Raw genomic sequence first — 57,671 nt, 5'->3', positions numbered from 1 at the left:
ATACATAAGACCATCATGATGACCTATTTCCTCGCCCTCAGCGGTTTCGATGATACCGGGTTTAGCGGGTAAGTATTGGCCAAGGAAGTCTTTGAATTTACGTTCTCCGATGAAGCAAATGCCGGTGCTGTCTTTTTTATTATGTGTTACAAGGCCTTGCTGTTCTGCAATCTCGCGTACTCTCGGTTTTTCTATATCACCAACAGGGAACAGTGTCTTTGCAATGTGTTCATGGCTTAGCGTGTATAAAAAGTAGCTTTGGTCTTTGTTACTGTCATGGCCACGCACCATTTTCCATTTACCGTCTTCGAAGCGGCGCTGTACATAGTGACCTGTAGCAATATAGTCAGCCCCTAAGTCTTCTGCAGCAAATTCTAAAAAGGCTTTAAATTTAATTTCTTTGTTGCACATGATATCGGGATTTGGGGTTCTACCTGCTTTGTATTCTTCGAGGAAATATTCAAAAACGTTATCCCAATATTCTGCCGCAAAATTAATTTGATGAAGATAAATACCAAGTTTGTCTGCGACCGCCTGTGCGTCAGCTAAGTCTACTGCTGCCGCGCAATATTCGTCATTATCATCTTCTTCCCAGTTCTTCATAAATAAGCCTTCAACTTGATAACCTTGCTGTTGAAGAAGATAAGCAGAAACGGACGAATCAACCCCGCCAGACATACCTACGATAACCTTTTTCTCAGAGTTTGTTTTTGATGAACTGGAAGTATTATTGTCAGTCAACGAACTGCTACCTTTTTTGTGATGCGTATTGCTAGTGTTTTCGGGCGCACATAATAGCAATTTTTGACGTATGTTTATAGTTTCTCGTAGTGCAAAATTGACTAAATTATATCGCCTTTACCTTAAGCTAGTTCTACATATTCGCCATTCGCAATATTGTCTAAGGTCCAATTACCAATTCGGTATCTAATTAACCGTAGTGTTGGAAACCCGATGTGCGCCGTCATGCGACGAACTTGTCTATTTCTGCCTTCAGTAATCGTTATACTCAGCCAAGTGGTTGGGATATTTGCTCTAAATCTTACTGGCGGCGTTCTTTCCCAAACATCAGGCACTTCCATTTTCTCCACTTTAGCGGTGAGAGTAGGACCATCGTTGAGAACCACACCATTGCGGAGTTTATCCAAATCGCTAGAGGAGGGGGCGCCCTCTACCTGAACCCAATAGGTTTTGCTGGTTTTGTTTTTTGGTGAAGAGATTGTATTCGCAAGTTTACCGTCGTTGGTTAGCACCAATAGTCCCTCACTGTCACGGTCGAGACGACCAGCAGCGTATATATTTGGGATAGGAATAAAGTCTTTGAGGGTTTTCCGGCCATCTTGGTCGGTAAATTGGGTTAGCACCATATACGGTTTATTAAAAAGCACCGTTTTTGTCGGCTCGGAAGGCTTATTATTTTGTTTTTTTCGGCGGTGATTAAAATACGTTAAATGCGAGTTTTTCACGAAAGTAGACAGCCTGAATTTTATTTTCAGTGTTTATTGTAAATAATTATGCCACGAAGTTGCTGTTATCGTAAGTTTCTTTTTACGTTTTGATACGACTTGCATAAACTGCTAAGCCCAAAATGGCAGATAAACAGCTGAGGACTTGCCGCATAAAATAGTTTCGTGTGATTAAAATAGCCTTAGATTTTTTACCAACTGCACCTTTTGGTGTTGATGAAGAGCGCTCTTTTACAGGCACAAAAAAGCAGGATAAAACCCTGCTTTTTATGTTTGTTTATATGCTTATCTTAAATTATCGTTATCTTTCAGGCTCTTCGCCATTCAAACCGATATTTTCTGCATGTAAACCTTTTGGACCTTGTTGGACTTCATAAGTCACTTCTTGGCCCGCTTTGAGAGAACGATATCCATCCATTTTAATTGTCGAATAATGCGCAAAAATATCTTCGCCGCCGTCTTCTGGTACGATGAATCCGAATCCCTTAGCATTGTTAAACCATTTAACTTTGCCGACTGCCATACAACTACTTCCTTTTCTTGATCCTTGAAATACCGCTAATTTGCCCCCACAATAAGGAAGACATCGGGGTGTGACTCACAACAAAAGCATCACATTCTAAAACTGTAGGTTTTTTGACCAGCAATTGTCAAGTAGAAAATACACATTTTGACGTTTTGTTAAAAAAACTGTTCTTGTTCTCATTTTTGACACTATTATAGTAGCTATGACAAAAGAAAATATTAGTATTGACGGCGAAAAGCAAATTGATACCGTTAAAAAGAAAGTTGAGCCGCCACCCATGTATAAGGTGATGCTTAATAACGATGACTATACGCCTATGGATTTCGTGATCGAGGTGCTTGTAACCTTCTTCAAAATCGACTCTGAAAAAGCAAATCAGCTAATGCTTACCGTGCATTATCAAGGTAGGGCGGTTTGTGGCATATATACTGCAGAGATTGCAGAGACCAAAGTGATGCAAGTGAACCAATATTCACGAAAAAATCAACATCCATTGATGTGCACAATGGAACCGGCGCAATAGTAAGGGGAAGAAATGTTAAATAAAGATTTAGAACAAACATTGAATGAAGCCTTTGTCTTCGCGCGTCAGCACCGTCATGAGTTTATGACAGTGGAGCACTTGTTACTTATGTTGCTCGATAACTCTGCCGCCCAAGAAGCATTAAAAGCCTGTGGTGCAAGTATTGAAGCTTTGCGCACAGAGCTGACTGATTTCGTCAACGAAACGACACCGCTGATGTCTGAACAGCAAAGCACAGAGCGAGAAACACAACCAACGCTCGGCTTCCAACGTGTCTTGCAGCGAGCGGTATTTCACGTGCAATCCTCCGGTAAAGGGGAAGTAACTGGAGCGAACGTACTGGTTGCTATTTTCAGTGAACAAGAATCACAGGCCGTTTATATTCTCAAAAAAGCGGATGTAACTCGTTTGGATGTCGTCAATTATATCTCACATGGCGTAAGCAAATCGGATGAGGAATCAGGAGCGCCAGAAGAAGTTCAGGAAGAAGGCGTCGAGAGCGAAGAAAATCAATCTATGCTCTCAAAATACGCCAGCAACCTAAACATTGCCGCAAAAGAGGGCAAGATTGATCCGCTTATTGGCCGTGATCAAGAGTTAGAAAGAAGTATTCAGATTTTATGCCGCCGACGTAAAAATAATCCGTTATTGGTAGGCGAGGCTGGCGTTGGTAAAACTGCCATTGCTGAAGGTTTAGCATATAGAATCGTGCAAGAGGACGTGCCTGATGTTATTGCATCTTCTACCGTTTATTCGCTAGATTTGGGTGGTTTATTAGCGGGTACAAAATATCGCGGCGATTTTGAAAAACGATTAAAAGGTATTTTAAAAGAGCTAAGCGCTGATCCGGACGCGATCTTATTCATTGATGAAATTCACACGATCATAGGTGCAGGCGCTGCTTCTGGCGGTGTTATGGATGCGTCTAATTTATTGAAACCGAAATTGAGCAGTGGTGAGCTACGCTGCATTGGCTCAACAACGTATCAAGAGTATCAGGGGATTTTTGAAAAAGACCGAGCGCTTGCTCGTCGTTTCCAGAAAGTAGATGTTGTTGAACCGAGTGTACACGATACGACAAAGATACTGATGGGATTGAAGTCACGTTATGAAGAACATCATAGCGTGCGTTTTACGCAAAAAGCACTGGCGGCCGCTGCCGAACTATCAGCAAAATATATTAATGAGCGCTTTTTACCAGACAAAGCCATCGATGTGATGGATGAAGCAGGTGCAAGCCAGCGCTTGTTGCCAGCGTCTAAACGTAAAAAGACCATAAACGTTGCTGACATTGAGCAGATCATCGCGAAAATAGCGCGTATACCTGAGAAGTCCGTATCGACTTCTGACAAGCATGTACTGAAGAACCTTGGTCGCAATCTTAAAATGGTCGTTTTCGGTCAGGACCAAGCCATTGACACGCTTTCAGATGCAATACAGCTGTCGCGTTCAGGTTTAGGCAACGAGTCGAAGCCGATTGGTAACTTTTTATTCGCGGGGCCAACAGGCGTCGGTAAAACAGAAGTTACGCAACAGCTTGCTAAAATCATGGGTGTTGAATTAGCTCGTTTCGACATGTCAGAGTATATGGAGCGTCACGCAGTATCTCGACTCATCGGTGCTCCTCCTGGTTACGTAGGTTATGATCAGGGTGGTTTGTTAACCGACGCTGTGATTAAAAATCCATACTGTGTTGTATTGCTTGATGAGATGGAGAAAGCCCACTCTGATATTTACAACATATTATTACAAGTGATGGATCACGGTACGTTGACTGACAATAATGGTCGCAAAGTTGATTTTAGAAATGTTGTGCTGGTAATGACAACCAATGCTGGTGTACAGCAAACGGTTCGTCAGTCGATTGGCTTTAAAGAACAAGACCACAGTCATGATGCGATGTCTGAAATTAATAAGACATTCTCACCCGAGTTTAGAAACCGACTCGATGGTATCGTTTGGTTCAATCATTTGGATGAGCAAGTTATATTGCAGGTAGTTGATAAGTTTATTATCGAATTACAAGCACAGCTTGATCAGAAGGGTGTGTCATTAGAGGTGTCAGACAGCGCACGTGATTGGTTAGCTAAGAAAGGCTACGACAAATCAATGGGCGCAAGACCGATGGCTCGTATTATTCAAGAGAAGCTTAAAAAGGATCTTGCCGCTGAGTTACTGTTTGGCAAACTGAGTAATGGTGGTGAAGTGAAAGTTGACCTTAAAGATGACAAGTTAACGTTTGCATATGTACCTGTAACCAAAGCGAAGACAGAAGCTTAGGTAAAGTCCAGTAATCGAAAGACATTAAAAAACCGCCGAAAGGCGGTTTTTTTTGAAACTTTTTTGCTTGTTTTCTAGTTGACTATTGTCATTACAAGCTAGCATCGTTTGAGTCCTATCGCAGCGAAACTGTTTAGCGCGATGGTCTCGGTTGGATTATTAACGCGCTCTATAGATGATACGGCCTTTACTTAGGTCGTAAGGAGTCATCTCAACGGTAACTTTGTCACCTGTTAATATACGAATGTAGTTCTTACGCATCTTTCCAGAAATATGCGCGGTTACTACGTGACCATTTTCCAATTCAACTCGGAACATGGTGTTTGGAAGTGTATCTTGTACAGTCCCTTCCATTTCAATACAATCTTCTTTTGCCATCTAAAGCAACAACCTCAATTTGTTAGTCAATAATTTTGCCGCGCAGAAAATAACTCAAATGTACCGCTATGTAAAGGTATTCATGTGTTTTTTACAGATAAATGCCACTTATTGTCAAAGAAACGCTCGTGTGGGTAAAAGTTTTGTTTGTAATTCATTTTTTTACACGCATCAACTTGGTAACCTAAATAAACATAAGGTAAATTTTCGTCTGCGGTCAATTTGATTTGCTGTAAAATGAAAAAGATGCCAAGCGAGCGTTTGCTCATGCTGGGTTCAAAAAAAGTATACAGCGCAGAATAGCCTTGTTTGAGTTTGTCAGTTACCGCTACTCCGATGAGTTCGCCGTTTAAATGTGCCTCAATAAACGTGGGACTTTGCCATTCGCAATTTACAAAGCCATAGTATTGCTGTTGCGATGCAGGGTACATCGTACCATCAGAATGTACCTCGTTGACGTACTTTTCATAGAGAATGTAATATTCAGGCTTGTTTTCATTACTTATTTTTATCTGCAGATCTTTGTTTTTAGATAGCACGCGTTTTTGGCTTTTGCTGATGGTAAAAGCTCTTGCCAGCACGCGGATTGACTGGCATTCGCTGCAGTGCAAGCACTGAGGTCGATATATTTGTTCACCACTGCGTCTGAAACCAGATTCAGTCAGGTCTGAAAAGATCTTACGCAGAACCGTCGGAGGCTCGACGCAAACAAGTAATTGTTCTTGTCTTTCCGGTAAATAATTACAATCAAACTGTTGCGTAATACCAAATTTCAAATCAGCTTCCTCAGCGATTGTGGACGCCAAGCTTCAGGATCTACATTAAGGTCTTTGTATTTTTTTAGGCGTTTCAGAAAAGTTTCTCGTGAAATGCTTTCACAGCCTAGCGTTGCTAGATGTGCGGTCTCCATTTGGCAATCAATAAATCCCATATCAAATTTCTTCATATGCTTAACCAGCGCGTATAAGGCAACTTTGGAGGCATCTGTTTTTAAGTGAAACATCGACTCACCACAGAATACGCCGCCAACTGCAACACCATACAAACCACCGACTAATGTTTCTTTATGCCAAACCTCAACTGAATGTGCATGTCCCGCTTCATGTAATTTAACATAAGCATTGAACATCTCTTCTGTGATCCAAGTTTGCGTGCTTGTTTCCCCAACGTGGCCTAGTCCAGACACTTTTCTTGGTATCTTAGAACATTGATTAATGACACCCAAAAAATTGTTATTCAGAGTAACGTGATATTCGGCTTTTTTTAATGATTTTAGCAGGGTCTTGGAAGCATGGAACTTGTCTAACTCGAGAATTCCTCTTGGATCAGGCGACCACCAGAGATAGGGGTCTTCCTCTCCAAACCAAGGGAATATGCCTGAGTGATAAGCGTTCACTAATCGATCGGTCGACAGATCACCGCCAAAAGCGAGCAGGCCGTTCGGTTCATCTAATGCTAAATCAACGGCGGGAAAACGATTTGAATGGTCAAGTTTAAATAGTTCAATCATGCGCAACCCCAGACAGGATTGCCGCACAATTTATTTGCGACGAAACTTATTTGTAAAGAAGCGCTACTGAGCATCCAAGAACTTTTCAGCATCGAGCGCCGCCATGCAGCCTGTTCCTGCTGATGTAATTGCTTGTCTATAGACATGATCGCTTACATCGCCAGCAGCGAAAACGCCTTCAACGCTGGTTTGTGTTGCGTTGCCGTCTAAACCGCTTTTTACTTTGATATAACCATCTTTCATGTCTAATTGACCGTCAAAAATGCTGGTATTAGGTGAATGTCCAATTGCAATAAACACACCCATTACATCGACTTTAGAGATATCGCTTGTTTGTGTATCTTTGATGTTGATACCGGTTACACCCATGTTGTCGCCAAGCACTTCATCAAGTTCTTTATTTAAATGCAATACAACGTTGCCGTTTTTAGCTTTCTCCATCAAACGGTCGGCCAATATTTTTTCACTACGGAAGCTTTCTCTGCGATGTATGACATGCACTTCTGATGCGATGTTAGATAAGTAGAGTGCTTCTTCAACTGCGGTATTACCACCACCAACAACGGCTACTTTTTGATTTCTGTAGAAGAAGCCATCGCAGGTTGCGCAGGCGGAGACACCTTTACCCATAAATGCAGTTTCAGATTCTAAGCCTAGATATTTAGCCGATGCACCGGTTGAAATAATTAAGGCATCACATGTGTAGGTGCCTTGGTCGCCGATAAGTGTGAATGGACGTTTGCTTAAATCCGTTTTATTGATATGGTCGAATATGATTTCTGTATCAAACTTTTCTGCATGCTTCTGCATACGCACCATTAGATCTGGACCTGTTAGGCCTTCAGGATCACCTGGCCAGTTTTCTACTTCGGTAGTGGTCGTCAATTGACCGCCTTGTTGAATGCCAGTTAACAATACTGGATTTAAATTTGCTCTCGCTGCGTACACTGCGGCTGAATAGCCTGCGGGTCCAGACCCTAGTATAAGTAAGGGTACGTGTCTGGTTTGTGACATGTAAATCTCCAAAAACTGCTTGTTAGTATAAGACCAATATTGGGACGGTTATTTTCAATTCAACGTTGATCTTTGCGTATATGCGACGCAGTATAAACTTGTTCGTGGTAACGCTCCATGCTTAATGACTATTACTGCAAATGTTTTGGCATTATGGTTTTACAATATTCAAGAAATATTGTTTCTTTTTTGTGCTAATATCCAAAAGAGTTAGGAATTAGCTTTGAATCGGTGAAGAGAATGACGAATCAACTACCACATGTAATTCAACAAGGCCAAAGCTACATGGACGCTTGGCCAATGCAAAAGCAGCTGTATGGATTGTTTCCTGAATGTAGAATCATTGCAGCAACTAAATTTGGTTTCAAAGTAATGCCAGCATTGGCAGTGTTGACTGTTGCAGTGCAGCTACACTTTATGGGGACGTCACAGCTACCTCATGCACTCACGTTAGGTATCTTCTTCTTAAGCTTGCCGGTTCAGGGTCTTATTTGGTTAGGCTTTCGGTCTCAAAAAATACTTCCGCCAGCAATAAAAGCTTGGTACCAGGACATTTACCTGAAAATGCAGCAGCAAGGCTGCGCATTAGAGCAGCCAAAATCGCAACCTCGATTTCATGAGTTGGCGCTGCTGTTGCGCACTGCGTTTTCTGAATTAGACAAAGCGTTTACCAAGCATTTGTTTTAAGTAGGAAAAAGACGACTGGTGTGAATCGAGAATTGACAAGCAGCTTATTTTTCAAGGTAAGCAAATAAGCTGATTAACAGGGCGTTAACACGGCTTTGCACTTCTGGCATCGGTACCGTTGAGTACCTCTCATCACTTTATTGTGGCGCACTACGCTAAGCATAATCAGATTATTGCATTCACATTGGTAGGCAAAATCCTGCATACCAACATTACTAACATCAAATTTATGAGTTACGTGCGCATCTAACTGAAAAAGTGAGCGCATCAAACTCTGCCATTCGGCTCCGTGCGGCTTTACTCTTCCAAATTGCTGATAGCAGATGATGTGCGCTACTTCGTGCGGAATGACCTGTTGTAAAAAATCGTCAAAATTTTGAATAAATAACTTTCTATTTAACTTTATTAGATTTTTTTGTAGATGGGCACTGCCGGCAATTTTACCGCGTTGATGTAAATTAACTGTCGGAATGGAGAAAGACACTGAGAAATAATCTTCAGCGAGCTTACAGCTTTGTTCAATAGCTGCCGCAGCAGCGTTGAGAAGGGATGTATCATTCATGACTGCATTTTACGTTATGCAAAAAAAAATGGACAGTCGAAACTGTCCATTTTTGTGTTTAGTTGTCCAATGCAGTATCAGCATAACAACTGCGTTATCAATGCATGATAACTGACCTTAGTCTACCTGGCATTCAATGCACATGGCATAGGTAGCAAGAGGGTCATTTAGTTGCGAAAACTGCTTAAGGTCGGCGTCAACCTTAGACAAGATTTCTTGAAAAGCGCTTGTTTTGGGTTCAATGTCTAAACCTGAAAATACATTAGCCGTTCCCTGCAAAAAGTTTTGCCAAAATAGTTCTTTGTCAGACAGTGTTCTAACAATGTACTTCGTTTCGTAGTCTTCGAGTTCAGCAAGCGCAGCGGCCGATTTAACGGCGTCATCTAAACTACCTAATTTATCAACCAGACCCAACTCTAGCGCTTGCGTCCCAATCCAAACTCGACCTTGAGCAATCTCATCAACGGATTCTGCCGTCATGCTGCGTTCCGTAGCGACAAGGTTAATAAAGCGCTCATAACCACGTTCGATATTCATTTGGATTATTTGCTTTATCCCAGGTGAAAGTCCGCGGGTAGGGCTCATACCTGCCAATTCAGTTGTCCCTACACCGTCGGTTCTCACGCCAACATATTCCAGCGTCCGCTCGAACGTTGTCATCATACCGAATATACCAATAGAGCCTGTTATAGTACTTGGCTCAGCAAAAATTTCATCGGCACTGGCGGATATCCAATAGCCACCGGACGCTGCATACGTTGCCATTGATGCAACAACAGGTTTTCCAGCGGCTTTAATGAGGTCTATTTCCTTGCGAATAACTTCAGAGGCGAAGGCACTGCCGCCACCAGAGTCAACCTGCAGTACAACGGCTTTCACATTGTCGTCTAAGCGCGCTTCTCGAAGTAACTGAGCAGTGCTATCACCACCAATCGTACCCGGTTTTTGAGTACCATCTAAAATGGTGCCTTTTGCAATTACAATCGCGACTTTTTGTTTGTTTGATTCAGGTAAAGGAATTTTTGGTGTAATTAGGCTGAGGTAATTTTCATACTTAACCGTGTTATAGCCCATTTTGTTATCGGCCTCACCCAACAATGTAACCATTTCCTCACGGAAATCATTGCGTGATCGTAAACCATCAATCCAACCGTTTTGTAACGCGTATTGTGCAAAGTCGCCGTTTACGGATTCAAATTTTGGAATTAACTGTTCCATTTTTTCGTCAAAGTTGCTCAACTCCATCTTTCTCGCTGAAGTAACATCTGATTTATACTGTGACCATAGTTCGTTCATCCACGCTTCATTAGCAAGCCTTGCTTCAGGTGACATATCGTCGCGCAGGTAAGGCTCAACAGCTGATTTGAACTTGCCGACTTTAAAGACGTGTACTGAAGCACGCAATTTCTCCAAGCCTTCTTTGTAATACATTCTGTAACGACCGTAACCCTCAATGATCATGGCACCCATTGGGTTCAGATATACATTGTCGGCGTGAGCGGCTAAGTAATATTGATTCTGACCGTAGTAATCACCCATAGCGTAGATGGGTTTGCCAGATTCTTTAAAGTCTGTCAGTGCTTCAGCGACCAAGCGCATCTTGTCCAAACCACCGCCGCCAAGCCCGTCCAGTTGCAAGACTATTGCTTTGATGCGCTTGTCTTCTTTAGCATTATTGATGACTTTAACTAAGTCTCTCACCAATATTTCAGGGTTGTCTGTGCCTTGCCCAAATGCTTCGGCTGCAAATTTTTCGGCTGGGTCGACATATTGTTTTTCAATTACCAAGTTGCCGCTAAGGTTGAGCACAAGTGCACTGCTGTTGGGTACAATGGCCTTTTCAACACCTGAATTGCTTATTCCTACGAGGACAGCAATAAGTATGATGAAGAAGATGATGTTTAACACGAACTTTCTAGTAAAGTTGATCACGTTCCAAGAACCGATGAAAAACGACTTAGTCCAACTCTTTTTTTCTGACATTTTAATAATTTACCTTTTAATTTCCTTCACTTTCGATGATATCGAATTGATGTGAAAAACGAAAATGTTTAAATGTAATTGTTTGTTACGGTTTCTGCCGATGCTCATTTAGCCAAGCTTGAATCAATTGAGCAATTGCCTTATGTTCATTACTTGCGAATGTCATCAACAGATCGCTTTGACGTTTTTGTATATGTGGCGCCTTTGCATGTTTACGCATAATGTTTTGCAAGGGCCTAGATTTTTTTTGCACCGGTGTGGTTTCCTGCTTTGTTTTTAGTTGCTGCTAGTTGCTACGTTTTCCGTTACTGCACTTCCTGTCGCCGCATTATTGCTCCGCAAGGTGTTCGTTGTTTTAAATACATGTGTGCAATACAATACAATAGAATACTCAATAACACAGTATGCAAACTGCCTAGGTTAGTTTGCAGAACAATACTTTTAGCTGTCTAGGTAGCCCCAGACTGTTTAATAATTCTGTTTATCGTTTTTTGGAGGTGAATGTGCAAGCGTTAGATCTTTTACTAAATCGAAGTTCTCAACCGCGATTGACTGAGCCGGCACCTGAGGGTGTTGTGCTTGAAAATATAATGCAAGCTGCTTTACGTGCACCGGACCATCGTTGCTTAACCCCATGGAAGTTTGTTGTTTGTAAAGGAAAAGGGCTTGTAAAGCTGGGTGAAATATTTGAGCAAGCAGCCATAAACTCTGGGCTTGAACAAACTATTGTGGATCGAGCGGTGCAACTTCCGCTACGAGCGCCTATGGTTATTGTCGCTATTTGTAAATATAAAGAGAATGATAAAGTTCCTTGGGTAGAGCAAGTCGCCTCAACTGCATGCGCCGTTCATAGTATGCAAATGGCCGCTTTAGTACAGGGGTTTCAAGGCGTTTGGCGCACTGGGAACTATGCACAAGATAAAGTGGTGAAAGACGCGTTTGGCTGTTTTGATCACGATGAAATTCTAGGCTTCCTGTATGTCGGCAGCAGTAAGCTAAAAACAATGCCAAAACCGCAGCGCCTGAGCGCTGAGTATTTTGATGTTTGGGAATGACACTAGGTGTTGTTAAAACGTAGATAAAGACCGTTGCGGCTGCAACGGTCTTTATTAGGTTCTTAGTTTTGCTTCTTTGAAAGTTGTTATTTACTGCTCACGTTAAAGTGACCGATTACTGCAGTCGAGACGTGCGCCGCAAAAGCTGCATATTACGCTTCTATCTTAAATGTTAGCCCAGCATTGTCCGTTAAACGTTTGATTAATTTATTTCCCAATGCAGGTGCCGGCGTGTAGAAGCCTCCTGCAATAGTTTCATAATTCTCAACTAAACAAAGAGCACTTTCTGCAATCATCTTAGACGTAGAGCCGTAGCCCGGATCGAGTTTGCCAGATACGCTTGAAATTCTTGTCTTTCCCTTTTTGTCTTCACCAACGAACATGAGAGCGTAGAAACCGTTGTCGCGTTCTTCTTTAGTGGGCCCTTCACCGGGTTTAGGACCATCGTCACCGCCAAGAGACTTATCATTTGCAACAGCGTTTGCCGTTGCTTCACCAGAAGCACCAGGTCCTGTTAGCAGCATTTCATCATACTTGAAATCTTGTCCATACTGGTGACCCAGCAACATGTTTGAGCGATGTATGTTGCGCGTGTTGATTGCCGCCATTATAAACGGAGCAACCCAACTGCCCAATGCGTCATCGAAATATGGCTTGTCGCCATTAGGTTGTTCAACCCCATCTGTAGCCAATGCAAGAGAGTACGGGTTTTTTAGCACCTTCATTACATTTGGATCTGAGAATGCAGCTTTCATTGTCGCTTTCAGACTTGCAGCAGTGCCGCCCGAGAATTTACCCTGCATCTTACGCACACGACCTTTGACATATTCAATGGGCGAGCCGGTTTCTGCGATGGCTGTTTGCTGCAAATGATAAACTCCGAGGTCAAAAGGAATAGAATCGAAACCGCATGAAAATATGATTTTAGCACCGCTGTTTTCTGCTTGCGTTTGATATTTGCCAATCATGTCATGCATCCAAGTCGGTTCACCACAAAGGTCAACGTAACCGGTTCCAGAAGAGGCGCAAGTTCTGACTAAATTTTCACCATATATTTGGTAAGGCCCGACGGTTGTTAGCACAACAGCAGTTTGTTTGACGAGTTTCGCAATGCTATCAACGTCGTTTCCATTGGCCTCAATTAGTGGAGTATCAGCAGGGGCATTTAACTCATCCCTTACTTCCGCTAACTTTTTTAGATTTCTGCCAGCCATTGCCCAACTAACGTTGCTGCCAGCAGCGTATTGACTAAGGAAGTATTCTACAACTAACTTGCCGGTAAAACCGGTAGCACCAAAAATGACAACATCATATTTCTTATTTGCGTTATTTAGCATTCGTTTCCCTGTATTAAAATAATATTGGCTTAGGGCATAACTATACGACCGAAGCTTTATCGGCAGTATTTTTTTAGATTATTTATGCCTATCACTCAAACTTCTTTTAAATAATGGTGACAATTTTACACGCGTTGGTAGCACCAACCGTCTCCATGCGATCGCCATAGGTAAGAATAACTTGATCACCATCTTGTAGCAGACCTGACTCTTTCAACGCCGCAATAACATCAGATGTCATTTCGCCTGGTAGGCACTTTGATGAATCGAAATATAATGGGATGACGCCACGGTAGAGTGCCATCATATTTAGTGTCGCAGTGTGTCTCGACATGGCAATAATGGGTAAGGATGTTGTTATCCTAGACATTAGTTTTGGTGTCGTTCCGCTCTCAGTTAGCCCGACAATAGCTTTTATTGTAGGTAAGTGATTAGCTGCATATACCGCAGACATTGCTGTCGTTTCACTGACATCCTTGAAAAATTCGTCTAATCGATGTTTAGATATTTTAACACTCGGGTGAGTTTCGGCACCTTCACAAACCCGAGACATTGCCTTGACCGTTTCAACTGGGTATTTACCCGCTGCGGTTTCTGCCGACAGCATTACTGCATCTGTGCCGTCCAACACGGCGTTGGCCACATCCATTACTTCTGCACGCGTTGGCATCGGACTTTCAATCATCGATTCCATCATTTGCGTCGCAGTAATAACAACACGATTTAACTGCCTAGAGCGAGCGATTAATTTCTTTTGCACGCCTGGAAGCTGTGCATCACCAATTTCAACGCCTAAGTCGCCGCGAGCCACCATGACAGCATCGGACGCCAATATGATATCGTCCATTGCTTCTTCGCTAGCGACGGTTTCTGCTCGCTCTACCTTTGCACAAATTTTTGCGTTCGAACCGGCAGCGACGGCTAGTTCGCGCGCATAGTTCAAGTCTGCACCTGAGCGAGGAAAAGAAACAGCGAGGTAGTCAACACCAATTTCCGCTGCGGTAAGAATGTCACGCTTATCTTTGTCTGTTAAGGCTTCAGCTGATAATCCGCCGCCTTGACGGTTAATGCCTTTATTATTTGATAATTTGCCACCAACGGTTACGGTAGTGATAACTTTTCTACCTTCAACTCTAACGACGATTAGCTGTATACGGCCGTCATCTAAGAGCAGTAAATCGCCTTCACTGACGTCGTCGGGAAGGGCTTTGTAATCAATACCGACTTCCTTGATATTGCCCGCGTTGACGTCTAATTCAGCGTCAAGTGTAAAAGTTTGGCCAACATCTAAAGTTACTGCACCATCGATAAATCGTGATACGCGTATTTTAGGTCCTTGTAAATCGCCCAGTATGGCAACGTATTTATTTAATTTTTTTGCTGCTGCACGCACTTTTTTAGCACGCTCGATGTGGTCTTGAGCATTTCCATGAGAGAAGTTCATCCTCACCACGTTTGCCCCTGCGGCTATAATAGCTTCTATGGTTTCTTGTGTGTCAGTAGCAGGGCCAAGTGTGGCTAATATTTTTGTTCTTCGCGACATATCTTTACTCAATTTATATTGTGGTTTCAGGTTGATATATTTTTATATCAGCAAACGATGACTGCTTTCATTAAACGCTGAGATTAAGTTTTCGTTACGTGTCTGCTTTTGTATATCGACTGCCTCTTAATGTGTCTTTCACTCTTTTTAAGTTTTCTCTAAATTTATTGCCTCGGCGCAAAGTAAAGCCAGTCGCTAAAACGTCAATCAATGTGAGTTGAGCGATACGAGACGCCATTGGCATGTATAAATCTGTGTCTTCTGGCACTGCTAAAGAAAGGACATAGTTACATTCTTTGCTGAGAGGGCTGTCGGCAGACGTAATACCAACAACAACAGCATCGTTAGAACGTGCGATTTGTGCAATTTCCACCAAGCTTTTGGTTCTGCCTGTGTGAGATATCAAAACGACAACGTCTTCCTCCGTGCAGTTCATGCAGCTCATGCGCTGCATCAACGTGTCTTCAAAATAGACGACTGGAACATTGAATCTGAAGAACTTATTGAGAGCGTCGTGAGCGACAGAAGAAGATGCGCCCATGCCGAAGAATGAAATCTTTTTAGCTTGCGTTAGAAGATCGACAACGCGGTTCACTGTTGGAATATCAATAGATTGCCGGGCAACTTCGAGCGCAGCCATTGTTGATTCAAAAATTTTATTTGTATATTCAGCTGGACCGTCGAATTCATCAACATGGCGATTAACATAAGGTGTGCCATTTGCGAGACTTTGGGCTAAGTGAAGTTTAAAATCAGGGTAACCTTTTGTATCTAATCGTCGACAGAATCTGTTGACTGTAGGCTCACTCACGTTCGACATTTTTGCCAATGTAGCGATTGAAGAATGGATAGCCACTTGCGGATTAGCAAGAATGACTTCCGCTACTTTCTTCTCTGATTTGCTAAAATCAACTTTTTGTCGTGTAATTTTTTCGAGTATGTTCATTTTTGTTGTCTCACTAAAGAGGCTTTAGATCGCTCTCTTCTTTGTTTATAGCGCGTTCCAAGTAAATCCGAGGATGATCTTAGTCGCTCACGAACAGCTAAACTGTAATAATACTACGATTATTTTTTGTGTTTGTCATTTTTGTTGTAACTTTTTAACCAAAATAATTAACATTTTACTATGGAATAAATTTTTGATGATGCTTAATTATGACCCAGTATCGTACTTTGTTCGAGATTGCAGACAGTGGGGTTTTCGTCGTTGTAACAGGCGCTAATAAACAATTGTATGATTTTTAAGGCTATCTATATCATCGGCGCTTAAAAAATAAATTGCCGTGTATAATTATTGTTAAAGAGTTTCGTATTTTGAACCGTACTGGTTGTAATATTACTACATTTGTTGTTTACTATGTGCATTATTACCCGTCATTATTACAATGTTGCATGAATGTGATGCAAAGAGGCTACTATGAGTATAGAAATTGGGGAAACTAATTCTGGTTATGAACCCATTGATTTTGTCTTATTTGGCACCCTAGGTGACTTAGCAAGACGCAAGCTACTTCCTTCTCTTTATCAACTTGAAAAAGCCAATCTATTAAACGCGGGCACCAACATTGTCGGTGTGGCGCGGCAAGATATGCCCCAGGTGGACTACGCTGCTGAAGTGAAAAAAAATATCATTAAATTTTTAGGTGAAACTTTTTGCGAAGAAACATGGCAACGATTTGAACAGCGTTTAGATTATGTCCAAATTGATATGAAGCAACCTGAAGACTATAAACAACTCTGTGAGCACGTTGATGCATCCCGCACAATGGTTTGCTACTTCGCAACACCTCCTTCTATTTACGGTGATATTTGCCAAGGAATGAACGCGGCAAATGTTATTGACCCGAGTGTTAGAGTCGTTTTAGAAAAGCCTATCGGTCATGACTTAGTCTCATCTAAATTAATTAACGAGCAAGTTGCAGAGTTTTTTAATGAAAAACAAATTTATCGTATTGACCATTATCTTGGTAAAGAAACCGTTCTGAATTTGATAGCACTGCGCTTTGCAAACAGTATTTTTGCAACGAACTGGGATCACAATTGTATTGATCACGTTCAAATAAGCGTTGCTGAATCCGTGGGTATTGAAGGCCGTTGGGGTTATTTCGATGACGCAGGTCAAATGCGAGACATGGTGCAAAACCATCTATTGCAAATTTTGTCCTTAGTCGCAATGGAACCACCGACTACCTTAGATGCTGACAGTATTCGAGATGAAAAGCTAAAAGTGCTCAAAGCCTTGCGCCCAATAAATTCATCAAATGTGGGTGTTAAAACAGTGAGAGGGCAATACATCACTGGCTTTGTGCGCGGTGAGGAAGTGCCTGGATATTTAGAAGAGCCGGATGCTAATGAAAAAAGCAAGACCGAGACTTTTGTAGCAATTAAGGCAGAAATCGACAACTGGCGCTGGGCAGGCGTTCCTTTTTACTTAAGAACCGGAAAGCGCTTACCCAACAAAACCAGTGAAGTCGTCATCTATTTTAAGCGTCAACCGCATAATTTGTTTGGTGATAGCTTTACTACGTTACCGCAAAATAAGTTAGTTATTCGTTTGCAACCGGACGAAGGCGTTGAAATTACGGTAATGAATAAAATACCAGGATTAACTAGTACTGGTTCGATGGATTTGCAGAAATCTAAACTAAACTTGAGTTTTTCTGAAGCATTTGAGGCACAGCGTATACCAGATGCATATGAAAAACTGCTCTTAGAAGTGATGATTGGAAACCAAGCGTTATTTGTTAGACGCGATGAAATAGAGCAAGCGTGGACATGGGTTGACTCAATTAAAGCCGCATGGGATTCAAGCAATGAGCCACCGGAAAGCTATCAAGCAGGCACATGGGGACCGGTGTCCGCTATTGCACTGTTAGCGAGAGAAGACCGTTCTTGGTATGAAACAAAAATTAAGCGCAGCAAATAGGACCATAGTATGAGTTTACACACAACTACGTTTAGCTCTGCTAGCGAACTAGCGACTGTTTTTAGTCAACGTATAGCAGATATATTGAAGCAAGCAATTAGTGAACGCGGTAAAGCGAGTTTAGTGGTAAGTGGAGGAAGTACACCCTTACCCCTGTTTAAAGCGCTATCCATTCGCTCCATCGATTGGTCCAAGGTCACAATAACACTAGCGGATGAGCGTTGGGTCGCTAACACAGATGCTGCGAGTAATGAAAAACTAGTCAGGGAAAACTTGCTGCAAGATAAAGCATCTAAGGCGAATTTTGTTCCACTGAAAACAGTACATGAAAATGCTGAGGATGCAGTTCAGCAATTAACGGCAACGTTTAACAAAGTAGGCTTGCCATTTGATGTTGTTATTTTAGGCATGGGCGAAGATGGTCACACGGCTTCGTTGTTTCCATGTTCTGCGCAAATTGAAGCGGGACTTGACGTTAATTCTCCAGCAATGCTGATAGCAACACAACCGACGACTGCGCCACATCAACGCATGTCGTTTACATTACGCGCACTCGTAAGCAGTGCGAACGTATTCTTACACTTAACTGGCCAGAAAAAACGAGACGTTCTACAAGATGCACTCGAGAACTATACTGACCTAGAGAAACCGATTAAAGCTGTCTGTGATAAGACCAACGTCGAATTGATGTGGGCACCTTAGGAGAAAGACATGAACCCGATGATTCAAGAAGTAACTCAACGTATTATTGAAAGAAGTAAACAAACACGCCAAGCTTATTTAACTAAAATAGAGAAAGCACGTAAGCAGGGTCCTTTGAGAGGCGCGCTGTCCTGTGGCAACTTAGCGCATGGTTTTGCGGCATGTAATACAGATGACAAATCTGACTTGCGCAGTATGACCAAAGCCAACGTTGCAATTATTTCGTCTTACAACGATATGCTGTCTGCACATCAGCCTTATGAAAATTATCCTCAAAAAATCAAACAGGCGATTAATGAAGTAGGGAGCGTTGCGCAATTTGCGGGCGGTGTGCCTGCTATGTGTGATGGTGTTACTCAAGGAAATCCAGGCATGGAATTGAGCCTGATGAGTCGCGATAATATAGCGATGGGAGCTGCAATCGCGCTTTCACACAACATGTTCGATGCCACTATTATGATGGGTATTTGTGACAAAATAGTTCCCGGTTTGTTATTGGGTGGTTTAAGTTTTGGGCATTTGCCCACGGTATTCGTCCCAGCAGGACCAATGCCATCTGGTCTGCCAAATAAAGAAAAGGCGCGGGTTCGTCAAGCCTACGCCGAAGGTAAAGTGGGTCGCGATGAGCTGCTTGAGGCTGAGTCTCAGTCGTATCATTCTGCGGGTACGTGCACTTTTTATGGTACTGCTAACAGTAATCAATTAGTCGTTGAAGTGATGGGTCTGCATTTGCCGGGAGCTTCTTTTGTTAACCCGGGAACGCCTCTGCGTGAGGCGTTGACGAAAGCGGCTTCTGTACAGGCAACGCGCTTGACCGATTTGGGTGAAAACTATATGCCAATTGGTCATATTGTTGATGCTAAATCAATGGTCAATGGTATCGTTGCTTTACTCGCTACAGGTGGCTCTACTAATCATACTATGCACTTAGTTGCCGTCGCTCGTGCGGCTGGACTGATCATCAATTGGGATGATTTTTCTGACTTATCGAAAGCAACACCGCTATTAACTCGAATTTATCCAAACGGTTCGGCCGACATTAATCACTTTACTGCGGCTGGCGGCACGGGCTTATTGTTCAAACAATTGCTGGACGCAGGTTTACTACACAATGATGTAAATACAATTTGTGGCAGAGGGTTAGAGCAATATACAAAAGAACCTGTGTTACGGGATGGCGAACTTTTGTGGGTTGATTGTCCAAAAGAATCACTGGATAAAACAGTCTTAGCGACAGTGTCTGAACCATTCAAACCAGATGGTGGCCTCTCTGTATTGGAAGGGAACATCGGTCGTGCAGTAATGAAAACATCCGCATTACGCGAGCCTAGTTGTCATATTAAAGCACCGGCTGTTGTTTTTGAAGACCAATACGCATTAGATAAAGCATTCAATGATGGTGATTTAAACAAGGATTGTGTTGTTGTTGTGCGCTTCCAAGGGCCCGCAGCAATTGGAATGCCGGAATTACATCGCTTAACGCCACCATTGGGGGTCTTGCAAGACAAGGGTTATAAAGTCGCGTTAGTAACTGATGGTCGAATGTCAGGAGCATCGGGTAAGGTACCTGCGGCTATCCATCTGACGCCAGAAGCTTATAAGGGCGGTTTGATCGCAAAAGTAAAAAATGGCGATATTATTGAGTTAAACACATCAACAGGTGAATTTATTTTACACGTTGACGAGGCAGAATTAGCATCACGTGAACTCGCAAAAGCAGATTTGCGAGATAGCCACGTCGGTATGGGACGAGAGATGTTTGCTGGAATGAGAGCATCACTTACCGGTGCAGAAGAAGGTGCGTGCTCGTTGTTCTTTGAGCAAGAGCAAGCGCTATGAGTCAGATGTTTGTAGCCGACGTAGGTGGTACAAACATACGCTTGGCATTGGTAGAAAATGGCAGCTTGATGCACATTACGAAGTATTTGTGTAAACAGTTTGACACTATTACTGACGCAATTACACATTTTGCGCGCGAAGCCAATGTCGATAACTTTGAGTACGGTTGCATTGCGATTGCGTGTCCGGTAAATGACGACTTAGTGAAAATGACAAATCATACTTGGGCATTTTCCAAAACAGCTTTAAAAAAGGAGCTGAATTTAGCTCGCCTTTTAGTCATTAATGATTTTTCGGCAGTTGCGTATTCGTTGCCTACCTTAACAAAAGAGCAGGTGATACAAGTTGGTTCAGGCGTACCTTTAGAAAAAGGGAATATTGCCGTTTTCGGTCCTGGCACAGGTTTAGGCGTGGAGCATTTAACTTGGACTAGCGGCGGTTGGCAAACTCTTGATGGCGAGGGTGGGCATGTTGATTTTGCGCCAAATGATGAAAATGACCTCATCGTTTGGCGGTATATTAAAGCAAAATTAGGTCGCGTTCCTGCTGAAGAGCTACTGTCTGGAAGAGGTCTTGTTAATATTTATCAGGCCCTGGCTAGGCATGATGGTATCGAAACCGTGTTTGATGACCCTGCTGATATCACCAAGCATGCACTAGCGAATACTGATCCGACATGCGTGAACGCTGTTCAGCTGTTTTGTCGTGTCATGGGGAGTTTTGCCGGTAATTTAGCGTTGAATCTTTGCACCACTGGAGGCGTTTTCATCGGTGGGGGCATTGCGTCTCGCTTGGGCGAATTTTTTGTTAACAGTGACTTTCGTTCAAAATTTGAAGATAAAGGCAACTTTGCTGGGTATGTTAAAAATATACCGACTTATTTAATTAATGAGCCTGATCACGGACTACTCGGCGCATTAGCTTATTTACTACAACAAACCAAAGAGAAACATTGATGATGAATAACTGGATCTTTTCCTCAGAAGAAATTTTTAATCAAGGACCCGTTGTTCCTGTTCTCGTGATTGAAAATGTTGAAGACGCTGTGCCTATTGCAAAAGCACTGATAGCAGGTGGTATCAATGTATTGGAAGTGACACTGCGCACAGAAGCTGCGATGGATGTCATCCGTGTTATCGCCAAAGAGTTGCCTGAAGCTTATATTGGCGCTGGCACAGTCACTAATCGTGAACAACTGAAAGCGGTGACGGAAGCCGGAGCAAAATTTGCAATCAGTCCTGGTTTAACTGCTGATTTATTGCAGGCAGGTAAAGAAGGGACTATCCCTCTGATCCCAGGTATTTCAAATATTTCAGATTTAATGACAGCAAAGGATGCAGGATACGACCATCTGAAGTTTTTCCCTGCTGAAGCAGCCGGCGGCGTGAATGCATTGAAATCAATTGGTGGGCCTTTCCCTGATATTTCATTTTGCCCAACAGGTGGCATCAGTCCAAGCAACTACAAAGAGTATTTGGCACTTCCCAATGTCAAATGCTGCGGTGGTTCCTGGCTAGCGCCAGCGGATGTGATTGAAAATAAACAATGGTCAAAAATTACCGAGCTTGCAAAGCAAGCGGTAAAGGTTTAATTGCTTGCGCAGGTTATTACGCAATCAACAACACAATAGTTGGCGTAATAGCTTGTTAAATAGACTGAAATAGTAAAAGATAAATGGACTTCGGCGTGCGTCGAAGTCCGCATTTTTTATTTACTTTAAAGCAGGTAAATGGAATGAAGCTAATCCAGTATGACTAACTAATAATTTGCACTAGCTCATGCTCTGCGTTAGCCGCGAGATCGATGCCTTGGGTAACGGCAGCTTCTATACAAAGCATATTGAGATAGCCAGTATCCTGCATATCAGCCATCGCTTCACTCTTTTCTTGCCATGGGTTCCAAACTACAACAGAGTCGTGCCCGCGTTGCTCTATAGCAATGTTATCGTTATTCGAATTAACCGTTATTAATTCAAATTTATGATTATCGCTTTGTAAATGTATTCTGTCTGTCTCACCAGTAAACAAGTAGGGTTTACTCTGTTTGAAAATAGCGTTGCCTCTGGTTTTATCTAAATACTCGCCTTCAATTCCTAATATTTCGGTCTGATGGATATCATTTACATTGAAATAGCTGTGCAACGCTGCCGTTATCCTTACAGAACGCTTACCTGCATTTTTAGTGATGAGTTTGATACTGCACTTTTCTGAGAAAGTAAATTCAACAAAAACTGAGATTTTATTAGAAAAGCCGAACATGCCCAGTTGATTTGGGCTTAGCATAATAACGGTTTCGTCTTGGGTTTCTGTTATCGCATGGACATGCCAGTCTTGATTTCGGACAAAGCCATGAGCAGGAAGTTGCTCATTAACTTCGTTTTTAGGATGAATATTCGAAAACCATGGCCAGCAAATAGGCACTCCGCCTCGTATGGGTTTGCTCTTGTTCATGACAGCATTTGGGCTTAACCATAGTCTTTCTCTGCCATCAGAGTTTGGTATAAAACTAAGTAGGTGAGCCCCAAAAAGCGCTATTTCAGCGTTACAATGTTGAGTTTTAATGGTAAGTGTTGTTATCTGCTCTCTATAGCTCGCTGACACCGAGCTATAGTCCGCATTCATAAATGTGTACATAGTGTTTCCTGATTGAGCGAAAAATAAAAAAGACGGCAATTGCCGTCTTCTTTTACTTTTTTTGTTACTCATGCTTTTGAGCTTAGTTAACGACTTTTAGTCTATTAAAGCTTAACAATCATCTTTTTGAAACAATTTATTGGGCAATGAATTACTTTGAAATATGTGCAACTAAGTCCAATACGCGGTTTGAGTAGCCAACCTCGTTATCATACCAAGAAACAACCTTTGCAAACGTATCTGTTAATGAAATTCCCGCGGTTGCATCAAAAACACTAGAGAGGGTTTCACCGATAAAATCTTGCGATACTACGGCGTCCTCAGTATAGCCAAGTATTCCTTTTAGCGAGCCTTCAGAAGCCGCTTTCATCACTTCACAAATTTTCTCGTAGCTGGCTGGTTTAGATAGGTTAACGGTTAAATCAACAACTGAAACGTTAGCGGTAGGGACTCTGAATGCCATACCCGTTAGCTTACCGTTTAGTGCTGGTATTACTTTGCCTACGGCCTTTGCAGCGCCTGTCGACGATGGAATGATGTTTTGCGAGGCGCCACGGCCGCCGCGCCAATCTTTCATTGAAGGGCCGTCGACCGTCTTTTGCGTCGCCGTTGTTGCATGGACAGTCGTCATCAAACCATCTTTAATGCCAAACTCATCATTTAGCACTTTTGCGATAGGGGCTAGGCAATTAGTTGTGCATGAAGCGTTCGACACAATTGTTTGTCCTGCATAGTCTGCGTGATTAACGCCCATTACAAACATAGGGGTATCATCTTTTGATGGCGCAGACAGTACGACTTTTTTCGCGCCGGCGGTAATGTGTTTTTCGGCTGTTTCTTTGGTTAAGAATAAGCCGGTTGCTTCAACAACAACATCGACATCAACAGCGTCCCACGCTAGATTTTCTGGCGTTCGTTCGGCCGTCACCCTAATTTTCTTGCCGTTCACAATCAAGTGTCCGTCTTGTACTTCCACCGTTCCATCGAATCTGCCGTGTGTGGAGTCGTACTTAAATAGATAAGCGATGTAGTCTATATCCAAAAGATCGTTTATTGCTACAACGTTAATATCTTCGCGGGTTGCTGCTGCGCGTAATACCAAGCGTCCAATCCTACCGAAACCATTTATACCGACATTAATAGCCATGAGAAACCTCTGTTAAAATAAAATTCATTATTTGAAATAAAATTACATAAATTATGGATCAAATACGTAAATATTGCAAAGTTATAATATTAATTGTAGTTTAATTACAGTATTTTTAGCGTAAACTACGAATGCAAACGTATTCAATATCCTATTCTTCTGATTTGTTGAATAATGGCGTGTTAACAACATTTCGTTAACAACTGTGTTGCATAAGCGTGGTATAAAAAACGTGTTGCTAAAAAGCCAACAACTTTCTTCGGTGCATTTACAAATTGAGACCAAAGGAGATTAGGATAAATAAAATGAGCGAAATAATTGAAGATTTAGTGGTATCCAGAGGGATCGAATCGGCATTCGTTGATGCATGGGGAAAGCCTGCAACCGTAATGGATGATACCAAAATAAAGTTGCTCAGAGCCATGGGATATAAAGTTGATGATGCAAATGCGCTTGAACAACAAGTTGAAGATGGTTTAGCCCATCAGTGGATGACAGCACTTAATCCTGTTCAGGTAATAAAGCACGATGAAGCGTTTATATTTCCCTTGCGCCTGTCCATTGAAATGGCCGCTCAAAAATTAACGCTCACTGTGCAGTTTGAAAATGGCGACTTAGAAACACGAGAGGTAGAAGCGGTTGATCATCAATTGATCAATGTTGTGGAAATTGAAGATGAAGAGTTTCACGAGTATGCCATAACACTAGATATTCAGTTACCCATGGGTTACCACACATTAAGTGTGCAAATAGGTGATATTGAACTTGCGTCTTCGTCGATTATAAAAGTGCCGCAGCGTTGCTTTATTCCTGCAGAGATCCAACAAGGTAAGAAAATATGGGGTTTAAGTATACAACTTTATTGTGTGCGCAGTCGTCGCAATTGGGGTATTGGCGATTTTACAGATTTACAATTACTAATTAAACAAGCTGCCTTGCAGGGTGCGGACTTTGTTGGCTTGAATCCGATCCATGAATTATATCCAGCTAACCCAGATGTTTGCAGCCCTTATGGGCCCAGTTCTCGAAGATGGTTGAATTATCTATATATCGACGTCGAACAGGTGCCAGAATTTGATAATCGCGCCGTAAAGACATGGTTCGAGGGCAATGATGTTGCACAAAAGTTAGCAACATTGCGCGCTGTCGATTACGTGGATTACGAAGGCGTAGCGGCAATTAAATTAGCTGCGTTGAATGAAGTGTTTACTCAATATAAAATGAAATATCTGGGTAAAAATACAAAACAGAATAAAGCATTTAAAGCGTTTATTGCTCACGGCGGTGAAAGTCTGCAAACGCTCGCCGTGTTTGAAGCACTGCAAGAAAGTTTAAAGTCTGAAGGAAAGGAATGTTGGGGATGGCCGGTTTTTCCTGATGAATATCAAGCCTACAACATGCCAAGTGTGGCTAAGTTTTCAAAGCAGTATAAAGATAGAGTTAATTTTTATTTGTTTTTACAATGGCAAGCATCCCTGCAATTTGAGGCAGCAAGCAAAACGGCCAGTGAAGCAGGAATGTTGATTGGTTTGTATCGAGATCTTGCTGTAGGTGTTAGCGAGGGTAGTGCAGAAATATGGGGGAATAAAGACCTTTATTGTATCGATGCCAGCGTAGGTGCACCGCCTGATATATTGGGGCCGCTCGGTCAGAATTGGGGGCTTCCGCCAATGGATCCGATAAAGCTTTATGAACAAGCTTATAAGCCTATTATTGATTTATTTGCCTCTAATATGCACGCCTCTGGCGCCCTAAGGATCGACCACGTGATGGCGCTCTTGCGTTTATGGTGGGTATACCGTGGCGATCACGCAAGTAAAGGGGGTTATGTTTGTTATCCTGTAGAGGACTTGTTAGGCATATTAGCCTTGGAAAGTCAGCGCAATGAGAGCTTAGTAATAGGCGAAGACTTAGGTACTGTGCCAGAAGAAATTCGTTCGAAGCTGGCCGATAATGGTATGTACTCCTATCGCGTTTTCTTTTTTGAACAGGCTGAAGACGGCGGTTTCTTTGCACCTGAACATTATCCTGAGCAGTCTATGGCGACATTAACAACGCATGATATGCCCACGTTGAGCGGCTATTGGCATTGCGACGATCTAGCACTTGGTCGAGACGTAGGGTTGTATCCAGATGCTGAAGTATTAGCTGCACTTTATGATACGAGGCACGAGAATAAGCAACATATTCTAAATACATTGCATGGACATCATTCAATTTCTGCTGATATAAGTAAAAATGTTAGCGATGTTGGCATGACAACGGAACTCAACTATGGAATGCAAACCCATATGGCAAGTGGTTCTAGTGCTCTGTTGAGCTTACAGCTAGAAGATTGGTTGCAGATGGACAAGCCGGTAAACATCCCTGGGACGTTTAAAGAATATCCGAACTGGAAGCGAAAATTGTCGCGCAATTTAGAAGATATTTTTGAGGATGATGCTATTGTAAGCCTTGCAAAAAATTTAACGAGCCGCAGGTCGGACGCTAGTAAAACATAACTTTTGATGGAGTGAGCATGGCGAATTATTCAGAACTAACGCATGGTAATTGTGCGCAACCCTTTAGTCTATTGGGGCCCAAGCACGTAAAAACAAAAACCAGCGTAACGCTTTGGATACCTGATGCTAAGAACGTAACGCTATACAGCAGGAAAAAGAATAATCGCCTCAAACAGGAAAAAAAGCTTACGCAGTTAAGCTTAAATTCTGACGGTATGTTTGTTGGTGAGTTCAAAACACCAAAGGAAGATGACTTTATATATGAAGTTCTCGCAGAATATGAGTCAGGCGAACATCGTTTCGTTGACCCTTATCAGTTTCAATCCGAAGCTTATCATGCAGTCCATTTTGTTGATCATCAGCCTGAAAATTTGTATCAGCAAATTGGTGCTCAGCTAATTGAGTCAAAAGGTGTTACTGGTGTTCGTTTTGCTGTCTTTGCGCCTGATGCTTCAGCTGTATCGCTGATAGGTGATTTCAATATTTGGAATCGCTCGTCGCACCCAATGCAAAAAACTGATTTGGGTTACTGGGTACTTTTTGTGCCCGGTTTGAAAGCGGGGGAGCAATACAAATACGCCATCAAAGATGCCACTGGTCATCAACTTTCAGATAAAGCCGATCCTTTGGGCTTTCATCATCATCAGTATCCTTCACATAGTTCTGTCATCTACGACCAAGACGCTTATGAATGGCAAGATAAGAGTTGGCTAACTCGAAAGAACATCAATCACTATAAAACACCCATGAGTATTTACGAGGTACACCTTGGTTCTTGGCGTAAGCCTGGAAACACAGAACAGCGCTATTTAAGCTATAGAGAGCTTGCTAAAGAACTGGTCGATTATGTAACAGATATGGGCTATACGCACATCGAGGTAATGCCTGTATCTGAATTTCCATTTGATGGTTCTTGGGGTTATCAGCCCGTGGGTCTATTTGCACCGACTAGCCGATTCGGCGACCCCGACAGTTTTAAGTTTTTTGTTGATACCTGCCATCAGAATAACATTGGCGTTATTGTCGATTGGGTGCCTGCGCATTTCCCTGAAGATGGCCACGGCTTAGCGCGCTTTGATGGCTCTCATCTGTATGAGTATGCTGATCCACGCAAAGGATGGCATCCTGACTGGAATTCATGTATTTATGATTTTGGTAAACAAACCGTTCGCCAATTTTTAGTCGCAAACGCTTTATTCTGGTTTGACAAATATCACGTTGACGGTATTCGAGTCGACGCTGTCGCATCCATGCTGTATTTAGATTACTCACGTAACGATGGTGAATGGATACCTAACGTCGATGGCGGTAATCACAACTATGAAGCCATTAGTTTGCTGCAATGGATGAACACAGAGGTTTATACGAAATATCCATGGGCAATGACGATTGCTGAAGAGTCTACTTCATTTGCGGGTGTTTCAAAACCAGTGAGCTCAGGTGGTCTTGGCTTTGGCTTTAAGTGGAATATGGGGTGGATGCACGATTCGCTGCATTACATTGCGAAAGACCCAGCGTATCGACGTTTTCATCATTCTGAGCTTACCTTTAGCATGGTTTATGCTTTTGATGAAAACTTTGTGCTGCCTATCTCACATGACGAAGTGGTGCATGGCAAGGGGTCAATGCTGCAAAAGATGCCAGGAGATACTTGGCAACAGGCTGCTAATTTACGCGCTTTTTATGGTTTTATGTTCGCTCACCCGGGCAAAAAACTACAGTTTATGGGCAATGAATTTGCTCAGGATCGAGAGTGGAATCACGATATTTCTCTTGACTGGCATTTGTTAGAACAACCGAAACATTTAGGCATTAGTAAGTTATACAAAACCTTGAATGAAGTGTATCGAACCACATCAGCACTATTTGAGCGAGATCACGATCCCGCTGGCTTCCGCTGGATAGACCATAATAACGCAGAGCAATCAGTAGTATCGCTTCTGCGACGCAATGCGAATGATACTGAAAACGTTGTTGCAGTGGCTAATTTTACGCCTATTCCTAGAGATACCTTTCGCATCGGCGTAGAGCAAAAAGGATATTATTCTCTTATTTTGAACACTGACGATGCGGAATTTGGTGGCAGCGGCTATGTTGCGCTCACTGGAGCGATGGTTTCTAGTGAAAATAAACCTTGGAATGATTGCCCTTATTCTGTTGTGGTGAATTTGCCGCCCTTGAGTGTGCTTATGTTGAAGTGGAATAAATCCTAATTATGTCTGACGCGGTCTGTGCTCAACAATTTATTTTGTTACCCGGTCAAGTTGCTCCCTTTGGTGCAACTCTAAAAAATGATGGCTGCAACTTTTCAATATATTGCCCAGACGCAAAAGATATTTATCTTTGTTTGTTTGATGATAGTGATAGAGAAGTTGCGCAAATTCGCTTGCAACAGCGAGTGCAGTCAAAGTGGTTTGGCTTCGTTACGGGAATTAAAGAGGGGCAAAAGTACGCTTATCGCGTGCACTCAAAACCCCATCGTAAAGTGAACGAAGAAATGAGCGTAGGCCGTTTGCTCATTGACCCTTATGCCAAACAATTAAGTCACGAACTAAATTGGGATAAGGATGCTTATGTTGGTATCACTAATCTTGTTTTAGGCCAGTCGGTGAAGGATAATAGTGTTTTTATTCCAAAGTCCATTGTGACTGCCTGTGACGCAACGAGTAAGTCTCGACTGAGCGTAGAAGGGAGCAGTTTAGCTAGCCTGCGCAAAGGTATTCCGCGACGAGACCGCATCATATATGAAGCTCACATCAAGGGGCTAACTCAACTTCATCCTGATGTACCTGATGAACATAAAGGCACTTTTTTAGGCGCATGTCACCCTAGCGTATTGGCGCACTTAACTGAATTAGGGGTAAGTTGTGTTCAATTTTTACCTATTTTTGCCTTTATGCCAGAGCCTTTCATTAGTGACAAAGGTTTAACAAATTATTGGGGTTACAACCCCATTAATTTTTTCAGTCCTGATCCAAGATACGGTGTAAATGACGCATTGTCTGAATGCAAATACATGGTAAGTGAGTATCACAAAGCGGGTTTTGAAGTCATTCTCGATGTGGTTTTTAATCACACAGCTGAAAGTGGCGAACCCGGCAGTATATTGTCTTTTAAAGGCTTTTGTCACAAACATGCTTATTTGCAAATTGAAAATGATGAATTGAGCACACCAACCTACATTAATTTTTCTGGTTGTGGCAATACTATAAACTCAGCGAATACTTACATGATGACCCTCATTATAGACGCATTACGCTATTGGGTCACAGAGGTAGGAGTAGATGGCTTTAGATTTGATTTAGCGGCTTCCTTAGGTCGCGAACCTATCGATTTTCATGCTGATGCTGCTGTGTTTAAAATACTCAGGCAAGATCCTGTCCTGAAATGCGCAGTAATGATTGCAGAACCCTGGGATATTGGACCAGGCGGTTACCAATTAGGTCAGTTTCCTGATTATTGGCTGGAAGTGAACGACAAGTTCAGGGATACCGTACGTGGGTTTTGGCGTTCTGATACCGGTTTGAAAGCCGGTTTTGCGACGCGCTTCATGGGCTCTCGAGATGTATTTCCAAAAGGCGTAAGGCCAATGCAAACTAGCGTCAACAATGTCACTTACCATGATGGCTTTACCTTGCACGATCTTGTGAGTTATTCACAAAAGCATAACTTTGCCAATTTGGAAGACAATCAAGACGGCCATAATCACAACTTGAGCCACAATTATGGCGTTGAGGGGGAAACAAACGACGTAGCTATTTTGTCCTTGCGTGAAAAACAGAAACGCAATTTGTTCGCGACCTTGATTTTGTCCCAGGGAACTCCGCATATCTTGGGTGGCGATGAATTGAGTCGTTCACAAAAAGGTAATAACAATGCTTATTGTCAAGATAACGAATTGAATTGGATGCACTGGCAGTTAAATAAGCGCCAGAGTTCATTTCTTGAGTTTTGCCAATACGTCATCGCGCTGCGCAATAAAAACCCACTGTTAAGCCATATGTTATTTAAGGACGATGAGTTTAACAATGAGGTGAACGTCACCACCGCAGACTGGTACCGAGTAGACGGAACATTTAAACGTGATCAAGATTGGAGTTCTGATAAGCATCACTGTTTCGCTCTGCATGTAGTGGGGTGCATGTCATCGACAGGTCCACAGTATAATCTGGCTTTGGAAAATGCTATAGAAAATGAGATCGTACAGGATACCGCTACGCCGAACGCAATTGCGCAGAACGACGTCGCACAAAACGCTGTGGCACAAGAATGGCTTTACGTGGTAAATAGCTCAACAGAAAACGTTGAGTTTAATTTACCCTTGTTGTCCAACCATCAGGATTGGCAATGTGTGCTCAACACAGCAAATAGTGATATTACACAAATTCAGTCGCAGCAAGTTAGTTCCCTATTTACAATGGAGTCGCGTAGCTTTTGCTTGTTCAAACTGCACTCTTAGAACGGGTTCCGTTTAGTTGTAACAGGCTCAGTGGCAATGCATAAACAAGGCGTTACGAGATCAGATTCTAATAAAAGATAGTGTTAAGCTGTTTATCCGTTTGTGCTTTGAGTGGTATGATCCCAAGATAATCAACATACAAGAGAGCTATGCATGAGTGGTGTATCCGCAAATCCTGAGAAAAATGAAGCATCAACGTTATGTGATATTGGGTTTATTGGTTTGGGAGTGATGGGCAAAAACCTCACGCTTAACTTAGTCGATAACGGTTACAAAGTAGCGTGTTTCGATCTCGACCAGAACAAAATAGATGCTATTTTAAGTCAGGATGAATTAGAACGGAAAACCGCCGAACCTAGAGTGATTGGCTGCCGTTCTTACACCGAATTATTAAAGAACCTCAAAGCCCCTCATACAATTATTTTGTCTGTTCCTGCCGGCGAACCTGTTGACCATGTTTGTCATCACCTTATTGATGCTGGTGTGCAAGCAGATGATATAGTGGTGGATACTGGAAATAGTTTATGGACTGATTCGGTTGAACGAGAAGCCAAATATAAAGGCAAGTTTATTTTCTTTTCTACCGCGGTTTCTGGTGGTGAAGTTGGTGCTCGTTTCGGTCCTTCACTTATGCCATCCGGCGACCCTTATGCATGGACTCGCATAGAATCTATTTGGCAAGCTGTGGCGGCGAAAGTCGATCCGAAAACAGGCCTGCCGATTGAGTCATACGAACCCGGTAAGCCGGTTACCGAGGGCGAACCGTGCACTACTTATATAGGTCCTGTTGGCGCAGGTCACTACGTCAAAATGGTACACAATGGCATTGAATACGCTGATATGCAGCTTATTTGTGAAGCGTATCACATCATGAGAACGGGGCTTAATATGAGCCCTAAAGAAATTGCACACACATATCGAGAGTGGAATAAAGGCGCATTAAATAGCTACCTTATCGAGATTAGTGCGCAGGTACTGGATCAAGATGATCCAGAGACTGGCGCCGCATTAGTTGACATGATCATGGATAAAGCTGGCCAAAAAGGCACTGGGTTGTGGACTGCCGTAAGTGCGCTACAGGTGGGAAGTCCAGCGCAAACAATCACACAGGCTGTATTTGCTAGAAGTCTTTCCGCCTTTAAAGACGAGCGGGTTATTGCGAGTAAAAAGCTTTCTGGACCTGATCCGTCAATGACGAAGAATGAGTCGAAAGAGACCGTGATCAAACAACTACACGATGCCCTGTATTGTTCGAAAATATGTGCGTATGCACAAGGTTTTCAACTAATGAGCATTGCCGCCAAAGAACACGGTTGGAAACTAGACTTTGCTGAAATAGCTAAAATTTGGCGCGCTGGTTGTATCATTCGGGCTATTTTCTTACAGTCCATTACTAAAGCTTATGAGAATGATGAGCACTTAGAGAATCTTTTACTTGATCCATTCTTTATTGAACAAATTAACAAATATCAATCAAATTGGCGAAAAGCAATAGCATCGGCAACTATAGCCGGCATTCCTTGCCCGGCAATGTCTTCAGCCTTAAGTTACTACGATTCTTATCGTTGTGAGGTGTTGCCCGCTAATCTACTGCAGGGACAACGTGACTTTTTTGGGGCACATACATTCTCTCGCGTTGATAAACCAGAAAGCAAAAAATACCATATTGAATGGAATAGCCCAGACCGACCACAAGTGATTGTCAAAAGATAAAAAAAGCCAAGAGCTAAGAGGTAAGCAACATGAGTGATCCTTGGAAAGATAAATTAAGCGAAGAAGAATACAGAGTTACTCGTCAGGCCGGTACAGAAAGGCCATACACAGGGGAGTATCTAGATAATAAGGCGACCGGTAATTACGTATGTAAATGCTGCGGAGCAAATTTGTTTGCATCGGACGCAAAGTTTGATTCTGGATGCGGTTGGCCTTCGTTTTTTGAACAAAGCGAAGAGGCTAACGTTGTATATCGGGTTGATAATTCGTTAGGCATGAAGCGAACTGAAATAGTGTGTAAGAATTGTGACGCTCACTTAGGCCATGTTTTCGACGATGGACCAAAACCAACAGGCCAGAGATATTGCGTAAACTCCATATCTTTGAACTTCAAGGGACAGGAAGATTGAGTAAAATCAAATAAATCAATTTTTTTGATGTAATTTTGTTACATCTGACGACTTGAAAGTAAAGGCACATTGATAATGTGCCTTTTGTGTTTTTTAGCCAGCTGCTTTAAAAAATAATGATTCGTAAACAGCGCGTTAGAGACGTTGATAAACGATAGCTTTCTTTGTTGTGCGCTTGTTTTGTAATTATACTGAGCCGTGCACAAAGCGTAAAACGTAGATTTGTTGTTAAAATTATCGCTTGTTTCCAATATTTGTAGATAAATTACAATCATAATCACGCCGTTCCTAATAAAATATAAAAAAGTGAAATTTATCAACAATTTGGCATAGCTCCATGGATTGCATAGAATGCGCCTCGCAACGCGAGCTTTGCCGCCGTTGACGCGCGGTATTGGACAATTAATAGCAACATTCAAACTATGTTTAGAAGGCACTTTGCATGAATCAGCAGTTCGAACAGGAATTATTATCTAGTTGGCAGGAAAGACAAGAGTTTGCAGAAAAAATGCTGCCCTTAATCGGCAGTCTTTATCGCAACCATTGCGTCGAAATCACACTTTATGGACGCACATTGCTCAATGCGAGCTCGATAGACGTCATTAAGGCCCATCGGACAGTCAGACGCCATGAAGGCGAGAAGCTGCGATTGAGAGAAAGCTGGCCTGTACTCGAAGCGATTAGCAAAATGAAATTAGCGCCTGTGGAAATTGATATAGGTAAGCTTGCGTTTGATTTCCATCATGCAGAAAAATCAGGTAAGGCGAATGATGGAAAAAATCGAAGCGACCTGCAGGCATACTTGAATGAAGAGTTAAAAGAAGTACATAACGCTGCTGATAATCATGAAGCTAAAGACGTAGTTTTATATGGATTTGGTCGAATTGGACGTCTATTAGCGAGATTGTTAATTGAGCGTCAGGGCAAAAATAACAAACTGCGACTGCGCGCTATTGTTGTTCGCGGTGGTAGAGATGGTGACTTAGAAAAACGCGCGAGTTTATTGCGCCGGGATTCAGTACACGGTCCTTTTAACGGCAGTATTACGATTGACGAAGAGCGCAAGGCAATCAAAGCGAACGGCTCTTACATTCAAGTTATTTATGCGAACAATCCAGACGAAATTGACTACACGCAATACGGAATCAATAACGCTATCATCATTGACAATACTGGTATGTGGCGTGATGAAGAGGGCTTGGGTTTACATTTGAAGTCAAAGGGCGCAGCCAAAGTATTGTTAACTGCACCGGGCAAAGGTGGCATAAAAAATATTGTACATGGTGTGAATCACGGAGATATATTGGCTTCGGACAAAATATTGTCGGCTGCTAGTTGCACCACAAACGCTATTACGCCAGTGTTGAAGGTATTAGACGAAGAGTATGGTATCGAGAATGGGCATGTTGAAACGGTGCATTCATTTACCAACGATCAAAACTTAATAGACAATTATCATAAAGCAGACAGAAGGGGCCGCGCCGCTTCATTGAACATGGTGATAACTGAGACGGGTGCAGCACAAGCTGTCGCGAAAGCTTATCCTCAACTTTCTGGTAAGCTGACAGGTAACGCAATCAGAGTGCCTACACCGAATGTATCGATGGCAATTCTAAATCTGAACTTGAAGAAAGTCACAGACAAAGAAAGCATTAATAACTTTTTGCAAACGGTGAGTTTATTTTCTGACCTGCAGCATCAAATTGACTTTACGGCATCAACAGAAATCGTATCTACCGACTTGGTGGGTACTAGAGCTGCCAGTGTTGTGGACTCGCAGGCAACGATTGTTGCTGACAACCGCGCCACTTTATATGTTTGGTACGACAATGAGTTTGGCTATAGCTGTCAGGTAATGCAGGTGGTTAAAGACATGGCTGGCTTAAAATATCCACTGGTCCCACAAGCTAAGATAGTAACGGCGTAATTCAAGTACGTTGAAAGTTTTGGCACTGTTGTCGTATCTTGTATGAAACGGCAAGGTGCCAAAACAAAAACGGCTAAGGTATGCTCAGTACTCGGCCGCAACATTATTTGGAACTAGATTGGACATTAAGTCGTTTTTCAAAAAAAGCTCTTGGACTCGAGATATTCTTTTCGGGATGCTCATTATTTTAGGCTTTATGGCTTATCAAAACCGAAATCTGCTAGATGATGACGGTTCTATTCAAATAAGCTCTCAACACTTTATTACGCTCAGCGGTGACATGTATTCACTTGCTCCGAGCGATAAAAAAACATTGGTTTATTTTTTTGCGCCGTGGTGCACAGTCTGCAAGATGAGCATAGCAAATTTGGATGTTGTCGATACCAATGAATACAACGTCGTCAGAATCGCTTTAGACTATCAGTCGGTAGAAGAAATTGAGGCTTTTGCTAAAGATGCTGGCGTTAATGGGACCGTTTTACTTGGCGGTGAACCCCACAAGCAGCGTTTTAACATAAGTGGATATCCGACGTATTATATCTTGGATGAACAACTGCAGGTAATTAGTCACGACATGGGCTACAGCACTTCTCTTGGTTTGAAATTGAGAACTAAGGTTCTTTGAAGATAAAAACCGTCAAGTTTCGATATAAAACTGCGCCATAGAGCCAATAAAACGCGATAAAAGCCAATTACTATATTACCGAATAAATTTCCCTATGGTAAAGTAGGCAAAAAGTCGGAACAGAGCACTTAAATGATAATAACAAGCCAATTTGATAGTGGTAATATTCGAGTTATTCAAGCTACAGATCCTCAAAATATAAAGTTAGCTATTAATCCTGATAATGGTTCAGAGTTTTATCAATGGTTTCACTTTAAACTTCAGTCAACAAAGTTTGTTGAACATAAGCTGGTTATTACTGACCTAGAGAAATCGGCATATCCTGATGGATGGCCTGGATATCAGGCTGTGGCTTCTTACGATCGCGAAGAATGGTTTAGAGTTGAAACCAGTTTTCATGACAACAATTTGACCATTGATTTTGTGCCTGAATATGATTCAGTCTACTTCGCCTATTTTACTCCTTATAGCTACGAGCGCCACCAAGACTTCATATCTGCTGCGCAAATGTCATTTGATTGTGAACTAAGACACATTGGATTTACGTTGGATAAGCGTGATATGTCGTTACTTGTCATCGGTGAAGAAGCCGAAGGTAAGAATAAAATTTGGGTGACGGCAAGACAGCATCCAGGTGAGTCTATGGCTGAATGGTTGGTAGAAGGTTTAGTTCGACGTTTACTTGATGAAGATGACGGTGTTGCAAAAAAATTATTGGAAGACAACGTCTTTTATGTGATCCCTAACATGAACCCCGATGGGTCAGCGCGTGGTCATTTGCGCACCAATGCGGTCGGTACTAATCTGAACCGTGAGTGGAAAAACCCCAGCGAAGATAAAAGTCCTGAAGTGCTATATACGCTGCAAGCTATGGATAAATATGGCGTTGATATGTTCTTAGATATTCACGGCGATGAAGCGCTGCCGTATAACTTTGTCGCAGGTTGTGAAGGTAACCCAAATTATAATGCGCGTTTAGAAGCCCTAGAAACGCGGTTCAAAGAAGCGTTACTATTAGCAACACCAGAATTCCAGGATGTATTTGGATATGCTAAAGATGCGCCTGGTACTGGAAATACAGCGATAGCTGCTAACGCAGTTGGACATCGTTTCGATTGCCTTTCATACACAGTTGAAATGCCTTTTAAAGATAATGATAATTTACCCGATCCAGCCTACGGTTGGTCAGCTCCGCGCTGCCAGCAATTTGGCGAAGATTTGTTAATTGCAATAAGAGCTGTTAGCGCTAGTTTGCGCTAAATTTACCGGCGCTATATTGCAGTAACGGACAGTGTAAGACGTTTTACCCAGTCGCTAACAAATTATGCTAATGTTGCTAGCGAATAAACAAAATTAACAGTAAAAATAAGAACAAGAGGACGTGATTTTGGAAGGTTTATTAGATTTTTTTAATCTGCTCGATGGATTTTTGGGCAGTGCGGCTTGGTTTCCATACATCCTGCTGGGTGTTGGTGCATTCTTTACTATTTATCTTAAATTTCCGCAAATACGGTTCTTCAAGCATGCTTGGTTAGTCGTTACGGGTAAATTTGATAAGGCGGATGAACCAGGTGATACCACGCATTTTAGGGCGCTAACTACAGCGCTCTCCGGCACAGTTGGTACAGGTAATATAAGTGGTGTGGCGTTTGCTATATTTTTGGGCGGTCCTGCTGCTCTTTTTTGGATGTGGGCAACGGCATTCTTAGGAATGACGACCAAGTTTGTAGAAGTAACACTCTCGCACAAATACCGCGTTAAAACCGAAGATGGCTCGATGGCTGGTGGCCCAATGTACTACATGGACCGTAGACTAAACATGAAATGGTTAGCGGTCGCGTTTGCAATCGCAACAGTAATCAGCTCATTTGGAACGGGTAACTTACCTCAGAGTAACGGTATTGCAACTAGTATAGAATCAACGTTTGGTTTCGCACCGGTGGTTGTTGGTGGCGTTCTTTCTGTGCTGCTTGGTCTAGTTATTCTAGGTGGTATTAAACGCATCGCTGCGGTTACTAGTAGAATAGTACCGTTGATGGCATTGATTTATATCGTCGGCGCCTTCGCTGTAATTTTTGCTAACATAGAAAATGTCGGTCCAGCTTTTGCTTCAGTTGTCAGTGATGCATTTACAGGCTCTGCGGCTGCGGGTGGCTTCTTGGGGGCAACACTTGCTTATGCGTTCAACAGAGGCGTAAATCGCGGTCTATTCAGTAACGAAGCGGGACAAGGTTCAGCGCCTATTGCGCATGCTGCAGCAAAAACCAAAGAGCCTGTGTCAGAGGGCATGGTTTCTATATTAGAGCCATTCATCGACACTATTATCATATGTACGATTACAGGCTTAGTAATACTGTCATCTGGCGTATGGAAAGAGAAGCATCAAAACACCTTCGATCGCTCAGATATGACTTTTTTCGCGGGCCAATATGACGAATCAAACAGCGAAGACATCAATAAATTGTTTTTGCACTTAAACAATGTGGAAGGCGAAAAGGTTGAAAACTTCACAGGCCAAATTAATGTGGTCAATGGGACGGCCACGTCAGGCGGTTTCACGTTAATTAACAGCCGTTCAATAGCTGAAGACGTGACTTACAGCGTTGGCTCTTCTGAGGACCCATTCACCGGTACCTTAAAAATAGAAGACGGTGCTTTAGTTAAGGAAAGCATCATCGTGGAAGGGAAATCGCTGGTTCACTCGGCTAACCTAACTGCCATTGCCTTTACTCGTGGCTATTTTGGTGAGTTTGGTAAGTACATTGTGTCAATCGGGCTATTACTATTCGCGTTTTCGACGGCAATTGCATGGTCTTACTATGGTGATAGGGCAATGACATATTTGCTTGGTCCACGTTCGGTCATGCCTTATCGCGTCATTTATTGCGCTGGTTTTTTCTGGGCAGCTGTTTCAGATACCACATTAGTTTGGGCACTATCAGCAGTAGCTATTGTCGTCATGACCTTGCCAAACTTGTTCGGTATTATGATGCTGCGAAAGGAAATGAAAGAATCAGTCAATGAGTACTGGGAAAAGCAGAAAAAATAAAGAGTCACTTAATAGTGAGAAAAAGGTTAGTCGAATGGTCGATTAACCTTTTTTTACGTATTAAACAGTTGAAATTAGTCCTTAGAATTAAAATTAAACGGAGACATGTATGGCTATTACAGCATGCCCATCTTGTTCAAAACCTATTTCTGACAAAGCAAAGTCATGCAGCCACTGCGGCTTCAATATTGGTAGCGCGACGGCAGAAGATATCGAGAGAAAAGCGAAGTTTGCACATTATCAAGCAATGCAAAAATTACAGAATCAATCAATGCTTGCTATCCTGTTGTTTATAACTGGATTTGGCTTTATTTATTGGGGCGGCTCAGAGCCAGGTGAAATTCAATATAACTTATCAATTGGCGCAACGATAGTTGGGTTCGTTTGGTATGCAGTCAATAGAGTCAGGCTCGCATTGGCAAAAAGGAAGTAAACGTGGATATTCAACAACTTGTTCGTGCAATGACACCGCAAATTTATGAAAACTTGCGCACAGCTGTCGAAATCGGTAAGTGGCCAGATGGAAAAGCGCTAACTGAAGAGCAGAAAAGCAACTCTTTGCAGGCGGTATTAATGTACCAGTCGAGAGTAGAGCAGTCAGAGCAGCACATGACCATTGGTAAAAATGGTGAAGTCGTTCAAAAAAGCCGTTCGCAACTCAAACAAGAGTTTGATAAAGCCTTGGGTAAAGACACAACATCAGAAGCTGCCGAGCAGAGCAGTGCAGACGACTTAAATACTATTGCGCGGTTTAAACAAAATGATATTTGATAGGTTCTTTAAAGCAAAACACCTTAGCTCAGATCCCGAAGTCCGTCTAACTGCTATTTCTAGTTTGTCATTGGATAAACCAGCAGACAAGCAAGCCTTGCACGAACTAGCATTTAACGATAGCCAAGCAAATGTAAGCGTAGCAGCGCTGGATAAGTTAAATTCCTTTCCTTTGTGGTTAAAGGCGTCAGAGACAGCAGAAAGTTCGAGACTAAAGAGACTTGCTCACGAGCGGGTTTTGGCGGAAGTAAATAACCCCAATTCAACTTTGCTGACTCAAGCCGATTTTAATTCATTTGTAGCCGAATCTAAGAATCTGGTGTTACTTGAACAAATGCTATTCAGCAATCAACGCTTGCAAAACAATGATGCACTAGCACTATCTGTGCTGTTGAAAATAAATAAAGTAAATACAAATCGACTGTATTTTAAAGATCATGCTAATCAAGCACAGCAGCAGGTCATCGTAGCTAGAACAGATGAAATTAACGAATTAAGTAAAATGCTTAAGTTCGCAAACCATGATGTTGTGATTAATGCAATTGAAGCGAAAATTGAAAATCTGAGAGCGTTGGCGGCGTTGCCAATTAAGATTAAACAAGATGCAACACTGGTTATTTCGAAACTTCTTGCGTTAAAAGACAACAATGATTACGAACAACTGTATGAGGGCAAACAGCAACTTTGCCAAGAGTTCGAGCAATACAAAGCCCAATTTAATGTTTTAGATGAGGAAACAGCGCTGTTGTTGGCCGAAAAATACTTGCGCGTAAATGAGTCTGTTGAGAAGCGTTTAGCTGCACTAAAAGAAGAGTGGCAAAATACTAACGAGCTGAAGCTGACAACAAATGCACTGTCTGAAATAGAGGAACGCTTCAAAGAAGTGAAACAGCAGATAGACGCGATTTTAGCATCAATTGATGACCCGAGTTTGCTAGCGCAGTCGAAATTACTCAGCAACGCATTGTCTGACATTAGTCTCGATATTGAGGATGCGAAGAAGCGTCCGCAAACCGTAGCGCATAAGCGCACAATTAAGCAGATATACGCAAACATCGAAACTTACCAAGGTTTTTTGGAACAACTACCTAATGTGCGCGAGACACAAGAGAATGCCAAAGCTTTAGTTATAAAGCTGCAGGCGCTATCCGATGAGTTACCCGTTGATGAACTTGCTGATTTGGTAAAGCAACTAAAACGTGAGTGGAATAAGATGTTGTCGGAGTGTTCGTTGCCGCTTCCGGAACCGATATTAGCAGCTTGGCAAGGCGCAGAGAAAAAGCACCGTAGCAAAATCACTGCTGTTCAGGAGGAACTTAAACAGCAAGAAAAAAAGACATTAGCTAAGCTTAAAACCGTTCAGAGAATGATCAATCAGGGTAGCTTTAAACCTGCGCTGTCGACATTTAAATATGCGCAAAAAATGTATGCGTTATTACCTGATAAAAATCAAAAAAACTTGTCGAAACTATACTTAGAATTACATGAGAAGGCCACTGAGCTGCAAGAACTTCAGGCTTTTATTGCGGGCCCAAGAAAACCTGCAATGCTTGAAGAAGTTAATGCTTTAGCACTCCAACAAAACGTAGAGGATATCCCTGGTAGAGCGCAAAGCGTTAAAACCTTGAGGGCGCAGTGGAATGAACTTGGTAAACTTGGAACTGATGAAGATGATGCGCTCAATAAAGCGTTCGATGATGCAATAGAAAAGGCGTTTATGCCGTGTCGTGAACATTATGCTGAACAAGATAAAGTTCGAGCTGAAAACGCGCTGCAAGCAAAGGTAATTATCGACGAGTTAGCGGAACTGGCTAAGCATGAAAATACAGCAACTATTGGTCGTGCCTTAAGCGCTATTAATAAAAAATGGCGCGCCTTAGGTAATCTTGAGCAAAGTGAACGTCGTAAGCTGCAAAAGACGTATCAAACTGCGCTAAAGCCTATACAAGTGCGCTTGGATGCTTTTTATTCTGACAATTTAGAGCGTAAACAAGCGCTCTTGAAAAAAGCTGAGCAACTCGATGCAGTAGAAGATGTTAGCAATGCAGCAGAATCTGCAAAGCAGTATCAACAGCAGTGGAAAGAAATCGGCTTTTCAGGAAAACAAACAGACGATGAGCTATGGACAGCATTTCGCAAAGCCAATGATGCCGTTTTTGCAAAAATAAGTGAAAAAAGAGACGCTGAAGCCTCAGAGCTATCGCAAGCAAAAACAGAGTTTTACACCGATGCTGCAGCCTTGAGTGAGCAACTCAAAACAGCGACTGAACTGAAAGACCTGTCTGATTTTAGCGCTAATGTAGAGGTGTTGAACGATAAACTTCGTGATATACCAACGCGACAAGCGAAAACGGAACAGCAAAAGTTAGACTCGATTTTAGTGCAGTACAAAGCGAAACAGCTTGAGTTTGAAGAACAGAAAAACACCGCACAGTGGACTAATCTATTTGATACGCTGGCAGCTTGGACTGACGACTCATTGCCAGAGAGTGCAGCTGAGTTACCCAACAAATTTCAACAGCTAATGAAGTTATCAAGTAACGACAAAGGTGATGACAAACGCAAAGAGCTTACTATACAAGCTGAGATTATTGCTGATTTACCGAGTAATAAAGCGGATGAAAAAGAGCGTAAATTACTTCAACTGCAGCTAATGGCTGCTCGGTTAGAAGGAAGCGATATTCCGACTGTGGATGCTTTATTAGCCGATTGGATTAGTTGTGGTCCTTTGTTGAAAACGGACCAGGCACTGTTGAAGCGCTTAAAGAAAGTCATTCTGGCATAAGGCGATTCTCATGCGCAAGCATATCTATGTGGCATATACAGGCGGTACGATAGGCATGAAACCATCGAGCAGCGGCTTTGTGCCGGCTGCTGGATACTTGAGTGAAACCTTGCTCAATATGCCTGAGTTTCATCGAAAAGAGATGCCAGCATTCACTATTCATGAATATGATCACCTCATTGACTCGAGTGATATGTCGCCCGCTGATTGGCAGCTTATTGCAGATGATATCGCCAATAACTATGCTGCCTATGACGGTTTTATTATTTTGCATGGCACTGACACCATGGCCTACACGTCATCCGCCCTGTCGTTCATGCTTGAGGGGCTGACGAAGCCAGTGATAGTAACAGGCTCACAAATACCTTTGGCTGAATTAAGGTCAGATGGTCAAACAAACTTGTTGAATGCCTTGTACATTGCAGCAAACTATCCCATTCCAGAAGTTACGTTGTTTTTCAACAATAAGCTGTATCGCGGAAACAGAGTGCGAAAAGTTGATGCGGACGGCTTTGATGCCTTTGATTCACCGAACTTTCCAGCGCTGTTGGAAGCGGGTATTAATATTGAAGTAAATCATGATGTGGTCAGTGTTTTTGATAGTGTGATTAATAGTGTGATTGATAGCGACGTTGGTAGCGAAGAAAACGGCAAGAAAGACAGCGAAAACGTTAAACAGGCAGACGCAAATAACTCGAGCTCATCGAGTAATTTAAAAATAAGCCCAGTAACACCTCAACCAATAGGCTTAGTGAGCTTGTATCCAGGAATTTCAGCAGATGTGGTTAAAAATATCATACAGCAGCCTGTCAATGCGCTTATCCTATTGAGCTATGGCGTTGGTAACGCTCCTCAAAATAAAGCATTATTAGCCCAACTCGTTCAAGCACAAGAGAATGGAGTGATTGTGGTGAACTGCACCCAGTGTTTTAGAGGGACGGTCAACATGACTGGCTACGCGAATGGTCATTTATTACAAAATACGGGGCTAATTTCTGGCGGAGATATGACGCCTGAAGCAACCTTAGCTAAGCTGCATTATTTGCTTAGCAAGCCTGAGCTCAGTACACAAGAGCGTAGAAAATTGATGACTAGAAACCTTCGTGGAGAGCTAACTCGTCGCTAGCGCTCATTTTGGGCTGCTTAAAGGCTATCTAACGCAGCTATTACATCATTAATTAGATCTTCGTGACGCTCACATCCAACGCTGAATCTGATAACACCTTCTGGTATCTGGTCAGTTCCCCAGCGAGCACGCCGCTCAGCGATGCTGTGCACGCCACCAAAACTGGTTGCTACATAGACCAAGTTGCAAGCGGCTAAGAATTTATCTGCGGCTTCCTTGGACTCTAATTCGAAACTTATAATAAAGCCAAACAGTTGCTGCTGCTGCTTGGCAATCGCATGTGAAGGGTCGGATGTGAGCCCTGGGAAGCGAATTGACAGCACTTTTTCGTGTTTTTCCAGAGCATCAGCTAACAGTATCGCGGTGTCGCACATGCGTTGTAATCTAACATCTAATGTAGATAAGCTTCTGTGCACAAGCCAAGTTTCCATAGGCCCAGGAATATTTCCCGAAAATTTGCGCCAATTTCTTATTTTGTCGCTAATCGTTTTATCTAATGTTGAAACGTGGCCAAATACAACGTCGCTGTGCCCGTTAACCGCTTTAGTATCAGCACTCATCGAAATGTCTGCGCCCAAAGCTAGTGGTAACTGCCCTAAGAATGTCAGCGTTGTGTTATCGATGGCTAATATACCGCCTTGCTGATGGATCTTGTTGGCAGCTTTGCGTATATCAAAGGTGTCCAGCATGGGATTACTTGGGGTTTCCAATAAGGCAACAGTAATGCCGTGAAAATCAAAACTGTCGATTTCACGAGTTGCAATTGTTTTTAACTTAACGCCAAACTTAACCAGATAATGCTCGGTGTAATAGCGTACCGGAGCGTAGCCGTCGCTGGGCAGCAATATTGTGTCGCCCGGCTTAACCAAACTGGTTAAAATTGCTGAGGCAGCAGACATTCCTGAAGGAAAAATTACGGTATCGCCACCTTCTAATTCAGCTAAGCCTGTTTCTAAGCTTGTCCAAGTCGGCTGTCCAAATCGACCGTATTGATAAACCTCAGGATCTACATCACCGGATAAATGAAACGTGCTGGCAAATTCAGGGCCATGACGAAATGCGTTTCCATTCTTTGCTACAGGCGCACCGGCATTGATACTGAGAGAGGCTAGGGAAGGTTTACGCGTCATACTTTCTGTCAACTCTCTTGCAAACGTGCTGCAAGGTATTTTGCTAATTCTAGCATTGCAAATTGTCCTGCTATTTTTTCTGCATCAGAGTTGTAGTTTGTGTTTGTATTAACGTCATAGGCATAGCTGATGCCATCTGCATCTTGTATAGCTTCGATACCAGCTACTTGAATATCATTTTCTTGCAAGAACGCCTCGTAGGCATCAATAAATGCTGGACGGTAGTTCTTGAGAATTTCGAACTTTGCGGTAGCTGCTGTTTGTGGCTTATCCGTCGGACAAAACATATCGTCAATAGAGCAAGCATCTGCGGGGCAAAGTTCAAAGCCTTCAGATGTATCAACTTTGACGCCATAAAGGAATTTGCCACCAATAAATTCATGTCTAATGATGAAGGATTCGGGCGATTCAATATATTGTTGGATCAAAGTAATACCGTCAACGGGTTCATCAAAATTCGCACCGTCAATATAATCTTGTAGTGCATTAACAGAATGAAACAGCTGCACTCCTTGACCTTTGCCTGCTCGGTTATGCTTAGTGATAAAAGAAGGCATGCCTAGTGAATTAGCGGCATCGATAATGTGCTTTTTACCTACTGCGGCGAGTGTTTTTGGTGTTTGGATACCGCCCGCATTAAGCGCCATGTACTGATTTACTTTACTCACTTCTAAGCGCAGCGCTCTGGTGCCGTTTACCACTATACGACCGTGACGCTCCAACCAAGCAAGCACTGCTTCTGTGAATTCAGGAGCAAAGCGATGGTCTCGGGTGTGTGAAGAAGCACTGATTCGATTGTAGAAAACGCCCTCGGGCGGCTCGCTGGACAAGTCTATGACACCTTCATCCAAGTGCCAAAGCTCGTAGGGTAGACTTAATTCTTCCAACCTGTTCTGCAAGTGAATAGTCCACTCGTTATTTTCATGCAGTACGTAGATTTTGCTCATAGTCGTTATTTCGCTTCTACACCTTCAGCTTGCTTGTCGGCATGGTAGCTAGAGCGCACCATTGGACCGCATGCTGCGTGCGAGAAACCAATCGAATTTGCGTATTCTCCAAGCGCGTCAAACTCTGCAGGCGGCACATAGCGCTTAACTGGGAAATGGTGTTTACTTGGCTGTAAATATTGACCAAGAGTCAGCATGTCGACATTGTGAGTGCGAAGATCATCTAATACTTTTTGCATCTCTTCGGACTCTTCGCCCATTCCCATCATCAATCCTGATTTTGTCGGGATTGTAGGGTGCTGCTCTTTGAATTTGCGCAGCAAATCAAGCGACCACTGATAGTTTGCCCCAGGGCGACACTCTCTGTATAAACGGGGAATGGTTTCTAAATTATGGTTAAACACGTCTGGAACGCCGTTTTGAAATATCTCCAAGGCTCGGTCCATACGGCCTCTGAAATCAGGAACCAAAACTTCAATTTTGGTGCTCGGGCTGTGTTCGCGAATTGCATTTATGCAATCAACGAAGTGTTGAGCGCCGCCGTCACGAAGATCGTCGCGATCAACTGATGTGATCACCACGTAGCTCAATTTCATCTCCGCAATGGTCTTTGCTAACTTAATAGGTTCCTCTGCGCTTGGTGGTAGGGGTTTACCGTGCGCAACATCACAGAATGGGCAGCGACGAGTACAAATGTCACCCAATATCATGAACGTCGCGGTGCCTTTATTAAAGCATTCCGCAAGGTTAGGGCAGCTGGCTTCTTCACATACCGAATGTAAGTTATTTTTGCGCAGCGTTGATTTGATGTGGTCGATGCGATCTGTTGTTCGAGGCAGCTTTATTTTGATCCACGATGGTTTGCGCAGCATCTGTTCCTTTTCGGTCGGAACAATGGTGATCGGAATGTGTTTTAGTTTCTCATCATCGCGAAGTTTTACACCCGCTTCTGAACGTGAATTATTCATCAAAACCTTCTCTATATTCTTTATGCTTAATACCCAATAGCGAGCAAAAGTGATCAACTATTTTAGGGCCTGCAATCTCTAGTGAATCAGGACCACCTAGTGCGGCACAATCTATCATTTCCATGCCTGCATAGCCACACGGATTTATGCGCCCGAAAGGACGTAGATCCATATTTACGTTTAGTGCTAGACCATGAAAAGAACATCCTTTGCGAATTCTTAAGCCAACAGAGCATAGCTTCTGCTCATTGACATAAACGCCGGGAGCATCCTTTTTAGCGTAAGCTTCGATGCCATAGTCAGCCATTAAGTTAACGATACAGTTTTCTAAGCCATTAACTAGGTGACGAACCCCCAATTTGTTTCTGCGCACGTCAATTAGAATGTACAGCATTTGTTGACCCGGACCGTGATAGGTTACTTGCCCACCTCTGTCTACTTGCACAACGGGAATGTCGCCAGGTGCAAGGATATGCTCAGCCTTGCCGGCTTGGCCTTGAGTAAAAACGGGCGTATGTTCCACTAACCAAATTTCATCAGCTGTTTCTGGCGTTCTTTGGTCAGTAAACTCCTGCATTTTCTGCCAAATTGGACGATATGATTGCGAACCTAATTGGCGAATGATGGTTGATTGCATAGAAATCAGAGCACGAACCTAACCAGCTCAAGACTGGAGATCTCTGTGTAAATTGTTTCCATATGGTCTTTACTAGTTACTTTCACTTTTATTGATAGTGAATGATAGTTGCCCTTGCTGCTTGGCTTAATGCTAGGTGAATAATCACCGGGCGCATGCTGCTGCAGACACGAGATAACAACGTCAGGCAAACTTGGGTCGGCAACTCCCATGACTTTAAAGGTTTGGAAGCAGGGAAACTCTAAAATTTCGTCAAACTTTGTATCCAATGTCATAATTAACTCTCAAATCCCATTTTTAAGGAAAACCAATCCATCGCTTTTTCAATCAAGCCGCCTTCCTGCACTTCATGCAGTGTGACTAAGGGGTAGGTGGCAACATTTTCACCTTCTAATTGTAAAAATAATTGACCAACAACTTGTCCTTTCTCAACGGGTGCTTCAAGACTCTGGCTTAGCTCGAAGTGCGCTTTCAATTTGCTTGCCTGACCGCGCGGTATCGTAATTGGCGTTGATTGGTTCAGACCTAACTCCACAGTCTCACGGTCACCCATATAAATGCGATGAGCAACAAAGCTATCGCCTGCTTGGTAAGGCGTTACTGACTCAAAGAAACGGAATCCGTAGCGCAATAGTTTCTTATTTTCAACTTTACGAGAGCGTTCGCTGTCGGTACCCATAACGACAGACACTAAACGCATGTCGCCTTGGGTGGCTGAGGTAATCAAACTATATCCTGCGTCCGACGTGTGACCTGTCTTTATTCCATCTACGTTAAGGCTCTTATCCCAAAGCAAACTGTTACGATTAAATTGCTTAATACCGTTGTATGTGAACTCTTTGATACTGTATAAGGCGTAAGCCTCTGGTAATTCGGAAATTAAAGCCGATGACAGAGTCGCCATGTCGCGCGGTGATGTGTAATGATCTGCATCGTGCAAACCATGGCTGTTGACAAAGTTACTGGCGTTCATGCCGAGACTTTGAGCATGTGCGTTCATCATGCTAGCAAATGCATCCTCGCTGCCAGCAATGTGTTCTGCCATTGCAACACAGGCGTCGTTGCCTGATTGAACGACAATGCCCATAAGCAAATCTTCAACCGACACTTTGGTTCCGACTTCAATGAACATCTTTGAAGAGTCTGGGAAGTTCTTGGCCCATGCATTCTCGGATATTGTCACCATGTCAGTCAGACTAATATTACCTGCCTTAATCTCTTTACCGATGACATAGATGGTCATGATTTTGGTCAAACTTGCTGGTGCAAGTCGCATATCAATATTTTTTTCAGCGATGATATGACCTGTGTTGTGATCCACCAACATATAACCGCCTGCCGCCACACTGGGTGGGGGAGGAATAACAATCGCCGCATTTGCAAAGAAGCAAGATGCTGCAAGAAGTAACGTATAAACTATTTTTAAGCGCATTTATTCAACCATTCTTTTGAGGTTTTTATCATCTGTGTGCATCGACTTTCAAGGTATAGCACCTAATCTTTCGGTGACCTTGAGTTGCTTTCTTAATGAGCATGCAATCACGTGATCTAGTAAACGTGGATTTTATATCAATCCACCTGTGGACGGCTAGTGATTCAGCCTATTTTTTATTAATTCTGTATTCGTTATGACAAGCAATAATGACGAAGTTGTTAGATTGTCAGTTGAATCAATCAGCCGACAGGATCTGAAATGCACTGTCGAAACCGATGCTTCTCAGATCTTGGATTAACTTTTCTGCTTTTTGTTCATTTATTAATGGGCCAAGCCTTAATCTATAGATGTTATCAATTAACGGTGCGTCAGTAGGAACCTGATAGAGGCGTGCTAATCCTTCAGACAGTTCGCTTACTTTTTCAGCGTCAGAAAACGCAGCAACTTGTACAAAAATTTGACTTTTTTTGTCGCTACCAGCCATCACCGATGCTAAGGCATTCGAAATTGGCGGCGCTGCAGATTCAAGTTCTACTCGGTCTTCCATGGTTGTTTTAGTATTTGCTTGAGCAACCATGACTGCGTTTGATTCGGGTTGAGCCAAAGATGGCGGTATTTCTGGCTGCTGCGGTGCGCCAGCACCAACGGTCATGATGCCATCTTCATCGATATGAACAACTTCAACTTTTACGTTAGCAACGCCTGTCGACAATACATCTAACTTTTTAGCCGCAGCATACGACAAGTCGATGACACGACCGGGGTGAAATGGGCCCCTGTCGTTAACACGAACAATCGCTATTTTTTGATTATCTAAGTTGGTTACTTTCACAAAGGAAGGTAAGGGCAATGTTTTATGCGCCGCCGTCATTGAAAACATATCATAAACTTCGCCATTAGAGGTTAAATGTCCATGAAACTTCTGCCCATACCATGAGGCTTCACCATGTTCTTCGTAACCTTTTGCTGTCAGCATTGGCGTATAATATTGACCCAGCACCGTGTAGGGGCGAAAGTTAGCTGGCGCGTAGGGTTCATATCTGGGTGTCGCATCCGCGAGCTCTAAGTCGCCGTAATGGAACTCAGGCGCGCTGTCTTGTTTTTGCGAATATCGACTATTGTTGATACTACAAGCGCTTAAGCCTGAAAGAGCTATTACCAATATTGTATATTTGTTTAGCGTATTCATTCCGTTGCCATTATTTTATCGTTATTGTTGTTTTGTTTTATTGCCACGTTATTTAGCGGGACATTAATCGCTTTTGCGTACTGATTGACATCAGAATACCAAAGCCTGCTAGCAAGGTCACCATTGATGTTCCGCCATAGCTGACAAGCGGCAACGGAACCCCAACAACAGGCAATAAGCCGGAAACCATTCCCATATTAACGAAAACATATACAAAGAAGGTTAAGGTTAAACTGCCAGCCAGCAATTTACTAAAGGCGTCTTGGGCATAATTTGCAATCATTAGTCCACGAATAATAATACACATGTAGATAAACAAGAGTCCTATAACCCCAATCAGACCAAATTCTTCACTAAAAACAGCGAAAATAAAGTCGGTGTGTCGTTCAGGCAAAAATTCGAGTTGAGATTGAGTGCCCTGCAGCCAGCCTTTTCCGCTGACACCGCCGGAGCCTATGGCTATTTTGGACTGGATAATATGATAACCAGAGCCCAGAGGGTCACTTTCTGGGTTTAAGAAGGTGAGAACGCGCTGCTTCTGATAGCCTTGCATCAAGAAGAACCACATTATTGGCGCGAATGCGCCGCCTAACGCGCTTATTAAACCGATTAAACGCCAGGACATGCCCGACAGAAACAGAGCAAATATACCTGAACTTGCGACCAAGAGGCTGGTACCTAAATCAGGCTGTTTAGCAATCAGGATGGTCGGAATGAAGACGAGCACAAAGCCAATCGCGATATTACGAGCGCGAGGCGGTAAGTTAAATTTACTAATGTACCAAGCAACCATAAGTGGAACAGCTAACTTCATTACTTCAGAGGGTTGAAAACGAATTACGCCTAAGTCCAACCAGCGCTGAGCGCCTTTTCCGACAACGCCTACAAGAAGAACAAGAATGAGCATAATAAGCCCAAAGCTATAGAAATAAACCGCCAGGCGCCTGTATGCCATGGGCGGAATTTGGGCAAGAATGAACATAACGATGAGGGCAATACCAAGGCGTGTTAGCTGTCTATTTACCAAATCCCAGTCTTGTCCTCCAGAGCTATAGATGGTCACAAGTCCAATACCCATTAGGCAAACTAGTGCGAACAACAAAAAGCCATCAATATGAATGCGCTCGAGCATAGTCGTTTTTATGGTTGTAAACTTTGCTTCAGCCACCGTTAGTCTCCGTCATAATTGTCGCTGCAACTTTCGGTGGGTATTGTGTTGCACCCGCAGAGCCATCTTGGTTTGTCTTTAGGGCAATCCCTTTGGGTTTTATTTCACTAAAATAATAATCCATTACTATCCTTGCAGCTGGTGCCGCATTCGAACTGCCACCGCCAGCGTTTTCAATTACTACTGAGATGCTAATTTCAGGGTCAACGAAGGGTGCGTAGCCTATGTACATTGCATTATCTTTTAGGCGAGCGGATACATTCTCTTCCTCGTATTCAGCATCTTGAGCAACGGAAAATAGCTGTGCTGTTCCGGTTTTTCCTGCTGAAATATAATCTGTATTTCTAAACGCGGTATGCGCCGTGCCATGATCACGATTAACTGTTCCGTAAAGCGCATCCAGCACGATATCCCAATTGTGTTCATCAACGACAGGAATGGGAGATTGTATTTCGATAGGTAATTTATTTACGGCACCTTCAACCATATAGCCCTTGATTAGGCGAGGAGTGTGGCGCTGCCCTTTATTGATGAGAAAGTTCAGTGATTGAGCCAACTGTAGTGGCGTGGCGTTCCAGTAGCTTTGACCAATTCCGACAGGTATGGTGTCACCAATATACCATGGCTCGTTGAAGCGCGCTCTTTTCCAGCCTCGACTCGGCATGTTCGCGCCAGATTCTTCCATCAGATCGATACCAGTGCGTCTACCAAAGCCAAACAATTGCATTGAGTCACTGATTCGGTCGATACCTAATTTAAAAGCTAAATCGTAGTAAAAAATATCACATGACACTTCAATAGATTTAGTTACGTCGACCATCCCATGCCCATATTTCTTCCAATCACGCCAAACATGGTCGACGTTCTTTAAACGGTAGGTACCACGATCACGTATCTCAGTGGCTTCGTCAATCACGCCTTCCTCAAGGCCCACTAAAGCTAAAAGTGGTTTTATTGTTGAAGCTGGCGGATACCGGCCTTGCGTTGCGCGATTGAGAAGCGGGCTGTTTTTGGACGCGAGAAGTTTGCCGTATTCTTTTTGGCTTATGCCATGCACAAACAAGTTTGGATCATAGCTTGGGCTGCTATATAGCGCCAAAACACTGCCATCGTTTGGATCCGTGACAACAACCGAACCTCTTCTTCCAGCAAGTACTTCTTGTGCTTTCTTTTGCATGTTTATATCGATATTTAGCACAATATCCTTGCCTGGCAAAGGCGGTTCAAAACTTAATACTCGGATAATTCGGCCTTGATTATTAACCTCTACTTGCTGATAGCCGACGACGCCGTGCAGCGTTCGTTCGTGAAATTTCTCTACACCTTGTTTACCGATATCATGAGTGGCAGCGTAGTTTGCAAGCTGGTCATTCTCCTCTAGATTAGCTAAATCCTTTTTATTTATTCTTGCAACATAACCCAGCGTGTGGGTGAGGGTGTCTTTGAAGGGATAATTTCGTGATAGCCTTGCTTCAATGCTCACACCCGGGAATTGATGCTGCTTGGCAGAGAAAAGAGCAACATCTTCATGCGAAAGTTGCTGTCTAATTGAAAGCGGTTTGAAACGACGCTGTCTTTTCAAACCGCTTTTGAATTCTTTGATTTCGCTGTCCGTTAAGGACATCAGTACTGACAGTTGTTGGATCGTGTCGTCCAGATTATCGACTTCTTCGGGAGTCACTTCTAAACTGAATACGGGCTTATTTTCGGCGAGTATTTCGCCATTGCGGTCATATATCAACCCGCGGTTTGGTGCAACGGGCAATACTTTAATTCTGTTGCCATTGGAGCGAGTTTGATAATCTTCGTATTGCCGAACCTGCAGCTGGTATAAGTTTACAATAATAACAGACATCAGGATGCAAACAAATATGATAGAAACCACGGTACGTCTGGCAACCAGGTTCGCTTCTGCTGAATGATCTCTTATTGTTTGACGCTTTGGTGCCATATAATACTCTTGTCTCTACAACCTGCTTTATTCTCGATGGTATGGATGATTTTGAGTCACCGACCAAGCGCGATAAATGCTCTCAGCAACAATAACTCTTACCATCGGGTGTGGCAGCGTCAATTTAGACAACGACCATTTTTGCTCGGACGCTTGTTGGCATTCTTCTGATAGCCCTTCGGGACCGCCAATTAAAAGACTAATATCACGTCCGTCCATTTTCCACTTCTCTAGCTGCTCTGCGAGTTTTGGTGTGCTCCAGCTTTGGCCAAGCACTTCCAGCGTAACAATTTTGTTTCCTTTTGGGACTTGTTGTAAGCAACGCCGACCCTCATCAAAAAGAATGCGCTTCACGTCGGCATTTTTGCCCCTTTTACCGGGAGCAATTTCCGTGAAATACAATTGGCAGTCAGCTGGGAAGCGCCTCACATACTCTTGCGTACCTTCGACAACCCAACTAGGCATTTTGTTCCCAACCGCGACAACTTGTATTCGCATTTGTATATCACCAAAATTGCAGAGCGCAGGCTCAGGCTATTGCCAAAGCTTCTCAAGTTGGTAGAAATCGCGTGTTTCGTCTTGCATTACGTGCACAACAACGTTACCTAAATCGACAAGTACCCATTCACCTGTTTCTTTGCCCTCGACGCTTAGTGGAGGCATATTTGCAGCTTTCATTTCAACCACAAGGTTTTCAGCAATCGATGAAACATGCTTTTTTGAGTTTCCTGAGCATACGATTAGCACGTCAGTGATGGTAGACTTTCCTTCAACATTTATTTGTACAATGTCTCTGGCTTTCATATCTTCAATTTTGTCTATTATAAATTGAACGTATTCTTGTTGATTCAATGTTATTCCTAAGGGATTTTTCGTTCATATAATTGGTGTTGCTTAATATATTTCAACACCTCTAAAGGCAGTACTTCGCCTGTTTCCAAATAAGGATAGTCTTTTTGCTCGAGTTTATCTCGAATTAAAGTTGAAGACACCGCAACGTTTGGAAAATGGCAAGACACAACAATTCCGTTACTTGTTGATAAAACCTGCTTGTCTGCTAAGGATACAGCATCATGAGGCCCACATGAAATATATTGCGTCACTTCTTTCAATCTTTTTAACGGCTGGTTGTCTCTATTCAACACAATAATATTACAAAGCTGCAAGATCTCTTGCCATCTATGCCATGTTTCAAACGATTGGAACGAGTCTGCGCCCATCACAAAACAGAGTGATTGTTGATTATTCTTCTTTAATTTTTGCAAGGTATTGAAGGTAAAACTCACTTCATCACTTTCTAATTCGATACCTTCGATATATAGCGATGACTCAAGCTCACAAATAATTTGTAGCATTGCCAATCGGTGTTGATTGCTAATCTTTAAGCGTTGCTTATGAGGAGGAATGTTGCATGGCATCAAACCCACTTTCGTTATGTCGAGAGCTTGCATCGCTTGTTTTAATGGCTTGACGTGTCCCCAATGCGGCGGGTTAAAAGTGCCACCGAAGAGCGTGATTGGTTGAGAATAGGTCATTACTAATTTAAAGGTAGGTGTTGCAGTGCTGCGGGCATGAACAACAGTGCCAAATGACTTAACAAAATGTAAGGTCTTGCTGTTGTCTCACTTTTCAATATTAAGTCGGCTTGTTGTAAATGATTGTGCATCAAACTGATATGACCGGGAGTGAGCCGCCGCAAGGCATTCTTATATAGGCTTTGCTTATTTTGCCAAATACGTAACTTATTGAAGTTGATACTCCCTTCAACGCTCTGCATTGCCTGGCATTCAGCTAGTGTTTGCGCTTCTTTTATTAGATTCCATAGAATAATGTTTGGCTCTACACCTTCGCTTTCCAAACGGTACAAAATTTTAATCGCTTTTTGAATATCACCTGCGAGTAAATCGTCGACAAATTGAAACACCGTGAATCGAGATTGCTCGACCATACCAGCAGCCAACACTTTTTCATCGACTTGTTGGCCATTGTCGGCATACATCAAAGCTAGTTTTTCAATTTCTTGTTTAGCTGCAAGTAAATTACCTTCACTGAAGTCAGCTAGGAGGTTTACTCCCGCAGGGCTAATGTTCACCTTAGAAGCACGGCAGCGCTGTTCAATCCATTGGACTAACTGCTTACCCTCAAGGGGATAACAAATTGAAAATATACCCTTTGCGTCAAGCGCCTTGAACCATTTTGCCTTTTGAACATCTTTTGCGATTTTAGGACCTTGGATCAAAATTAAGGTATCAATCGATGGATTTTCGGCAATGGCAGTTAGGACTTTACTACCCTCGGCGCCAGGCTTACCTGTTGGTAGGGTAAGCTCAATATACTGTTTGTCGGAAAATAGCGACATTGATTGAGTGGCTTCAATCAACTGCGACCATGAAAAATCAGTGTCAGCAATCAATGTTTGGCGTTCATCAAAGCCCTGAGATTTTGCTAGTATGCGAACGGAATCGATCATATCTAGCTTCTGCTGTGGTTCGTCACCAAAAACAAGAATAAAAGGGGCCAGGCCTTGCTGTTGAATGTGTTGTTGAAACCGATTGGGATAAACTTGCATTAGGGCTTGTTCACGTTAATTTTTGACGCTTTTCGGGTTTTTCGTGCTTCAATGGAAGCTAGTGCTTCAGTGTATTGACTAGACAGCAATCGAATCATACGGTCAGCGGACTCCGCTCGCATTTCATCGAGTACCAGGTCTAACTCTCTAGATTTTGCCAGCACTTGATCGGGATCATCCTGATATTCTCTTGCCACCGTCATTGATGCGCTTATGGGTTCAGCAAAAGGAAAAATAACCTCGTAATTTACAGAATAAATCAGCTCGTATTCTGCAACTTGCCCACTTGAAAAAATAGAAAGTAGACGGCGCTCAAGCGCTTCAGGCTGAAGCTTTATGACTACGACAGTCGTGGGTTCTATACCTTCAGGAATTGTTTTTTCGCCGACGATACTCTGCAATTGGTACACAGGAAGCCTGTTGTCTAAGGCTCTGGATAGCGGCAAATAGTCAAATTGTGAGAGAATAACAACGTTATTTAAATAACTTGGCAATGCCTGGCTGCCGCGCAATTTAAAACCGCATCCTTGCAACACTACCGTGATCACGGCAATGATAAACGCCAGTTTCGACTTTTTAATTGTAGTACACACATACCCGCCTAAATTGGAAAGTATAGCGCTAACTTGGCTCACTCGGCTTATCAAAATCCTACTCCGTCGATGTGGCCCAATATGTTAAATTTTAGGCCAACGTGTCTTTGCTATTTAACGAACATACGGCAAAAATAACGTCTGTGAAGACGTAAGTTCGGCAACGTTTTTCTCACCACGTTGCTGACTTACTAGTTAGCTACAATATTGACAAGTTTACCCGCAATATAAATAACTTTACGTACTGTTTTACCATCAATAAATGGCTGCACATTCTCTTGCGCTAATGCTTCTTCTTGCGCCTGCTCGCTGCTGATGTCGGCCGCAACCGTCATTTTTGCCCGCACTTTACCGTTCACTTGAACAACGATCAGTTTTTCGTCTTCCACTAACGCTGATGCATCTACTTGAGGCCATGGGGATGTTTGTAACTCGCCCTTACCATCAGCGCTCTTTCCGCCTAATAATGTCCAGAGTGCTTCGCAAATATGCGGTGTGATTGGGTTCAATAATTGCACCATTGCCATTAAACCTTCGCGCTGAAGGGCAATATCCTGGTCATCAAGCATTTCAGCTTTCTGCAAACTATTTAATAACTCCATCACTTTTGCTACTGCGGTATTGAAGGTTTGTCTGCGTCCTAAGTCATCAGTGACTTTTTCAATTGTTTGGTGAATTTCTCTGCGCAGCGCTTTCTGTGTCTTGTTCAGCGAGGCTTTATTTAGTTTGGGGACGCCTCCTTTACTTTCACATAATTCACAATGTTCATTGGCTAAACGCCAGAAACGTTTTAAGAAACGATGTGAACCTTCAACGCCTGAATCTATCCACTCGAGGGTTTGCTCTGGTGGCGCGGCAAACATTGTAAATAATCTGACTGTATCTGCGCCATAAATATCGATTACAGCTTGGGGATCAATGCCGTTATTCTTTGATTTTCCCATTTTGATCATGCCAGCATGTTCAACTTCTGTGCCATCCGCGAGAGTAGCCTTAGCAATGCGACCTTTATCATCTTTTTCAACTATGACATCAGTTGGCGCATGCCAAATCTCTTTACCTTTTTCGTCTTTAGTAAAAAATGCATCTGCTAGCACCATGCCTTGGCACAATAGCTTTTTGAAAGGTTCATCGCTAGTAACAAGGTCTTCGTCACGCAAAAGCTTGTGAAAAAAGCGCGCATACAATAGGTGCAAAATAGCGTGCTCAATGCCGCCAATATATTGATCGACAGGAAGCCAGTAATTGGCTTCTTTGGGATCAAGCATTGCATCAGACGGGGCAGATGCATAACGAGCGTAATACCAAGACGATTCCATGAAAGTATCAAACGTGTCAGTTTCTCTGGTGACGGGCTGGCCGTTGTGAGTGGCTTTTGCCCAATCTGGATCTGCTTTAATTGGCGAGGTGACGCCATCCATAACAACGTCTTCTGGTAATACGACCGGTAAGTCTTCAGCGTTAACAGCAAAGGATTCACCGTTTTCGTTAGTAACAACCGGGATCGGTGCTCCCCAATAACGTTGTCGCGATACGCCCCAGTCACGCAGACGATAATTAATCGATTTTTTTCCTTTACCCAATGTAGCAAGCTTTTCAGCGATAGC

At 42.8% G+C, this 57,671-nt stretch carries 51 protein-coding genes (2 of these 51 only partly in view); 22 read left to right on the top strand and 29 right to left on the bottom strand.

Annotated elements, in window-relative coordinates; all coding sequences use genetic code 11:
- From mnmA to cspD, 3 genes are all read right to left on the bottom strand, one after another.
- Positions 1–678, bottom strand: partial view of a tRNA 2-thiouridine(34) synthase MnmA gene (gene mnmA, locus GNIT_RS10135; protein WP_014109110.1) — the 5' portion only. 435 nt of this gene lie to the left of the window's left edge; only the first 678 of its 1,113 coding nucleotides appear in the window; its start codon is at positions 676–678; its stop codon lies off the left edge, out of view.
- 185 nt (positions 679–863) lie between these two features.
- Positions 864–1,367, bottom strand: coding sequence for a pseudouridine synthase (locus tag GNIT_RS10130; protein ID WP_014109109.1), 504 nt, complete (start codon positions 1,365–1,367; stop codon positions 864–866).
- Positions 1,368–1,767: 400 nt separating this feature from the next.
- The gene (gene cspD, locus GNIT_RS10125) at positions 1,768–1,989 is read right to left on the bottom strand and encodes a cold shock domain-containing protein CspD (RefSeq protein ID WP_014109107.1); all 222 of its coding nucleotides are present in this window, start codon (positions 1,987–1,989) and stop codon (positions 1,768–1,770) included.
- 205 nt (positions 1,990–2,194) lie between these two features.
- Between cspD and clpS the strand changes: the two genes are divergently transcribed.
- A complete protein-coding gene (gene clpS / locus GNIT_RS10120) occupies positions 2,195–2,515 on the top strand; it encodes an ATP-dependent Clp protease adapter ClpS (RefSeq protein ID WP_014109106.1) in 321 nt (106 codons plus the stop codon).
- 12 nt (positions 2,516–2,527) lie between these two features.
- Positions 2,528–4,795 carry an ATP-dependent Clp protease ATP-binding subunit ClpA gene (clpA, locus tag GNIT_RS10115; protein ID WP_014109105.1) on the top strand — a complete coding sequence of 756 codons (2,268 nt, stop codon included), beginning with the start codon at positions 2,528–2,530 and terminating at the stop codon, positions 4,793–4,795.
- Positions 4,796–4,954: 159 nt separating this feature from the next.
- Here clpA and infA read toward each other — a convergent pair whose 3' ends face one another.
- From infA to trxB, 4 genes are all read right to left on the bottom strand, one after another.
- Positions 4,955–5,173: a translation initiation factor IF-1 gene (infA, locus tag GNIT_RS10110; protein WP_006003271.1), complete on the bottom strand. Its 219-nt coding sequence runs from the start codon at positions 5,171–5,173 to the stop codon at positions 4,955–4,957.
- A gap of 80 nt (positions 5,174–5,253) precedes the next feature.
- A complete protein-coding gene (locus GNIT_RS10105) occupies positions 5,254–5,949 on the bottom strand; it encodes an arginyltransferase (RefSeq protein WP_014109104.1) in 696 nt (231 codons plus the stop codon).
- Positions 5,946–6,683, bottom strand: a complete 738-nt coding sequence (aat, locus tag GNIT_RS10100; protein WP_014109103.1) for a leucyl/phenylalanyl-tRNA--protein transferase — start codon at positions 6,681–6,683, stop codon at positions 5,946–5,948. The genes GNIT_RS10105 and aat overlap by 4 nt, the downstream gene beginning before the upstream one ends.
- Positions 6,684–6,746: 63 nt before the next feature.
- Positions 6,747–7,697, bottom strand: a complete 951-nt coding sequence (gene trxB, locus GNIT_RS10095) for a thioredoxin-disulfide reductase (protein ID WP_014109102.1) — start codon at positions 7,695–7,697, stop codon at positions 6,747–6,749.
- 240 nt (positions 7,698–7,937) lie between these two features.
- On the opposite strand from trxB, the gene yfbV reads away from it, so the two are divergent.
- Positions 7,938–8,384: a terminus macrodomain insulation protein YfbV gene (gene yfbV, locus GNIT_RS10090; RefSeq protein ID WP_041246388.1), complete on the top strand. Its 447-nt coding sequence runs from the start codon at positions 7,938–7,940 to the stop codon at positions 8,382–8,384.
- A gap of 73 nt (positions 8,385–8,457) precedes the next feature.
- On the opposite strand, the gene GNIT_RS10085 is transcribed toward yfbV, so the two are convergent.
- Together GNIT_RS10085 and sppA are read right to left on the bottom strand one after the other, a co-directional pair.
- Entirely contained in the window at positions 8,458–8,946 is a 489-nt protein-coding gene (locus GNIT_RS10085) for a SprT family zinc-dependent metalloprotease (protein WP_014109100.1), read from the bottom strand.
- Positions 8,947–9,063: 117 nt separating this feature from the next.
- Positions 9,064–10,929, bottom strand: a complete 1,866-nt coding sequence (gene sppA / locus GNIT_RS10080) for a signal peptide peptidase SppA (protein ID WP_014109099.1) — start codon at positions 10,927–10,929, stop codon at positions 9,064–9,066.
- 503 nt (positions 10,930–11,432) lie between these two features.
- Here sppA and GNIT_RS10075 point away from each other — a divergent pair.
- Entirely contained in the window at positions 11,433–11,984 is a 552-nt protein-coding gene (locus GNIT_RS10075; protein WP_041246387.1) for an NAD(P)H nitroreductase, read from the top strand.
- 152 nt (positions 11,985–12,136) lie between these two features.
- On the opposite strand, the gene GNIT_RS10070 is transcribed toward GNIT_RS10075, so the two are convergent.
- The 3 genes from GNIT_RS10070 to GNIT_RS10060 form a co-directional block, all read right to left on the bottom strand.
- Positions 12,137–13,321, bottom strand: coding sequence for a saccharopine dehydrogenase family protein (locus tag GNIT_RS10070; RefSeq protein ID WP_014109096.1), 1,185 nt, complete (start codon positions 13,319–13,321; stop codon positions 12,137–12,139).
- Between the two features lie 106 nt (positions 13,322–13,427).
- Positions 13,428–14,864, bottom strand: coding sequence for a pyruvate kinase (pyk, locus tag GNIT_RS10065; RefSeq protein ID WP_041246386.1), 1,437 nt, complete (start codon positions 14,862–14,864; stop codon positions 13,428–13,430).
- Positions 14,865–14,958: 94 nt separating this feature from the next.
- Positions 14,959–15,810, bottom strand: a complete 852-nt coding sequence (locus tag GNIT_RS10060) for a MurR/RpiR family transcriptional regulator (RefSeq protein WP_014109094.1) — start codon at positions 15,808–15,810, stop codon at positions 14,959–14,961.
- A gap of 471 nt (positions 15,811–16,281) precedes the next feature.
- On the opposite strand from GNIT_RS10060, the gene zwf reads away from it, so the two are divergent.
- The 5 genes from zwf to GNIT_RS10035 are packed head-to-tail and all read left to right on the top strand — an operon-like array spanning position 16,282 to position 21,922.
- Positions 16,282–17,790 carry a glucose-6-phosphate dehydrogenase gene (gene zwf / locus GNIT_RS10055; protein ID WP_014109093.1) on the top strand — a complete coding sequence of 503 codons (1,509 nt, stop codon included), beginning with the start codon at positions 16,282–16,284 and terminating at the stop codon, positions 17,788–17,790.
- A gap of 9 nt (positions 17,791–17,799) precedes the next feature.
- A complete protein-coding gene (pgl, locus tag GNIT_RS10050; protein ID WP_014109092.1) occupies positions 17,800–18,492 on the top strand; it encodes a 6-phosphogluconolactonase in 693 nt (230 codons plus the stop codon).
- Between the two features lie 9 nt (positions 18,493–18,501).
- Positions 18,502–20,331 carry a phosphogluconate dehydratase gene (gene edd / locus GNIT_RS10045; RefSeq protein WP_014109091.1) on the top strand — a complete coding sequence of 610 codons (1,830 nt, stop codon included), beginning with the start codon at positions 18,502–18,504 and terminating at the stop codon, positions 20,329–20,331.
- On the top strand, positions 20,328–21,287 hold the full coding sequence (glk, locus tag GNIT_RS10040; RefSeq protein ID WP_014109090.1) for a glucokinase: 960 nt from the start codon (positions 20,328–20,330) through the stop codon (positions 21,285–21,287). The genes edd and glk overlap by 4 nt, the downstream gene beginning before the upstream one ends.
- A complete protein-coding gene (locus GNIT_RS10035; protein WP_014109089.1) occupies positions 21,287–21,922 on the top strand; it encodes a bifunctional 4-hydroxy-2-oxoglutarate aldolase/2-dehydro-3-deoxy-phosphogluconate aldolase in 636 nt (211 codons plus the stop codon). Before glk ends, GNIT_RS10035 begins: the two co-directional genes overlap by 1 nt.
- Before the next feature lie 163 nt (positions 21,923–22,085).
- Here GNIT_RS10035 and GNIT_RS10030 read toward each other — a convergent pair whose 3' ends face one another.
- Complete coding sequence (locus GNIT_RS10030) at positions 22,086–22,964, bottom strand: D-hexose-6-phosphate mutarotase (RefSeq protein WP_014109088.1); 879 nt, start codon at positions 22,962–22,964, stop codon at positions 22,086–22,088.
- Between the two features lie 151 nt (positions 22,965–23,115).
- Positions 23,116–24,111 (bottom strand): type I glyceraldehyde-3-phosphate dehydrogenase, encoded by a 996-nt coding sequence (gap, locus tag GNIT_RS10025; RefSeq protein ID WP_014109087.1) that lies wholly within the window; start codon positions 24,109–24,111, stop codon positions 23,116–23,118.
- Between the two features lie 305 nt (positions 24,112–24,416).
- On the opposite strand from gap, the gene malQ reads away from it, so the two are divergent.
- The 13 genes from malQ to GNIT_RS09955 all read left to right on the top strand — a co-directional run bounded on the left by malQ (position 24,417) and on the right by GNIT_RS09955 (position 43,477).
- Positions 24,417–26,612, top strand: coding sequence for a 4-alpha-glucanotransferase (malQ, locus tag GNIT_RS10020; RefSeq protein WP_014109086.1), 2,196 nt, complete (start codon positions 24,417–24,419; stop codon positions 26,610–26,612).
- A 17-nt stretch (positions 26,613–26,629) separates the two neighbouring features.
- The gene (gene glgB, locus GNIT_RS10015) at positions 26,630–28,825 is read left to right on the top strand and encodes a 1,4-alpha-glucan branching protein GlgB (protein WP_014109085.1); all 2,196 of its coding nucleotides are present in this window, start codon (positions 26,630–26,632) and stop codon (positions 28,823–28,825) included.
- 2 nt (positions 28,826–28,827) lie between these two features.
- Positions 28,828–31,071 (top strand): glycogen debranching protein GlgX, encoded by a 2,244-nt coding sequence (gene glgX, locus GNIT_RS10010; protein ID WP_014109084.1) that lies wholly within the window; start codon positions 28,828–28,830, stop codon positions 31,069–31,071.
- Between the two features lie 153 nt (positions 31,072–31,224).
- Entirely contained in the window at positions 31,225–32,784 is a 1,560-nt protein-coding gene (gene gndA / locus GNIT_RS10005) for an NADP-dependent phosphogluconate dehydrogenase (protein ID WP_014109083.1), read from the top strand.
- Positions 32,785–32,813: 29 nt separating this feature from the next.
- Positions 32,814–33,194 carry a peptide-methionine (R)-S-oxide reductase MsrB gene (gene msrB / locus GNIT_RS10000; protein ID WP_041246385.1) on the top strand — a complete coding sequence of 127 codons (381 nt, stop codon included), beginning with the start codon at positions 32,814–32,816 and terminating at the stop codon, positions 33,192–33,194.
- Positions 33,195–33,636: 442 nt separating this feature from the next.
- Positions 33,637–35,121, top strand: coding sequence for a glyceraldehyde-3-phosphate dehydrogenase (locus tag GNIT_RS09990; RefSeq protein WP_014109080.1), 1,485 nt, complete (start codon positions 33,637–33,639; stop codon positions 35,119–35,121).
- Between the two features lie 118 nt (positions 35,122–35,239).
- Positions 35,240–35,746, top strand: a complete 507-nt coding sequence (locus GNIT_RS09985) for a TlpA family protein disulfide reductase (protein WP_014109079.1) — start codon at positions 35,240–35,242, stop codon at positions 35,744–35,746.
- A 132-nt stretch (positions 35,747–35,878) separates the two neighbouring features.
- On the top strand, positions 35,879–37,006 hold the full coding sequence (locus GNIT_RS09980) for a M14 family metallopeptidase (RefSeq protein WP_014109078.1): 1,128 nt from the start codon (positions 35,879–35,881) through the stop codon (positions 37,004–37,006).
- Positions 37,007–37,133: 127 nt separating this feature from the next.
- Entirely contained in the window at positions 37,134–38,795 is a 1,662-nt protein-coding gene (locus GNIT_RS09975; protein ID WP_014109077.1) for an alanine/glycine:cation symporter family protein, read from the top strand.
- A 109-nt stretch (positions 38,796–38,904) separates the two neighbouring features.
- The gene (locus GNIT_RS09970; RefSeq protein ID WP_014109076.1) at positions 38,905–39,228 is read left to right on the top strand and encodes a zinc-ribbon domain-containing protein; all 324 of its coding nucleotides are present in this window, start codon (positions 38,905–38,907) and stop codon (positions 39,226–39,228) included.
- Between the two features lie 2 nt (positions 39,229–39,230).
- A complete protein-coding gene (locus tag GNIT_RS09965) occupies positions 39,231–39,566 on the top strand; it encodes a YeaC family protein (protein ID WP_014109075.1) in 336 nt (111 codons plus the stop codon).
- A complete protein-coding gene (locus GNIT_RS09960) occupies positions 39,556–42,351 on the top strand; it encodes a DUF349 domain-containing protein (protein ID WP_014109074.1) in 2,796 nt (931 codons plus the stop codon). The genes GNIT_RS09965 and GNIT_RS09960 overlap by 11 nt, the downstream gene beginning before the upstream one ends.
- A 10-nt stretch (positions 42,352–42,361) precedes the next feature.
- Positions 42,362–43,477 carry an asparaginase domain-containing protein gene (locus GNIT_RS09955; RefSeq protein ID WP_014109073.1) on the top strand — a complete coding sequence of 372 codons (1,116 nt, stop codon included), beginning with the start codon at positions 42,362–42,364 and terminating at the stop codon, positions 43,475–43,477.
- Positions 43,478–43,494: 17 nt separating this feature from the next.
- Here GNIT_RS09955 and GNIT_RS09950 read toward each other — a convergent pair whose 3' ends face one another.
- The 15 genes from GNIT_RS09950 to leuS form a co-directional block, all read right to left on the bottom strand.
- Positions 43,495–44,607, bottom strand: a complete 1,113-nt coding sequence (locus GNIT_RS09950) for a cystathionine gamma-lyase (protein WP_014109072.1) — start codon at positions 44,605–44,607, stop codon at positions 43,495–43,497.
- 8 nt (positions 44,608–44,615) lie between these two features.
- The gene (locus GNIT_RS09945; RefSeq protein ID WP_014109071.1) at positions 44,616–45,554 is read right to left on the bottom strand and encodes an ATP-grasp domain-containing protein; all 939 of its coding nucleotides are present in this window, start codon (positions 45,552–45,554) and stop codon (positions 44,616–44,618) included.
- Between the two features lie 5 nt (positions 45,555–45,559).
- Complete coding sequence (gene lipA / locus GNIT_RS09940) at positions 45,560–46,522, bottom strand: lipoyl synthase (RefSeq protein ID WP_014109070.1); 963 nt, start codon at positions 46,520–46,522, stop codon at positions 45,560–45,562.
- Positions 46,515–47,159, bottom strand: coding sequence for a lipoyl(octanoyl) transferase LipB (lipB, locus tag GNIT_RS09935; RefSeq protein WP_014109069.1), 645 nt, complete (start codon positions 47,157–47,159; stop codon positions 46,515–46,517). The genes lipA and lipB overlap by 8 nt, the downstream gene beginning before the upstream one ends.
- A 5-nt stretch (positions 47,160–47,164) precedes the next feature.
- The gene (ybeD, locus tag GNIT_RS09930; protein WP_041246780.1) at positions 47,165–47,428 is read right to left on the bottom strand and encodes a DUF493 family protein YbeD; all 264 of its coding nucleotides are present in this window, start codon (positions 47,426–47,428) and stop codon (positions 47,165–47,167) included.
- An 8-nt stretch (positions 47,429–47,436) separates the two neighbouring features.
- Entirely contained in the window at positions 47,437–48,591 is a 1,155-nt protein-coding gene (locus GNIT_RS09925) for a D-alanyl-D-alanine carboxypeptidase family protein (RefSeq protein WP_014109067.1), read from the bottom strand.
- A gap of 238 nt (positions 48,592–48,829) precedes the next feature.
- The gene (locus tag GNIT_RS09920) at positions 48,830–49,783 is read right to left on the bottom strand and encodes a septal ring lytic transglycosylase RlpA family protein (protein ID WP_014109066.1); all 954 of its coding nucleotides are present in this window, start codon (positions 49,781–49,783) and stop codon (positions 48,830–48,832) included.
- 52 nt (positions 49,784–49,835) lie between these two features.
- Positions 49,836–50,915 carry a rod shape-determining protein RodA gene (gene rodA / locus GNIT_RS09915; RefSeq protein ID WP_049786988.1) on the bottom strand — a complete coding sequence of 360 codons (1,080 nt, stop codon included), beginning with the start codon at positions 50,913–50,915 and terminating at the stop codon, positions 49,836–49,838.
- 28 nt (positions 50,916–50,943) lie between these two features.
- A complete protein-coding gene (mrdA, locus tag GNIT_RS09910; protein ID WP_014109064.1) occupies positions 50,944–52,902 on the bottom strand; it encodes a penicillin-binding protein 2 in 1,959 nt (652 codons plus the stop codon).
- Between the two features lie 27 nt (positions 52,903–52,929).
- Positions 52,930–53,400, bottom strand: a complete 471-nt coding sequence (rlmH, locus tag GNIT_RS09905; protein ID WP_041246384.1) for a 23S rRNA (pseudouridine(1915)-N(3))-methyltransferase RlmH — start codon at positions 53,398–53,400, stop codon at positions 52,930–52,932.
- Between the two features lie 36 nt (positions 53,401–53,436).
- Positions 53,437–53,754 (bottom strand): ribosome silencing factor, encoded by a 318-nt coding sequence (gene rsfS / locus GNIT_RS09900; RefSeq protein WP_014109062.1) that lies wholly within the window; start codon positions 53,752–53,754, stop codon positions 53,437–53,439.
- Between the two features lie 8 nt (positions 53,755–53,762).
- Positions 53,763–54,437, bottom strand: coding sequence for a nicotinate (nicotinamide) nucleotide adenylyltransferase (gene nadD / locus GNIT_RS09895; RefSeq protein WP_014109061.1), 675 nt, complete (start codon positions 54,435–54,437; stop codon positions 53,763–53,765).
- A 2-nt stretch (positions 54,438–54,439) separates the two neighbouring features.
- Positions 54,440–55,471 carry a DNA polymerase III subunit delta gene (gene holA / locus GNIT_RS09890; protein ID WP_014109060.1) on the bottom strand — a complete coding sequence of 344 codons (1,032 nt, stop codon included), beginning with the start codon at positions 55,469–55,471 and terminating at the stop codon, positions 54,440–54,442.
- Positions 55,471–56,064, bottom strand: coding sequence for an LPS-assembly lipoprotein LptE (locus GNIT_RS09885; protein WP_238526883.1), 594 nt, complete (start codon positions 56,062–56,064; stop codon positions 55,471–55,473). Before GNIT_RS09885 ends, holA begins: the two co-directional genes overlap by 1 nt.
- A gap of 191 nt (positions 56,065–56,255) precedes the next feature.
- On the bottom strand, positions 56,256–57,671 hold the 3' portion of the coding sequence (leuS, locus tag GNIT_RS09880; RefSeq protein ID WP_014109058.1) for a leucine--tRNA ligase. Its footprint extends 1,224 nt past the window's final position; the window shows 1,416 of its 2,640 coding nt (coding positions 1,225–2,640); its start codon lies beyond the right edge, outside the window; its stop codon occupies positions 56,256–56,258.

The sequence above is a fragment of the Glaciecola nitratireducens FR1064 genome, assembly GCF_000226565.1.
Classification (GTDB): domain Bacteria; phylum Pseudomonadota; class Gammaproteobacteria; order Enterobacterales; family Alteromonadaceae; genus Glaciecola; species Glaciecola nitratireducens.
The sequence above is the reverse complement of the archived record's forward strand: the minus strand, read 5'-3'. Positions and strand labels throughout refer to the sequence as shown.

Coding starts and splice junctions, on each gene's coding strand:
- GNIT_RS09970 (WP_014109076.1), top strand. CDS start 38,905: ATGGCTATTACAGCATGCCCATCTTGTTCAAAACCTATTTCTGACAAA.
- GNIT_RS10070 (WP_014109096.1), bottom strand. CDS start 13,321: ATGCTAAATAACGCAAATAAGAAATATGATGTTGTCATTTTTGGTGCT.
- GNIT_RS09950 (WP_014109072.1), bottom strand. CDS start 44,607: ATGACGCGTAAACCTTCCCTAGCCTCTCTCAGTATCAATGCCGGTGCG.
- pyk (WP_041246386.1), bottom strand. CDS start 14,864: ATGTCGCGAAGAACAAAAATATTAGCCACACTTGGCCCTGCTACTGAC.
- GNIT_RS09980 (WP_014109078.1), top strand. CDS start 35,879: ATGATAATAACAAGCCAATTTGATAGTGGTAATATTCGAGTTATTCAA.
- rlmH (WP_041246384.1), bottom strand. CDS start 53,400: ATGCGAATACAAGTTGTCGCGGTTGGGAACAAAATGCCTAGTTGGGTT.
- yfbV (WP_041246388.1), top strand. CDS start 7,938: ATGACGAATCAACTACCACATGTAATTCAACAAGGCCAAAGCTACATG.
- clpA (WP_014109105.1), top strand. CDS start 2,528: ATGTTAAATAAAGATTTAGAACAAACATTGAATGAAGCCTTTGTCTTC.
- GNIT_RS09960 (WP_014109074.1), top strand. CDS start 39,556: ATGATATTTGATAGGTTCTTTAAAGCAAAACACCTTAGCTCAGATCCC.
- trxB (WP_014109102.1), bottom strand. CDS start 7,697: ATGTCACAAACCAGACACGTACCCTTACTTATACTAGGGTCTGGACCC.
- GNIT_RS09955 (WP_014109073.1), top strand. CDS start 42,362: ATGCGCAAGCATATCTATGTGGCATATACAGGCGGTACGATAGGCATG.
- sppA (WP_014109099.1), bottom strand. CDS start 10,929: ATGTCAGAAAAAAAGAGTTGGACTAAGTCGTTTTTCATCGGTTCTTGG.
- GNIT_RS09990 (WP_014109080.1), top strand. CDS start 33,637: ATGAATCAGCAGTTCGAACAGGAATTATTATCTAGTTGGCAGGAAAGA.
- glk (WP_014109090.1), top strand. CDS start 20,328: ATGAGTCAGATGTTTGTAGCCGACGTAGGTGGTACAAACATACGCTTG.
- gap (WP_014109087.1), bottom strand. CDS start 24,111: ATGGCTATTAATGTCGGTATAAATGGTTTCGGTAGGATTGGACGCTTG.
- gndA (WP_014109083.1), top strand. CDS start 31,225: ATGAGTGGTGTATCCGCAAATCCTGAGAAAAATGAAGCATCAACGTTA.
- nadD (WP_014109061.1), bottom strand. CDS start 54,437: ATGACCTATTCTCAACCAATCACGCTCTTCGGTGGCACTTTTAACCCG.
- glgB (WP_014109085.1), top strand. CDS start 26,630: ATGGCGAATTATTCAGAACTAACGCATGGTAATTGTGCGCAACCCTTT.
- rodA (WP_049786988.1), bottom strand. CDS start 50,915: ATGCTCGAGCGCATTCATATTGATGGCTTTTTGTTGTTCGCACTAGTT.
- glgX (WP_014109084.1), top strand. CDS start 28,828: ATGTCTGACGCGGTCTGTGCTCAACAATTTATTTTGTTACCCGGTCAA.
- GNIT_RS10060 (WP_014109094.1), bottom strand. CDS start 15,810: ATGAACATACTCGAAAAAATTACACGACAAAAAGTTGATTTTAGCAAA.
- mrdA (WP_014109064.1), bottom strand. CDS start 52,902: ATGGCACCAAAGCGTCAAACAATAAGAGATCATTCAGCAGAAGCGAAC.
- pgl (WP_014109092.1), top strand. CDS start 17,800: ATGAGTTTACACACAACTACGTTTAGCTCTGCTAGCGAACTAGCGACT.
- GNIT_RS09920 (WP_014109066.1), bottom strand. CDS start 49,783: ATGAATACGCTAAACAAATATACAATATTGGTAATAGCTCTTTCAGGC.
- clpS (WP_014109106.1), top strand. CDS start 2,195: ATGACAAAAGAAAATATTAGTATTGACGGCGAAAAGCAAATTGATACC.
- infA (WP_006003271.1), bottom strand. CDS start 5,173: ATGGCAAAAGAAGATTGTATTGAAATGGAAGGGACTGTACAAGATACA.
- GNIT_RS09945 (WP_014109071.1), bottom strand. CDS start 45,554: ATGAGCAAAATCTACGTACTGCATGAAAATAACGAGTGGACTATTCAC.
- cspD (WP_014109107.1), bottom strand. CDS start 1,989: ATGGCAGTCGGCAAAGTTAAATGGTTTAACAATGCTAAGGGATTCGGA.
- GNIT_RS10035 (WP_014109089.1), top strand. CDS start 21,287: ATGATGAATAACTGGATCTTTTCCTCAGAAGAAATTTTTAATCAAGGA.
- GNIT_RS10085 (WP_014109100.1), bottom strand. CDS start 8,946: ATGAATGATACATCCCTTCTCAACGCTGCTGCGGCAGCTATTGAACAA.
- GNIT_RS10030 (WP_014109088.1), bottom strand. CDS start 22,964: ATGTACACATTTATGAATGCGGACTATAGCTCGGTGTCAGCGAGCTAT.
- GNIT_RS09925 (WP_014109067.1), bottom strand. CDS start 48,591: ATGCGCTTAAAAATAGTTTATACGTTACTTCTTGCAGCATCTTGCTTC.
- holA (WP_014109060.1), bottom strand. CDS start 55,471: ATGCAAGTTTATCCCAATCGGTTTCAACAACACATTCAACAGCAAGGC.
- aat (WP_014109103.1), bottom strand. CDS start 6,683: ATGATTGAACTATTTAAACTTGACCATTCAAATCGTTTTCCCGCCGTT.
- GNIT_RS10130 (WP_014109109.1), bottom strand. CDS start 1,367: ATGGTGCTAACCCAATTTACCGACCAAGATGGCCGGAAAACCCTCAAA.
- msrB (WP_041246385.1), top strand. CDS start 32,814: ATGAGTGATCCTTGGAAAGATAAATTAAGCGAAGAAGAATACAGAGTT.
- lipB (WP_014109069.1), bottom strand. CDS start 47,159: ATGCAATCAACCATCATTCGCCAATTAGGTTCGCAATCATATCGTCCA.
- zwf (WP_014109093.1), top strand. CDS start 16,282: ATGAGTATAGAAATTGGGGAAACTAATTCTGGTTATGAACCCATTGAT.
- malQ (WP_014109086.1), top strand. CDS start 24,417: ATGAGCGAAATAATTGAAGATTTAGTGGTATCCAGAGGGATCGAATCG.
- edd (WP_014109091.1), top strand. CDS start 18,502: ATGAACCCGATGATTCAAGAAGTAACTCAACGTATTATTGAAAGAAGT.
- lipA (WP_014109070.1), bottom strand. CDS start 46,522: ATGAATAATTCACGTTCAGAAGCGGGTGTAAAACTTCGCGATGATGAG.